This window comes from Cellulosimicrobium sp. 22598 (genome assembly GCF_052044445.1).
GTDB lineage: Bacteria > Actinomycetota > Actinomycetes > Actinomycetales > Cellulomonadaceae > Cellulosimicrobium > Cellulosimicrobium cellulans_G.
The window spans coordinates 228,771-283,766 of the sequence record NZ_JBQEMZ010000001.1 but is presented as its reverse complement, the minus strand read 5'-3'; the positions used below and the strand labels follow the sequence as shown (position 1 = coordinate 283,766).

Annotated in this window: 54 protein-coding genes and 1 tRNA gene (2 of these 55 running past the window's edge); 27 read left to right on the top strand and 28 right to left on the bottom strand. The window is 75.7% G+C overall.

All coding sequences use genetic code 11. The features are described from left to right. Positions 1–81: the end of a YigZ family protein gene (locus ACTJIY_RS01255; RefSeq protein ID WP_440673059.1), read on the top strand. The gene continues 576 nt to the left of window position 1, outside the view; the window shows 81 of its 657 coding nt (coding positions 577–657); its start codon lies beyond the left edge, outside the window; the stop codon is at positions 79–81. A 155-nt stretch (positions 82–236) separates the two neighbouring features. Here the strand turns inward: ACTJIY_RS01255 and ACTJIY_RS01250 are convergent, their stop codons facing one another. Both ACTJIY_RS01250 and ACTJIY_RS01245 read right to left on the bottom strand, forming a co-directional pair. Next, positions 237–1,037, bottom strand: coding sequence for a hypothetical protein (locus ACTJIY_RS01250; RefSeq protein ID WP_440673060.1), 801 nt, complete (start codon positions 1,035–1,037; stop codon positions 237–239). 187 nt (positions 1,038–1,224) lie between these two features. After that, on the bottom strand, positions 1,225–2,646 hold the full coding sequence (locus ACTJIY_RS01245) for a UTP--glucose-1-phosphate uridylyltransferase (RefSeq protein WP_440673061.1): 1,422 nt from the start codon (positions 2,644–2,646) through the stop codon (positions 1,225–1,227). 94 nt (positions 2,647–2,740) lie between these two features. Here ACTJIY_RS01245 and ACTJIY_RS01240 point away from each other — a divergent pair, with 94 nt between their 5' ends. Continuing rightward, the gene (locus ACTJIY_RS01240) at positions 2,741–4,282 is read left to right on the top strand and encodes a lipase maturation factor family protein (RefSeq protein ID WP_440673062.1); all 1,542 of its coding nucleotides are present in this window, start codon (positions 2,741–2,743) and stop codon (positions 4,280–4,282) included. Positions 4,283–4,312: 30 nt separating this feature from the next. On the opposite strand, the gene ACTJIY_RS01235 is transcribed toward ACTJIY_RS01240, so the two are convergent. After that, on the bottom strand, positions 4,313–4,933 hold the full coding sequence (locus ACTJIY_RS01235) for an L-threonylcarbamoyladenylate synthase (protein ID WP_378233221.1): 621 nt from the start codon (positions 4,931–4,933) through the stop codon (positions 4,313–4,315). Positions 4,934–5,010: 77 nt separating this feature from the next. Beyond that, positions 5,011–5,991, bottom strand: a complete 981-nt coding sequence (locus tag ACTJIY_RS01230) for a threonine ammonia-lyase (protein ID WP_440673063.1) — start codon at positions 5,989–5,991, stop codon at positions 5,011–5,013. Between the two features lie 94 nt (positions 5,992–6,085). Between ACTJIY_RS01230 and ACTJIY_RS01225 the strand changes: the two genes are divergently transcribed. From ACTJIY_RS01225 to ACTJIY_RS01215, 3 genes are read left to right on the top strand one after another with little or no spacing between them, the layout of a single operon-like run. Beyond that, complete coding sequence (locus ACTJIY_RS01225; protein ID WP_440673064.1) at positions 6,086–6,994, top strand: LysR family transcriptional regulator; 909 nt, start codon at positions 6,086–6,088, stop codon at positions 6,992–6,994. Positions 6,995–7,042: 48 nt separating this feature from the next. Then, positions 7,043–8,161 (top strand): Dyp-type peroxidase, encoded by a 1,119-nt coding sequence (locus tag ACTJIY_RS01220; RefSeq protein WP_440673065.1) that lies wholly within the window; start codon positions 7,043–7,045, stop codon positions 8,159–8,161. Continuing rightward, complete coding sequence (locus ACTJIY_RS01215) at positions 8,158–9,018, top strand: family 1 encapsulin nanocompartment shell protein (protein WP_253049496.1); 861 nt, start codon at positions 8,158–8,160, stop codon at positions 9,016–9,018. The genes ACTJIY_RS01220 and ACTJIY_RS01215 overlap by 4 nt, the downstream gene beginning before the upstream one ends. A 43-nt stretch (positions 9,019–9,061) precedes the next feature. On the opposite strand, the gene ACTJIY_RS01210 is transcribed toward ACTJIY_RS01215, so the two are convergent. Beyond that, complete coding sequence (locus ACTJIY_RS01210) at positions 9,062–9,916, bottom strand: UbiA family prenyltransferase (protein ID WP_440673066.1); 855 nt, start codon at positions 9,914–9,916, stop codon at positions 9,062–9,064. Positions 9,917–10,063: 147 nt separating this feature from the next. Between ACTJIY_RS01210 and ACTJIY_RS01205 the strand changes: the two genes are divergently transcribed. From ACTJIY_RS01205 to ACTJIY_RS01185, 5 genes are all read left to right on the top strand, one after another. Further along, complete coding sequence (locus tag ACTJIY_RS01205) at positions 10,064–11,200, top strand: type III polyketide synthase (protein ID WP_440673067.1); 1,137 nt, start codon at positions 10,064–10,066, stop codon at positions 11,198–11,200. Continuing rightward, positions 11,197–11,757 (top strand): isoprenylcysteine carboxyl methyltransferase family protein, encoded by a 561-nt coding sequence (locus ACTJIY_RS01200; protein WP_440673068.1) that lies wholly within the window; start codon positions 11,197–11,199, stop codon positions 11,755–11,757. The genes ACTJIY_RS01205 and ACTJIY_RS01200 overlap by 4 nt, the downstream gene beginning before the upstream one ends. Positions 11,758–11,767: 10 nt before the next feature. After that, a complete protein-coding gene (locus ACTJIY_RS01195) occupies positions 11,768–12,880 on the top strand; it encodes an NAD(P)/FAD-dependent oxidoreductase (RefSeq protein ID WP_440673069.1) in 1,113 nt (370 codons plus the stop codon). A 29-nt stretch (positions 12,881–12,909) separates the two neighbouring features. Further along, positions 12,910–13,458, top strand: a complete 549-nt coding sequence (locus tag ACTJIY_RS01190) for a hypothetical protein (RefSeq protein WP_440673070.1) — start codon at positions 12,910–12,912, stop codon at positions 13,456–13,458. A gap of 65 nt (positions 13,459–13,523) precedes the next feature. Beyond that, complete coding sequence (locus ACTJIY_RS01185) at positions 13,524–13,883, top strand: ACT domain-containing protein (RefSeq protein WP_253049507.1); 360 nt, start codon at positions 13,524–13,526, stop codon at positions 13,881–13,883. Positions 13,884–13,953: 70 nt separating this feature from the next. On the opposite strand, the gene ACTJIY_RS01180 is transcribed toward ACTJIY_RS01185, so the two are convergent. Genes ACTJIY_RS01180 through ACTJIY_RS01160 form a run of 5 tightly spaced genes read right to left on the bottom strand, consistent with a single transcriptional unit; the run spans position 13,954 to position 22,630 of the window. After that, the gene (locus ACTJIY_RS01180) at positions 13,954–14,673 is read right to left on the bottom strand and encodes a GNAT family N-acetyltransferase (RefSeq protein ID WP_440673071.1); all 720 of its coding nucleotides are present in this window, start codon (positions 14,671–14,673) and stop codon (positions 13,954–13,956) included. Then, the gene (locus ACTJIY_RS01175; protein WP_440697215.1) at positions 14,670–16,952 is read right to left on the bottom strand and encodes a penicillin acylase family protein; all 2,283 of its coding nucleotides are present in this window, start codon (positions 16,950–16,952) and stop codon (positions 14,670–14,672) included. Before ACTJIY_RS01175 ends, ACTJIY_RS01180 begins: the two co-directional genes overlap by 4 nt. 46 nt (positions 16,953–16,998) lie before the next feature. Next, positions 16,999–19,494 (bottom strand): GNAT family N-acetyltransferase, encoded by a 2,496-nt coding sequence (locus ACTJIY_RS01170; RefSeq protein WP_440673073.1) that lies wholly within the window; start codon positions 19,492–19,494, stop codon positions 16,999–17,001. Next, positions 19,491–21,065: a lysine N(6)-hydroxylase/L-ornithine N(5)-oxygenase family protein gene (locus ACTJIY_RS01165; protein WP_440673074.1), complete on the bottom strand. Its 1,575-nt coding sequence runs from the start codon at positions 21,063–21,065 to the stop codon at positions 19,491–19,493. Before ACTJIY_RS01165 ends, ACTJIY_RS01170 begins: the two co-directional genes overlap by 4 nt. Continuing rightward, entirely contained in the window at positions 21,062–22,630 is a 1,569-nt protein-coding gene (locus ACTJIY_RS01160; protein ID WP_440673075.1) for a pyridoxal phosphate-dependent decarboxylase family protein, read from the bottom strand. The genes ACTJIY_RS01165 and ACTJIY_RS01160 overlap by 4 nt, the downstream gene beginning before the upstream one ends. A gap of 183 nt (positions 22,631–22,813) precedes the next feature. Between ACTJIY_RS01160 and ACTJIY_RS01155 the strand changes: the two genes are divergently transcribed. The 5 genes from ACTJIY_RS01155 to ACTJIY_RS01135 all read left to right on the top strand — a co-directional run bounded on the left by ACTJIY_RS01155 (position 22,814) and on the right by ACTJIY_RS01135 (position 29,515). Then, positions 22,814–24,490: an FAD-dependent oxidoreductase gene (locus ACTJIY_RS01155; protein ID WP_440673076.1), complete on the top strand. Its 1,677-nt coding sequence runs from the start codon at positions 22,814–22,816 to the stop codon at positions 24,488–24,490. A gap of 49 nt (positions 24,491–24,539) precedes the next feature. Further along, complete coding sequence (locus ACTJIY_RS01150; protein WP_440673077.1) at positions 24,540–26,102, top strand: ATP-binding protein; 1,563 nt, start codon at positions 24,540–24,542, stop codon at positions 26,100–26,102. Then, complete coding sequence (locus tag ACTJIY_RS01145; RefSeq protein ID WP_440673078.1) at positions 26,099–27,412, top strand: low temperature requirement protein A; 1,314 nt, start codon at positions 26,099–26,101, stop codon at positions 27,410–27,412. Before ACTJIY_RS01150 ends, ACTJIY_RS01145 begins: the two co-directional genes overlap by 4 nt. 293 nt (positions 27,413–27,705) lie before the next feature. Continuing rightward, positions 27,706–28,179 (top strand): HNH endonuclease, encoded by a 474-nt coding sequence (locus ACTJIY_RS01140; RefSeq protein ID WP_154798684.1) that lies wholly within the window; start codon positions 27,706–27,708, stop codon positions 28,177–28,179. A gap of 196 nt (positions 28,180–28,375) precedes the next feature. Continuing rightward, positions 28,376–29,515, top strand: coding sequence for an endonuclease/exonuclease/phosphatase family protein (locus ACTJIY_RS01135; protein WP_440673079.1), 1,140 nt, complete (start codon positions 28,376–28,378; stop codon positions 29,513–29,515). On the opposite strand, the gene ACTJIY_RS01130 is transcribed toward ACTJIY_RS01135, so the two are convergent. Further along, complete coding sequence (locus tag ACTJIY_RS01130; RefSeq protein WP_440673080.1) at positions 29,491–30,201, bottom strand: nucleoside/nucleotide kinase family protein; 711 nt, start codon at positions 30,199–30,201, stop codon at positions 29,491–29,493. The two genes, ACTJIY_RS01135 and ACTJIY_RS01130, sit on opposite strands and share 25 nt — an antisense overlap. A gap of 146 nt (positions 30,202–30,347) precedes the next feature. Here ACTJIY_RS01130 and ACTJIY_RS01125 point away from each other — a divergent pair, with 146 nt between their 5' ends. After that, positions 30,348–30,920, top strand: a complete 573-nt coding sequence (locus ACTJIY_RS01125) for a dihydrofolate reductase family protein (RefSeq protein WP_253049529.1) — start codon at positions 30,348–30,350, stop codon at positions 30,918–30,920. An 18-nt stretch (positions 30,921–30,938) separates the two neighbouring features. Here ACTJIY_RS01125 and ACTJIY_RS01120 read toward each other — a convergent pair whose 3' ends face one another. Next, the gene (locus ACTJIY_RS01120; RefSeq protein WP_440673081.1) at positions 30,939–31,724 is read right to left on the bottom strand and encodes a helix-turn-helix domain-containing protein; all 786 of its coding nucleotides are present in this window, start codon (positions 31,722–31,724) and stop codon (positions 30,939–30,941) included. A 172-nt stretch (positions 31,725–31,896) separates the two neighbouring features. Between ACTJIY_RS01120 and ACTJIY_RS01115 the strand changes: the two genes are divergently transcribed. The 3 genes from ACTJIY_RS01115 to ACTJIY_RS01105 are packed head-to-tail and all read left to right on the top strand — an operon-like array spanning position 31,897 to position 34,985. Continuing rightward, positions 31,897–32,937 (top strand): ABC transporter substrate-binding protein, encoded by a 1,041-nt coding sequence (locus ACTJIY_RS01115; protein WP_440673082.1) that lies wholly within the window; start codon positions 31,897–31,899, stop codon positions 32,935–32,937. Next, on the top strand, positions 32,937–34,712 hold the full coding sequence (locus ACTJIY_RS01110) for a siderophore-interacting protein (protein ID WP_440673083.1): 1,776 nt from the start codon (positions 32,937–32,939) through the stop codon (positions 34,710–34,712). Before ACTJIY_RS01115 ends, ACTJIY_RS01110 begins: the two co-directional genes overlap by 1 nt. Positions 34,713–34,769: 57 nt before the next feature. After that, positions 34,770–34,985 carry a hypothetical protein gene (locus ACTJIY_RS01105; RefSeq protein WP_440673084.1) on the top strand — a complete coding sequence of 72 codons (216 nt, stop codon included), beginning with the start codon at positions 34,770–34,772 and terminating at the stop codon, positions 34,983–34,985. A 13-nt stretch (positions 34,986–34,998) separates the two neighbouring features. Here the strand turns inward: ACTJIY_RS01105 and ACTJIY_RS01100 are convergent, their stop codons facing one another. Beyond that, the gene (locus ACTJIY_RS01100; RefSeq protein ID WP_353709241.1) at positions 34,999–35,499 is read right to left on the bottom strand and encodes a hypothetical protein; all 501 of its coding nucleotides are present in this window, start codon (positions 35,497–35,499) and stop codon (positions 34,999–35,001) included. A 437-nt stretch (positions 35,500–35,936) separates the two neighbouring features. Here ACTJIY_RS01100 and ACTJIY_RS01095 point away from each other — a divergent pair, with 437 nt between their 5' ends. Further along, positions 35,937–37,550 carry an ABC-F family ATP-binding cassette domain-containing protein gene (locus ACTJIY_RS01095; RefSeq protein ID WP_440673085.1) on the top strand — a complete coding sequence of 538 codons (1,614 nt, stop codon included), beginning with the start codon at positions 35,937–35,939 and terminating at the stop codon, positions 37,548–37,550. 90 nt (positions 37,551–37,640) lie between these two features. Next, complete coding sequence (locus ACTJIY_RS01090; RefSeq protein WP_440673086.1) at positions 37,641–38,432, top strand: hypothetical protein; 792 nt, start codon at positions 37,641–37,643, stop codon at positions 38,430–38,432. 7 nt (positions 38,433–38,439) lie between these two features. Here ACTJIY_RS01090 and ACTJIY_RS01085 read toward each other — a convergent pair whose 3' ends face one another. Genes ACTJIY_RS01085 through ACTJIY_RS01070 form a run of 4 tightly spaced genes read right to left on the bottom strand, consistent with a single transcriptional unit; the run spans position 38,440 to position 41,117 of the window. Continuing rightward, a complete protein-coding gene (locus tag ACTJIY_RS01085; RefSeq protein WP_353709238.1) occupies positions 38,440–38,979 on the bottom strand; it encodes a hypothetical protein in 540 nt (179 codons plus the stop codon). A 34-nt stretch (positions 38,980–39,013) separates the two neighbouring features. Continuing rightward, positions 39,014–39,415 (bottom strand): hypothetical protein, encoded by a 402-nt coding sequence (locus ACTJIY_RS01080; protein WP_440673087.1) that lies wholly within the window; start codon positions 39,413–39,415, stop codon positions 39,014–39,016. A 7-nt stretch (positions 39,416–39,422) separates the two neighbouring features. Then, entirely contained in the window at positions 39,423–40,301 is an 879-nt protein-coding gene (locus ACTJIY_RS01075) for an RNA polymerase sigma-70 factor (RefSeq protein WP_440673088.1), read from the bottom strand. 57 nt (positions 40,302–40,358) lie between these two features. Next, positions 40,359–41,117 (bottom strand): SDR family oxidoreductase, encoded by a 759-nt coding sequence (locus tag ACTJIY_RS01070; protein WP_353709235.1) that lies wholly within the window; start codon positions 41,115–41,117, stop codon positions 40,359–40,361. A 133-nt stretch (positions 41,118–41,250) separates the two neighbouring features. Between ACTJIY_RS01070 and ACTJIY_RS01065 the strand changes: the two genes are divergently transcribed. From ACTJIY_RS01065 to ACTJIY_RS01055, 3 genes are read left to right on the top strand one after another with little or no spacing between them, the layout of a single operon-like run. Continuing rightward, entirely contained in the window at positions 41,251–41,847 is a 597-nt protein-coding gene (locus ACTJIY_RS01065; RefSeq protein ID WP_440673089.1) for a GNAT family N-acetyltransferase, read from the top strand. A 33-nt stretch (positions 41,848–41,880) separates the two neighbouring features. Next, positions 41,881–42,387, top strand: a complete 507-nt coding sequence (locus ACTJIY_RS01060) for a VOC family protein (RefSeq protein ID WP_440673090.1) — start codon at positions 41,881–41,883, stop codon at positions 42,385–42,387. Between the two features lie 20 nt (positions 42,388–42,407). Next, positions 42,408–43,223, top strand: coding sequence for a MerR family transcriptional regulator (locus tag ACTJIY_RS01055; RefSeq protein ID WP_440673091.1), 816 nt, complete (start codon positions 42,408–42,410; stop codon positions 43,221–43,223). A 111-nt stretch (positions 43,224–43,334) separates the two neighbouring features. On the opposite strand, the gene ACTJIY_RS01050 is transcribed toward ACTJIY_RS01055, so the two are convergent. Then, positions 43,335–43,751, bottom strand: a complete 417-nt coding sequence (locus ACTJIY_RS01050) for a VOC family protein (RefSeq protein WP_253049561.1) — start codon at positions 43,749–43,751, stop codon at positions 43,335–43,337. A 138-nt stretch (positions 43,752–43,889) separates the two neighbouring features. On the opposite strand from ACTJIY_RS01050, the gene ACTJIY_RS01045 reads away from it, so the two are divergent. Beyond that, positions 43,890–44,882, top strand: a complete 993-nt coding sequence (locus tag ACTJIY_RS01045) for a helix-turn-helix transcriptional regulator (RefSeq protein ID WP_440673092.1) — start codon at positions 43,890–43,892, stop codon at positions 44,880–44,882. A 77-nt stretch (positions 44,883–44,959) separates the two neighbouring features. Continuing rightward, on the top strand, positions 44,960–47,203 hold the full coding sequence (locus ACTJIY_RS01040) for a DUF262 domain-containing protein (protein ID WP_440697214.1): 2,244 nt from the start codon (positions 44,960–44,962) through the stop codon (positions 47,201–47,203). Here ACTJIY_RS01040 and ACTJIY_RS01035 read toward each other — a convergent pair. Next, the gene (locus ACTJIY_RS01035; protein ID WP_440673094.1) at positions 47,193–48,068 is read right to left on the bottom strand and encodes a helix-turn-helix transcriptional regulator; all 876 of its coding nucleotides are present in this window, start codon (positions 48,066–48,068) and stop codon (positions 47,193–47,195) included. The two genes, ACTJIY_RS01040 and ACTJIY_RS01035, sit on opposite strands and share 11 nt — an antisense overlap. Before the next feature lie 101 nt (positions 48,069–48,169). On the opposite strand from ACTJIY_RS01035, the gene ACTJIY_RS01030 reads away from it, so the two are divergent. Beyond that, the gene (locus tag ACTJIY_RS01030; RefSeq protein WP_440673095.1) at positions 48,170–48,934 is read left to right on the top strand and encodes an SDR family oxidoreductase; all 765 of its coding nucleotides are present in this window, start codon (positions 48,170–48,172) and stop codon (positions 48,932–48,934) included. A 33-nt stretch (positions 48,935–48,967) separates the two neighbouring features. On the opposite strand, the gene ACTJIY_RS01025 is transcribed toward ACTJIY_RS01030, so the two are convergent. The 9 genes from ACTJIY_RS01025 to ACTJIY_RS00985 form a co-directional block, all read right to left on the bottom strand. Beyond that, a complete protein-coding gene (locus tag ACTJIY_RS01025; RefSeq protein WP_439157414.1) occupies positions 48,968–49,765 on the bottom strand; it encodes an SCO1664 family protein in 798 nt (265 codons plus the stop codon). A gap of 41 nt (positions 49,766–49,806) precedes the next feature. Next, positions 49,807–50,355: a DUF3090 domain-containing protein gene (locus tag ACTJIY_RS01020; RefSeq protein WP_253049571.1), complete on the bottom strand. Its 549-nt coding sequence runs from the start codon at positions 50,353–50,355 to the stop codon at positions 49,807–49,809. Positions 50,356–50,410: 55 nt separating this feature from the next. Further along, positions 50,411–51,130, bottom strand: coding sequence for a histidine phosphatase family protein (locus ACTJIY_RS01015; protein WP_253049573.1), 720 nt, complete (start codon positions 51,128–51,130; stop codon positions 50,411–50,413). 58 nt (positions 51,131–51,188) lie between these two features. Continuing rightward, positions 51,189–51,782, bottom strand: coding sequence for a hypothetical protein (locus tag ACTJIY_RS01010; protein WP_440673096.1), 594 nt, complete (start codon positions 51,780–51,782; stop codon positions 51,189–51,191). Beyond that, entirely contained in the window at positions 51,779–52,402 is a 624-nt protein-coding gene (locus tag ACTJIY_RS01005; protein ID WP_440673097.1) for a TetR/AcrR family transcriptional regulator, read from the bottom strand. Before ACTJIY_RS01005 ends, ACTJIY_RS01010 begins: the two co-directional genes overlap by 4 nt. Positions 52,403–52,512: 110 nt before the next feature. Then, complete coding sequence (locus tag ACTJIY_RS01000; RefSeq protein ID WP_440673098.1) at positions 52,513–53,070, bottom strand: ATP-binding protein; 558 nt, start codon at positions 53,068–53,070, stop codon at positions 52,513–52,515. 111 nt (positions 53,071–53,181) lie between these two features. Further along, positions 53,182–53,255, bottom strand: a tRNA-Pro gene (locus ACTJIY_RS00995). Positions 53,256–53,324: 69 nt separating this feature from the next. Next, positions 53,325–54,701: an MFS transporter gene (locus ACTJIY_RS00990; RefSeq protein WP_440673099.1), complete on the bottom strand. Its 1,377-nt coding sequence runs from the start codon at positions 54,699–54,701 to the stop codon at positions 53,325–53,327. Continuing rightward, on the bottom strand, positions 54,698–54,996 hold the 3' portion of the coding sequence (locus ACTJIY_RS00985; protein ID WP_290444584.1) for a GntR family transcriptional regulator. It continues 346 nt past the right edge of the window; the window shows 299 of its 645 coding nt (coding positions 347–645); its start codon lies off the right edge, out of view; the stop codon is at positions 54,698–54,700. Before ACTJIY_RS00985 ends, ACTJIY_RS00990 begins: the two co-directional genes overlap by 4 nt.

Here is a 54,996-nt window from a genome sequence, read left to right as displayed (position 1 = left end):
GACGCCGACCTCGCCGCCGCCACCTCGGGCGCCCTCACCGCCTGGCGCGGCACCGACCGCGTCGTCGACCTCCCCGCCTGAACACGATCCGCCGAGATAGAACCGTGGTCACCCGCGGCAAGAACCCTGCTCGCCGTGCTTCGCGGCTCACTGTATGAGTTGGTGGTCGCGGCGGGTCGTGATGCGGCATCCGTCATCCGCCGCTCGTCCGTGCGGCCGCTCGCCCCAGCGATGGTCTACTCGCCCGCGCGCCACCTGCCGACGATCGTCTCAGTGGGGCGACCCCAGTCGTCATCGATCCAGAGGCAGTCGTCGAACGCATCCGCGGGAGCCGGTGCGACTCCTTGACGCCGAGCGAACGCGACCACCGTGGCCAGCTCGCTGAGTGACCATCTGCTCTCGAGCCGACCGAACAGTCCGCCGTAGGTGATCTCGATGAGAGAGTCGATGACCGACCTGAGTTCCTCTGGCTCGATGCCGGACGCTTCGAGCGTGCGGAGCAGCGACACAGGTAGCGGCTCGGACGAGCCCAGTCGTGCCAGGGGATCGGCCTCGTGCCACTCGTCGAACGTCTCAGGGGTGACGAGCGCATACTGCCACAGATGCTCCTCGAGCGCGTCGAGCTCGGGGGCGGTCAACCCGACGGAAGCTCGCCAACGGCGAAAGGTCACGAGGCCCGCCGCCTGGCGGGCTCGAACCGAGAGGTCGGAGTACGCCGCCGGACGCGCCAAGGTCAGGTTCTCTCGGCCGACCGCGTAGACGACGTCATCGTCACCGATCCCCCAGGGTGACAAGTCCACGACGTTGACCCGGCCCCTGGCGTCGAGACCGGGGTACTGCGTGCGAGGTCGGCAGGCGAGGTCGACAGTGATCGGAAAGCTCCCATCGCGACGGACGGCCCCGGTCGAGTCGACGATCGCGGACTTCTCGACGAGGCGGTGCGTGCGGCCCTCGACATCGTCGAGCTGGATCTCGACCAGCCCTGGCTGCGGCACGTCGGTCAACCACCGCGTGACACGAGCCCTCACGAGAATCATGTCAGCATCCTCCCAGTGGGGCAGGCTCGCTCTCCCTGCCTCCGGCTCGCCAAGGCTTCTTCCCGGGGGCCGAAACTCTGGGCGCGATCCTCGACGTCGTGCACAGAGCACCGGCAGCCCTGCTACGACGAAGATCCCTCCTCCAGCGAAAGGGCTCTTCCTCGGCCCACCGCGAGTCTCCCCCGGGTCAGTCGCTGACTCCGTCCGGGCCGACGACCGCGCCGTCGGGGACGCGCGAGGAGCCGCCCGGGTCGGCGAGCTCGGCGTCGCCGGTGACGGTGACGCCCGAGCCGAAGGTCCAGTCGCCGCGGACCGTGAGGGAGCGTGCGGCGCGCAGGGACGGGGTGCCGTCGTCGAACCGGGCGTCGAACGCCGCGATGGTCTTGTAGTGGGCCGGGTCGAGGTCGACGAGCGGCGCGTCGGTCCGGGCCACGAAGCGGTAGTGGTCGTCGAGGTCGTAGACGTCGGAGCGCAGGACGAGGAGGTCGTTCGTCGTCTTGACGGGCAGGAACCGGTCGCGCCCGACCTCGATGGCGACGGCGCCGTCGAACACCTCGACGGCGGCGCCCATGGCGGACTCGATCTGCACGACCTCGGGCGACGACGGGTCGGTCGGGTCGACGGTCTTGGTGTTCTTGATGAGCGGGAGCTCGAGCACGCCGCCGGTGCGGTCGAGCTCGGCCGCGAGCGCCTCGAGGTCGAACCAGAGGTTGTTGGTGTTGAAGTACCGGTGCGTGCTGATGTCGGCGGCGGCGTCCTGGTCGTCGGCGGGGGTCTGCGCGGTCTCGCGCAGGACGAGGCGCCCGTCGCTGCGGCGCACGACGAGGTGGCCGCCCTTGCGGTCGGCGGGGGTGCGGCGCGCGACCTCGGCGGCGAAGGGGGCGCCGCTGGCGGCGAACCAGCCGGCCATGGCGGCGTCGGGGGCGGCGCCGAGGTTGTCGGAGTTGGAGACGGCGGCGTAGCGGTAGCCGGCGTCGAGGAGGGCGCGGAGCGCGCCGGAGGCATAGAGGGCGGTGTAGAGGTCGCCGTGGCCGGGCGGGCACCATTCGAGCTCGGGGTCGGCGGGCCAGTCGACGGGGGTGAGGTCGTCGGCGCGGAGCTTGGGCTCGCGGTTCTGGAGGAAGTCGAGCGGGAGCCCGGCGACGGGGAGGTCGTCGTGGGGGGCGAGCGCGGCGAGGGTGTCGTCCTGGGTGCGGAACGAGTTCATGAGGAGGAGCGGCAGGGGTGCTCCGGTGGTGTGCCGGGCGGCGCGGACCTGGGCGACGATGACGTCGAGGAAGGTGAGGGGGCCGCTGTCGGGGCGCTGCGGGTCGGCGTCGCGCACGGTGAGGAGGGACTTGGCGCGGTCCATGCCCATGGAGGTGCCGAGGCCCCCGTTGAGCTTGATGATCGCGGTGCGCTGGAGGGCGTCGCGGGCGGCGGCGTCGGGGACGTCGAGCTGGTCGCGGTGGGCGACGTCGGTGAGGGGCTCGACGTCGGTCTCGGGGATCATGCCGGTCGCGCCGGACTCGAGGAGCCGGTAGAAGCGCGTGAAGACGTCGATGGCGGCGGGGGCGACTCCGGCGTCGCGCATGCGGTCGGTGGACTGGGTGAGGCCCTGGCTGCTCATGCCCCGATCGTAGGGGCGGGGCATGGTCCGGGGCAGGGCGGCGGGTGCTCACCGCGGCCGGGTGAGACACGGGTCACACGCCTACCGTGGAGGGATGGCGGACGGGTGGCCCGGCCGCGTGGCGACGTGGCTGGGGTCGTGGTTCTGGGCGCCGGACTACGACGTGGCGCGCGAGGTGCTGCAGCGGGGCACGGCGGCCGTGCTCGTGGTGGCGTTCGTCGTCGTGGTGCGGCAGTGGCGGCCGCTGCTGGGCGAGCACGGGCTGCTGCCCGTGGCGGCGTTCGTGGACCGCACGTCGTGGCGGGACGGGCCGAGCGTGCTCCGGTGGCGGTGCGGCGACCGGTTCGTGACGGGGATGGCGTGGTGCGGGGCGGTCCTCGCGGGGCTGCTCGTCGTGGGGCTCCCCCAGCGCGGCCCGTGGTGGGTGACGACGCTCGCGTTCCTGCTCCTGTGGGCGGCGTACCTGTCGGTGGTGAACGTCGGGCAGCGGTTCTACGGGTTCGGCTGGGAGTCGCTGCTGTGCGAGGTGACGTTCCTCGTGGTCTGGCTGGGGTCGTCGGGCGGGGGCGTCGCTCCCCCGGTGCTGGTCCTGCTGGCGGCCCGGTGGTGCCTGTTCCGGGTCGAGCTGGGCGCGGGGCTCATCAAGATCCGCGGCGACCGGGTCTGGCGTGACCTGACGGCCCTGTACTACCACCACGAGACGCAGCCGCTGCCCGGCCCGTTCTCGTGGCACGCGCACCACCTGCCGCGGTGGTGGCACCGGGTGGAGGTGGCGGGCAACCACGTGACGCAGCTCGTGGTGCCGTTCGCGCTGTTCGCGCCGCAGCCGGTGGCGAGCGTGGCGGGCGGCGTCGTGGTGCTCACGCAGGCGTGGCTGCTGGTGACGGGGAACTTCGCGTGGCTGAACTGGCTGACGGTCGTGCTCGGGCTGGGGGTGGTGAGCGACGGCGCGTGGGCGGCGGTGGGGTCGTGGCTGGTGCCGGCGCTCGGGCGAGGCGAGGCGCCGGTGCCCGACGGCGGGACGGGCCTGGGCGGTCCGGTGTCCCTGGTCCTGGCGGTGCTCGGGGTGTCGGCGCTCCTGCTCGTGCTGAGCGTGCGCCCGGCGCGCAACCTGGTCGCGCACCGGCAGCTCATGAACGCGAGCTTCGAGCCGTTCCGGCTCGTCAACGCCTACGGGGCGTTCGGGTCGGTGTCGCGGCGACGGGACGAGGTCGTGATCGAGGGGTCGACAGCCCGTTCCCCCGGGCCGGACGACTGGGTCGAGTACGCGTTCCGCGGCAAGCCCGGCGACGTGGGGCGACGTCCGCCGCAGGTCGCGCCGTACCACCTGCGCCTGGACTGGCAGATGTGGTTCCTCGCGCTCGGGTCGCCGGGCACACGGTGGTTCGAGGTGCTGCTGCTCCGGCTCCTGGAGGCCGACCGCCCGACCCTGCGTCTGCTCGCCGCGGACCCGTTCGCGGACGACCCCGCCGGCCCGGCCCCGCGGTGGGTGCGGGCCCGCGTCTTCCGCTACCGGTACACGACGCGCGACGAGCGGCGGCGCTCGGGCGACTGGTGGGTGCGCGAGGAGCGCGGCACGCTCGTCGACCCGATCGACAACGCGCGCCTGCGCCGCCTCCTCGGCCCGGAGGCCTGACGCGGGCCGCTCGTGCGCGTGCGGCGTCCCCTACTCGAAGCGGGAGGGGTCGCCCGCGCCCGCGCGGACGACCTCGGGGGCGCCGTCGGAGAAGTCCACGACCGTCGTCGGCGCGCTGCCTCGCTCGCCGCCGTCGACGACGGCGTCCACGACGTGGTCGAGCTCTTCCTTGATCGCCCACCCGTCGGTGAGCGCCTCGGCGGAACCGGGGAGGATGAGCGAGCTCGACAGGATGGGCTCGCCGAGCGCGGCCACGATGGCCTGCGCGACCGTGTCGTCGGGGATGCGCACGCCGACGGTCTTCTTCTTGGGGTGGGCGAGGCGCCGCGGCACCTCGGACGTCGCGCGCAGGATGAACGTGTACGGGCCGGGCGTGGCGGCCTTGATGGAGCGGAACGCGGAGTTGTCGACCATGACGAAGTGGCCGAGCTGCGCGAAGTCGGCGCACACGAGCGTGAAGTGGTGCCGGTCGTCGAGGTGCCGGATCCGGCGGATGCGGTCCGCGCCCTCCCGGTCGTCCATGCGGCACCCGAGGGCGTAGCCGGAGTCGGTCGGGTAGGCGACGAGCCCGCCGTCCTCGAGGAGGGCGACGACCTGCGCGATCGCGCGCGGCTGCGGGTTGTCGGGGTGGACGTCGAGGTAGCGGGCCATGGGTCCGAGCCTAGGCCCGTCCAGCGGGAGGGCCCGGTGCGCGTGCCCGGCGTGCCGTGACCGCGACGCGACCCGAGCTACCCCGGCAGGTGCGCGGCGACCCGGCGCAGCTCCGCCGGGCTCGCGTTGCCGCCCGAGCACACGACGCCGACGCGACGGCCGGCGAACCGCTCCGGGTCGGCGAGCACGGCCGCGAGCGCCGCCGCTCCCGCGCCCTCGGCGACGGTGCGCGCGGCGGTGAGGTAGAGCGCGGCGGCGCGGTCGATCGCGTCGTCGTCGACGAGGACGAAGTCGGCGAGGTGCTCGCGCAGCATCGCCTGGGTGAGCGCGAAGCCGGTGCCGGTGGCGAGGCCTTCGGCGCGCGAGGCGTTGGGCCGCGCGAGGAGGTCCCCGGCGCGCCAGGAGTCGTGCGCCGCCGGCGAGGCGGTGGACTGCACGGCGACCACGTCGAGGTCGGGGGCGAGCGCGCGGGCGACGAGGCACGCGGCCGCGGCGCCGCTGCCCCCGCCGACGGGCACGACGAGCACGTCGAGGTCCGGCGCGCGTTCGAGCAGCTCGAGGTAGGCCGTCGCGACGCCGGCGACGAGCAGCGGCTCGTTGGCGGCGCTGACGAGGCGGGACCCGTCGTCGGCCGCGAGCGCCGTGGCGTGCTCGCGCGCGTCGTCGAACGTGGTGCCGACGAGGACGAGGCGGGCGCCGAGGTCGCGGACGGCGTCGGCCTTGGTGGGGTTGGGGCTCGTGGGCATGACGATGGTGCAGGGGGTGGCGGTGGTGCGGGCGGCCTGGGCGACGGCCTGGGCGTGGTTGCCGGTGGAGAACGCGGTGACGCCGCGGGCGCGCTCGTCGGGCGTGAGGCGCTGGAGGAGGTTGAGGGCGCCGCGGACCTTGAACGCGCCGGTGGGCTGGAGGTTCTCGTGCTTGACGACGACGTGGGCGCGGGTGGCGTGGTCGAGGGCCGCGTAGGTGCGCGCCGGGGTGGGGTCGAGGTGTGCGGCGAGGAGGCGGCGGGCGTCGAGGACGTCGCGCATCGTGGGCGGGGCGAGGTCTGCGGGGGCCATGCGTCCACGGTGACGGGTGCCGTCTCATAGGTCCAATGCCTGTTCTGAGTGGATCGATCGATCGGATCTATGCTTCGTCGGTGAGGGAGTCGAGATGGACCTGACACGGCTGCGCGTCCTGGCGGCCGTGGCCCGCGAGGGGTCGGTGACGGCCGCGGCGCGGTCGCTGCACTACGCGCAGCCGTCGGTGAGCCACCACCTGGCGCGGCTGGAGGCGGAGGTGGGCGTGCCCCTGCTGGAGCGGCACGGGCGCGGGGTGCGACTGACGGCGGCGGGGCGGCTCCTGGCGACGCGCGCGGAGGAGATCCTGGGTCGCGTGGGCGCGGCACGGGACGAGCTGGACGCGCTGGTGTCGCTCTCGGCGGGGCGGGTGCGGCTGGCGGCGTTCCCCTCGGCGCTCGCGACGCTCGTGCCCGACGTCGTGGCGCGGCTCGCGCGGGACCATCCGGGCCTGGGCGTGGGCCTCGTGGAGGCGGAGCCGCCCGAGGCGCTGGAGGCGCTGCGGCGTGGCGTGGTGGACGTGGCGCTGGTGTTCGAGCACGACCGCTCCCCCGTCGACGTGGAGGGCCTGCGCGCGGTGCCGGTCCTCGCCGAGGAGCTGTTCCTCGTGCGTGCGGCGGACGCCGCGCCGACCCCCGGCGGGCGCGAGCGCGTGCCGGGGGCGGCCGCCGCGCCGGGGGACCTCGCGACGCTCGCGGACGCGGCGTGGATCGCGGGCTGCGAGCGGTGCCGCGCCGACCTGGTGGGCCGGTGCGAGCGCGCGGGCTTCACGCCACGGGTCGCGTTCGAGACGGACGACTACGTCGCGGTGCAGTCCCTCGTGGCGGCCGGGGTCGGGGTCTCGCTCCTGCCCGCCCTGGCGCTGCGCGCCCACCGCGACCCGCGCGTGGACCTGCGGGCCCTGCCTGGCGCGGCCCGCCGCGTCCTCGCGGTCACGTACGGGGACCGCCCCGCGCCGGGCACGGCGGCCGTCGTCGAGGGCCTGGTGCGCGCGGCGGCGTGACGCCGCCGCGCGGGTGCGCTCCCCCGGCACGCGTGGCACGCTCGCCTCGTGCCGCAGAACACGACCCAGGGAACCGGCGCGAGCATCGGCGTGCCGGCCGACGTCCCGGAGCCGCAGCCCGTCCTGGGCGGTCTCACCGAGTCCGCGGTGTTCCTCGTCGTCAGCGCGACGGGCTCGCCCGGGTCGCGCGAGCGCCTGCTCGACGTCGCCTCGTCGGTCAACGACCTGGTGCGCGCGGTGGGGTTCCGCCAGTCGGCCGCGGGGCTCACGTGCGTCGTGGGGCTGGGTGCGGCGTTCTGGGACGCCGTGCGCCCGCCCGGGGCGCCGCGGCCCGACGGCCTGCACCCGTTCCGCGCCGTGCAGGGCGCCGTGCACGACGCCCCCTCGACCCCGGGCGACGTGCTGTTCCACGTCCGGGCCGACCGCGCCGACCTCACGTTCGAGCTGACCCGGCAGGTCATGGCCGCGCTCGGCGACGCGGTGCGCGTCGACGACCACGTGACGGGCTTCCGCTACTTCGACTCGCGCGACCTGCTCGGCTTCGTCGACGGCACCGAGAACCCGACGGGCCGCTCGGCCGCGGGCGCCGCGATCATCCCGGACGGCCCGTTCGCCGGCGGCAGCCACGTCGTCGTGCAGAAGTACGTGCACGACCTCGCGGCCTGGGGCGCGCTGCCCGTCGAGGCGCAGGAGCGCATCATCGGGCGGACCAAGCTCGACGACGTCGAGCTCGCGGAGGGCGTGCAGCCCCCGGACTCGCACGTGTCGCTCAACACGATCGTCGACGACGACGGGACCGAGCGTGACGTCCTGCGCGACAACATGGCGTTCGGCGACCCGTCGACCGGAGAGTTCGGCACCTACTACATCGCCTACGCCGCGGACGTCGGCGTCGTGGAGCGCATGCTGGACAACATGTTCGTGGGGAACCCGCCGGGGCGCTACGACCACATCCTCGACGTGTCCACCGCGCTGACCGGGACGTCGTTCTTCGTCCCCTCGCTCGACCTGCTCGAGTCGCTGGCCGACGACGCCCCGGACGAGGCCGGACGGCCCGCGCCCACCGCACCCGGCACCGCGACCGCGACCGCGCAGCCTGCCGCACCCGCCACCACCGCGCCCGTCGGGACTCTCGCGATCGGGTCGTTGAAGGGAGAACCGTCGTGAGCACCTCGGAACCGGACCTGGGCTCGGTCGTCCCCACGAGCGGCGCGGGCGCGCCCGGGGACTCGAACCTGCACCGCTGGCTCGCGCCCGTCACGGACGCCGCGTGGGAGGAGATCGCAGACGAGGCGCGGCGCACGTTCGTGCGCAACGTCGCCGGGCGGCGCGTGGTCGACGTGACGGGCCCGCTCGGCTTCGGCACGGCGTCCGCCCGCACGGGCCACGTGACCGACGTCGAGGCCCCGCACGACGGCATCCGGGCGCGCCTGCGCGACGTCGTGCCGCTCGTCGAGCTGCAGGTCCCGTTCACGGTGTCCCGGCAGGCGGTCGACGACGTCGCGCGCGGCTCGAAGGACTCCGACTGGCAGCCGGTCAAGGACGCCGCCACGGCGCTCGCGCGCGCCGAGGACCGGGCCGTGTTCGAGGGGTACGCGGCCGCCGGGATCCGCGGCATCGGCCCCGGGTCGGACAACCCGCCGATCGCGGTCCCCGCCGACCCGCGCGACCTGCCGGACGCCGTCGCTGCCGCGCAGACCGAGCTGCGCCTCGCGGGCGTGGAGGGACCGTACGCGCTCGTGCTCGACGCCGACCTGTACACGGCGGTGTCCGAGACCCGCGACCACGGGTACCCGATCCGCGAGCAGCTCGAGCGCATGGTACAGCGCGACATCGTATGGGCGCCCGCGCTGCGCGGCGGGTACCTGCTCACCACGCGCGGCGGCGACCACGAGCTGACGATCGGGCAGGACGTGTCCATCGGCTACCTCGACCACACGGCCGACGAGGTGCGCCTCTACCTGTTCGCCTCGTTGACGTTCCAGACCTACACCGCCGAGGCGTCCGTCCACCTCACGCGCTGACCCGCGTCCGGGGCTCGCGTCGGTCGCCTCCTGCGCCGCCCGCTCAGCCCGCGACGACGACGGCGGGCGCCGCGAGCACGAGCAGCACGACGCACACGCCCGCCACCGCCATCGACAGCGCGAACGGGGCCCGGCTGCGCGGCCGCAGCACGCCCACGACCCCCGCCGCGACGGCGAGGAGCAACCCCGCCCCGCCCAGCACCCAGGCCGCGGCGTCCGGCGCACCCGGGGGCGCCCAGACGACGAGGAGCGCGGCCACGCCGAGCAGCGCGGGCGCGAGGACGCTGCTCGCCCGCCGCCCGAGCCGGTGCGGCAGGCCACGGACCCCGGTCGCGGCGTCGTCCTCGAGGTCCGGCAGCGTGTTCGCGACGTGCGCGCCCACGCCGAGCAGCGCCGCGGCGGCCACCGCCCACGGAGCGGGCCGGCCGTCCCCGGGCGCGGCGAGCACGACGAACACCGCGAGCAGCCCGAACGAGAGCGCGTACGGGGCCCACGACCACCACGTCGCCTTGAGCGCCGCGTTGTAGGACCACGCGATCGCGACGGCGACGACGTGCACCAGCCCCGGCACCACGCCCGTCGCGAGCGAGAGCACCACGCACGCGCCGAGGGCCGCGAGCGCCGCCGTGCGCAGGGTCGCGGGCGTGACGAGTCCGGTCACGACGGGCTTGTCGGCACGCCCCACCGCGAGGTCGCGGCGCGCGTCGAGCCAGTCGTTGCTCCACCCGACCGAGAGCTGGCCGGTGAGGACCGCGAGCGCGACGAGCGTCGTCGTGCGGGCACCCGCACCGATCCCGGCCGAGAGCGCGAGCGCGAACAGGGTGACCATCACCGTGGGCGGGAAGTGGCTCGCGACGACCAGCCCCCGCACGAGCCCCCGCGACCGCCCCGACGCCATGGCCGCACCGTAGTCCGGCTGCGGGTGCGGTGCCCGCCGTCGGGACGCCTGAGCGCGGCTCGTCACCCGTCGGACGTCGACGCGGCCGACCGCGCGGCGCGGCTCGCCCCCCGCGCGGGCGGCGCAGGCCGGTGGGACGATGCGGGCATGTCGCGCGTCGTCGCCGTCGGGACCTCGCTTCCCGACCATGCGTACCGCCAGGACGAGATCTCCCGGGTCACGAGCGAGCTGCTCACGGACGACCCGGTGCGGCGTGCGCTCACGCGCCGCCTGCACGCCCACGCGGGCGTGGAGACCCGTCATCTCGCGCTGCCGGTCGAGGACTACGGCGGGCTGTCGTTCGGGTCGGCCAACGACGCGTTCCTCGCGCTCGGCACGGACCTCGCGGAGCGGGCGTGCCGGGCGGCGCTCGACGACGCGGGGCTGCGCGCGGACGAGGTAGACCACGTCGTCCTGACGACCGTCACGGGCGTCGGCGCGCCCACGCTCGACGTGCTGGTCGCCGCCCGGCTGGGCCTGCGCTCCGACGTGCGGCGCACGCCGTCGTTCGGGTGGGGCTGCGCCGGGGGCGCCGCGGGCCTGGCGCGCGCGGACGACCTGCTGCGGGGCCGGCCGCGCGACGTCGCGCTCCTCGTGGCGGTCGAGCTGTGCTCCCTGACGCTGCAGCGCGGCGACCCGTCGACGGCGAACCTCGTCGCGTCGGGCCTGTTCGGCGACGGCGCGGCGGCGGCGGTCCTCGTGGGCGACGAGCACCCGCTCGCGCGGCGCCCCGGTCCGTACGGGCGGGCCGCGCGCGACGGGGGGCGGGCGCGCGGCGCGCGCGTCGTCGACTCGCGCTCCCACCTGCACCCCGGCACGACGGGCGACCTCGGGTGGCGCGTGGGCGACACGGGGTTCGAGATCGTGCTGTCCGCGCGCCTGCCGGAGCTCATCGGGGCGCACCTGCTCGGGGACGTCAAGGCGCTCCTCGCCGAGCACGACCTCGAGCCGGCCGACGTCGGAGCGTGGGTCGTGCACGCGGGCGGCCCCCGCGTCCTGGACGCCGTGCGCGACGCGCTGGGCCTCGCCGAGGAGGACCTCGCGCTCAGCCGCGCGTCCCTGCGCGACGTCGGGAACCTGTCGTCGGCGTCCGTGCTGCACGTGCTCGCCGCGACGCTCGGACGCGACCGCACGCCGCCCGGCACGCCCGCCGTCCTCCTGGCGTTCGGCCCCGGGGTCAGCACCGAGCTCGTGCTCCTGCGCCTCGACGGGCGCGGTGCACCCCGCGCGGGGGCGGACGGATGAGCCTCGCCTGGTACGTCGTGCTCGTCGGCGCCACGGCGGTGGAACGCCTCGCGGAGCTCGTGATGTCCGCGCGCAACGCGCGCTGGTCCTTCGCGCGCGGCGGCGTGGAGTCGGGCCGGGGGCACTTCCCCGCCATGGTCGCCCTGCACACCGGGCTCCTGGTCGCGTGCGTCGCCGAGGCGTGGCTCGCGGACCAGCCCTTCCTGCCCTGGCTCGGCTGGCCCATGCTCGCCCTGGTGCTCGCGAGCCAGGGGCTGCGCTGGTGGTGCATCGCGACGCTCGGACCGCGGTGGAACACGCGCGTCATCGTCGTGCCCGGCCTCCCGCTCGTGGCGCGCGGTCCGTACCGGTGGCTGCGTCACCCCAACTACGTCGCGGTCGTCGTCGAGGGTTTCGCCCTCCCGCTCGTGCACTCGTGCTGGGTCACGGCTCTCGCGTTCACCGTCCTCAACGCCGTGCTGCTGGCCCGGTTCCGCATCCCCGCCGAGGAGCGTGCGCTCGCGCTCGCCACCGCGGCGGGGGCGAGCGCCGACGGCCCGCCGCGCCCCCGGTCGTGACGGGCGCGACGTGAGCGTCCCGGCACGCACCGAGGTCCTCGTCGTGGGCGGCGGCCCCGTCGGCCTGGCGGCGGCGCTGCACGCCCGGCGGGCCGGGCGCGAGGTCGTCGTGGTCGACCGGCGCGCGGGCGTCATCGACAAGGCGTGCGGGGAGGGCCTGCTTCCCGGCGCGCTCGCCGCCGTGCTCGACCTCGGCGTCGACCCGCCCGGGCACCGGCTCGCGGGCATCAGCTACCGGGACGCGACCCGCCACGCCGACCACCCCTTCGCCGCCGGACCGGGGCGCGGCGTGCGACGCACCGCCCTGCACGCGGCGCTGCGCGAGCGCGCGCTGGCCGAGGGCGTCCTGATCGAGCAGGCGACCCTCCGCGGGCTGAGCCAGGACGACCGCGGCGTCGACGTCGCGCTCGACACCTCGCCCCGCGCCGCGCACCGCCTCGGCCAGGACGCGGGCGGCACACGCACGCACGTGCGCGCGTCCTGGGTGCTCGGGTGCGACGGCCTGCACTCCACGGTCCGGCGCCTCACCGGGCTCGACGCCCCCGCCCACGGCCGCGCCCGGTTCGGGCTGCGCACCCACTACCGCACGGCGCCGTGGAGCGACCTCGTCGAGGTGCACTGGGCCCCGCACGCCGAGGCGTACGTGACGCCCGTCGCGCCCGACGTCGTCGGCGTCGCCGTGCTGGCGCGGCGCGGCGACGCGAGCCCGGCGCGGGCGGACGGCGACGGCGCGCGGGCGGGGCTCGACGCGTTCGCCGAGCTCGCCGACCGGCTGCGCGACGCCCCCGCGGTGGGGCAGGTGCGCGGCGCCGGGCCGCTGCGCCAGCGCGCCCGACGGCGCACCGCCGGGCGGGTGCGGCTCGTCGGCGACGCGTCCGGGTACGTCGACGCGCTCACGGGCGAGGGCGTGCGCGTCGGGCTCGCCCAGGCCGACGCCGCGGTGCGCCACCTCGACGACGCGGGAGCGTACGAGCGGGCGTGGTCGCGCGCCACGCGGGACTACCGCGTCCTGACGACCGGCCTGCTCGCGTGGGCGGGCAGCCCGGCCCGCGGGGCGATCGTGCCCGCGGCGAGCGCCGCCCCGTGGCTGTACGGCGCGGTCGTCGAGCGCCTCGCCCGCTGACGACCGCGCCCGGCCGGTAGGGTCGGCGCGTGACACGGTCCCGGCAGCGCCTCGGCGCGGGCGCGCGCGGCCAGTGGTGGGCGCTCGTCGGGGGCGTCGTCGGGCTCGGCGCCGTCGAGGTGCTCACGGTGCACCTCGTCGCGGGGGCGCTGCTGCCGGACGCCGCGGCCCTCGTCGTCGACGTCGTCCTCGGCCTCGCGACGCTCGCCCTGGTCCTCGCCCTCGCCTCGCCCCTCTGGGCGTCGGTCCGCCTCGGCCCCGACGCGCTCGTCGTGCGGTTCGGCTGGGTCGGCGGCGTCGTCGTCCCCCGGGCGGACGTCGTGGCCGCCGGCACCTGGACGGGGACAGCAGTGCGGCCCGTCGAGATCGGCGCGGGTCACGACGACCCGGCGGACGGCGGGGAGCGCACCGGCGCGCACGGCGTCGTGTCGTTCGTGCGGTCCGCGCGCTCGCCCGTGGTCCGCCTCGACCTCGCCGCCCCGGTCGCGGCCCGGGTCGCGGGGACCCGTCGCGTGACCGCGACCACCGTCCTCGTCGGGGTCGACGACCCCGAGCCGCTGCTCACGCTCGCCCCGTAGCGCACGCGCGCGCGGACGCCGGGGCGACGACGGCCGTGTGGGCGCGGGCGGATACCGTCCCGCGCATGACCTCGCTCGACCTCCACGTCGTCCCCGACCGCTTCCTCCTCGCCCACGTCCCCGGCGCCACGTTCCCCGAGGACGACGAGTGGGTCGCGCTCGTGCGTGCCCCCGAGGGCCTGACGGTCGTGCGGCACGCGTCGCCCTTCGACGACGCCGAGCGGTGGGCCGGGTTCTACGGCTCGGCGCACGACCTGACGACGACCGGGGTGCTCGCCTCCGTCGTCGGGCCCCTCGCCGACGCGGGCATCGCCGTGTTCGTCGCGTCCACGTTCCACGCGGACCTCGTGCTCGTGCCCGAGGACCGCCTCGACCAGGCCACGCACGCTCTCCGCGACGCCGGTCACGCCGTCGCCCCCCGCTGAGGCGCGCACCGGGACGGGGGCACCGCGCGCCCCCGCGCCCGACCCCGTCGACTGACGTCCCGCGCGGGAGTCAGTCGCGCGACACCGCCGCCGCCGCGGCGAGGAGGTCCCGGGCGCGCTCGCGGGTGAGGAACGCGAGCACCGCGTCCTTCTCCCCGACGCGCACGCGGCCCGCGGTCTCGAAGCCGAGCGTGCGCATCCGGGCGTGCGCCCTCGCGTTCGCCGCGTCCGGCTCGACGACGACGCGGTCGACGCGCGGGTCCGCGAAACAGAACGCGACCATCAGCGGCCCGACGGCACCCCACAGGTCCGCGCCGCGGGGGCCCCGCGCCCCGAGCAGGAGGTGCGCGCCCACGTCGCCGGGCCGCACCGGGTACGCCTCGCCCACCGGGTCGTGCTCCGGCTCGTACGTCTGCAGCAACGCGACGGGCGTCTCGTCCCACCGCACGAGGAACGCGTGGTGCGTGGGCAGCGAGCCGACGTACGCGTACAGGTCGCGCAGCTCGGCCCGGGACATCTCCGCCAGACCCCAGAAGCGCGCCCGCGGCCGGGTCACCCAGCCGTGCAGCACGTCGAGGTCGGCATCGGGGTCGAGCACGCGCAGCGTCAGCCGGCCACCGCCCGGGGCGTCGTGCGTCAGCAGGAGCTCGCCCGGCGCCCCCGTCCGCAGCCGCCTGCTCCCGGGGGGAGCGACGTCGCCAGCGGGAGCGGCGAGGTCGGCCTCGCCACCCGGTCCGGTCGGCACGTCGGGGAAGGTCGCGGTCGTCGCGGTCCTCGCGAGGGTCGTCATCGGGTCTCCTCGTGGCGCAGCAGGGTCCAGTCGGTCACGACGGGCACGGTCTCCCCGACCGCCCACGCCGTGAGCTGGTCGGCGAAGTGCGGCGAGCGCGGGTCCCCGCTCGCGCCGAACGGCACGCCCCAGCGGCTCGCGTCGCGGTCGGCCAGGTCCCACGCCCAGCGCGCGACCGACCCGCGCACGCACACGTCGCTGATCCCGGGCACGCTCGCGGTGCAGCACACGGTGTCCGTGTCGCCGCCGAGCGGCAGCGGCGGCACGCGCGGCGCCGTGGCGCCCGGGACGTCGAGGAGCACGTGCAGGCCGAGCACGCGGTGGGTCGCGCCCCACACCGGCACGGTGCTCGCGGGCACGGTGCTCGCGCCGTCGGGGTCCGGCGGCACCCGGTCCGGCCCGTCGGGGCCGTCGACACGCGCGCCCGCGGGAGCACGCACGACCTCGCGCAGCGCGGCCCACGCCTCGCCCGTCCCGTCGATCCCCAGCCACGCGGCGCCGAGCAGCGCCGGCAGCGCGTCCGCGACGCGCGCCGTGACCGACAGCCACGGGGCGAAGACGGTGTCGAGCCCGTGCGGCGCGTGCAGCGGCGCCAGGGCGGGATGCGCGGCGACCCGGCGCACGAGCGCCGCACGCCACGCGGCGAACAGGGCTGCGTCCGCGCTGTCCGCGTCCATGCGACGGTCCCACGCGCGCAGGCGACGGGCCGCCCGCGCCGATGCGGGGTCGCCGTCCGTCGCGCCGATGGTCGTACCGGACGCGCCCTCGCCACCCGTCTCCCCGTCGCGCCCGGACCCGCCGCCCGCGGACCGGCCGAGCCAGCGCAGCAGGTCGTCCGCGCCGCCGAGCAGCGTGTCCGCGTGCACCCGGGTCTGGTCCGCTGCCGTCCCGTCCTCGCCCGCGGCGTCGAGCAGACCGCGGATCCGCCGCGCGCGGTGGGGCGGCGCGTAGGTGTGGCCCAGGTCGAGCCCCGGTCGTCCCGGGCGCTCGTTCGCGTCGACCGCGACGTCCTCGACGACCACGGGAGCGGGCGGCACGAGCCACGGCCGGGCGCGCGCGGCGTCGGACCACGCGAGGAGGGGCAGCGCCCGTTCCGCACGGTCCCGGCGGGGCACGCGGCCGGCGGTGACCGACAGCACCGTGTCGCGGTCCGCCGCGAGCACGCGGTCCACCGGGTCGACCCACGCGCCGAACGCGTCGGTGACGTCGCGCGCCGACCGCGCCCGCAGCAGCCGCCGCCACGCCGCGACGCCGAGGTCGGCGTCCACGCGCGCGGGCAGGCGGAGCGCGAACGTGCGGCCCGGTGCCTCCGGGCCGCCGGTCACCACGACGCCGCGCGCCGTCTCGACCGTCTCCACCCGGTGCTCCGCGGGTCCCCCCGCGGCGCGCACGCGCACCGTGGCGACCACGACGTCCGCGAGCTCCGGCCCGTCCGGGCCTCGTGCCTCCACCCGGCCGTCGTCCGTCCGGCGCAGGCTCTCGGCGATCACGTCGACGTGGTGCGCCATCGCGTTCGTCACGCCCCAGGCCGCGGCGCGGGCGTGGCCGAAGTGCGGGAGGCCGGGCACGCCGGGAAAGGCGAGACCGACGACGTCGTAGTCGTCGCACGCGAGCCGCACCTGCTGGTACACGCCCGGCAGCTCGAGCAGGCGGTGCGGGTCGCCCGCGAGCAGCGGCGCCCCGCTGCGCGTCCGCCCGCCCGCGAGCGCCCACGCGTTCGACCCCGAGCCGGGACCGCCATCCACGGCGAGCACGTCCAGCACGGCGTCGAGCGGCACGTCGGGACGCGAGCGGGCGAGGTCGGCACCGAGGGTCCGGGCGACGTGGTCGCGCCACAGCACGTGCGGGAAGCCGGAGAACAGGACGTGCGCGACGAGGAAGACGCCGAGCGGCGCCCACGCGGGCCACGGCTCGTGCGGCGGCAGGTCGCCGCCGCCGGGCCACGCCGGGTCGGCGAGCGCGCGCAGCTCGGGCACGTCGCGGCCCCGGACCAGGCCCTCGTTGACGCCCGCCGTGTACGCGTCGACCCAGGCGCGGTCGTCGGCCGCGAGCGCCGCGTAGGCGCGGCGCGCGGTGTCGGCGAGGCGGACCCGGTGGGCGAACCGGTCCCACGCGAGTCCGGGCTCGCCCAGGCGCTCGGCGAGGCGGCCCTCGGCGCGCCACCGGTCGACCTCGATCTGCCAGCCGCGGTCGAGCGCGGTGACGTACCCCTGGCCGCGGGCGAGCGCGAGCTCGTCAGCTGCGCGCACGTGCGGCACGCCCCACGCGTCGCGGTGCACGGCGAACTCGCCGGGCGGGACGCCCGGTACCCCAGAAGCCCCCACGTCAGGCGTCCCGCGCGGCGGGGTTGGCGAGCGTGCCCGCGTACAGGAGGGACGCGGACTGGTCCGCGAGGTCGACCATCTGGAGCGTGTTGCGCAGCTGGAGGCGGTTGAGGCACGAGTGCGCGAACCGCGGGGCGCGCAGGTCGACGCCGGAGCGCAGGTCGGGGTGGTCGGCGCGGTGCGCGTCGAGGCACTCCGCGACGAGGCGCCAGAACCGGTCCTCGGGCAGCACGCCGTCGCCGGCGAGGATCGCGGCGAGGTGGCGCAGCACGCCGTCGAACACGTCGGTGAAGATCGCGAGCGCCTTCTCCTCGCCGTCGACGACGGCGCGCACGCGCTCGACGCCGGGCGGGAGCGGGGCGTCGCCGAGGACGGCGATCTCCTCGCCGACGTCCTTCATGACCGCGCGGACCACGACGTGGTCGCGGAGGACGAGGATGAGGTTCTCGCCGTGCGGCATGAACGCGAGGTCGTGCGCGAGGAGCGCGTGGGCGAGCGGGCGCAGGTAGGCGTCGAGGTAGGCGCGCACCCAGTCGGCGGGGTCGAGCCCGGAGGCGCGCACGAGCGCGGTCGCGTGCGCGGCGCCGTCGGGGTCGCGGTGCAGGAGCGCGGCCATGGTGGCCAGGCGCTCGCCGGGCGCGGTGCGCGGCACGGGGCTCTCGCGCCACAGGGCGGCGAGCATCTTGCGGTGCGCGGACGGCGTGGCGGTGCGGTGGTAGACGTCGCCGGTGTACCCGATCGAGGCGAGCTCGCGCAGGACGGTGAAGCCGCGCCCGCCGAGCTCGGGGTCGGCGGCGACGAGGTCGGCGACCCAGTCGTTGATCGCGGGGGTGTCGCGCATGTAGGCGGGCGAGAGCCCCCGCAGGAAGCCCATGTTCTGGATCGCGAGGGCGACCTTGACGTAGTGGCGGCCGGGCCGGGTGAGGTTGAACAGCGTGCGGATCGACTGCTGCGGCTGGTACTCGTCGGCACCCTGGCCGACCGGCACGAGGTCGCCGCGCGCGACGTCGGCGGCGAACGTGATGGGCACGCGGTGCTCCCACTGCCACGGGTGCACGGGCAGGTAGAGGTAGTCGGCCGGGTCGAGGCCGCGCGCGGCGAGCCGGTCCGCGAACGCGGCGCGCTCGTCGTCGGACAGCTCACCCGCGTAGTGCGACGCCTCGTCGAGCCCCGCGCCGAGCGCGAGGTGCGTGTGCTCGCGCCGGGCCGCGAGCCACACGAGGCGCACGCGCCCGCCGTTCTCGGGCGCGTACGCGCGGTACTCCGCGAGTCCGAACCCGATGCGCCCGTTGTTTGCGACGAACCCCGGGTGCCCCTCGGTCATGGCCGCCTCGACCTCCTGGAAGGAGGCGCCCAGCAGGTCGACGGCGCTCGGGCCGCCGGTGCGCTCGGAGCGCTCGGCCTTGGCGGTCGCGCTCGCGAGCGTCGAGGACACCTCCTCGAGATAGGTGGCGAGCAGGCCGTCGGGGATGCTCAGGTCGGGCTGCAGCTCGACCACGAGGTCGAGCGCGTCCACCGGCAGGTCGCGCCGTGCGTCCGACTCCCCCGGTCCGCCCCCGGGCACGGCGGTCCGCCGGATCGACGCCTCGTCGAGCACCCAGTGCTCCAGCGCGTAGCGGCGCGCGACGAACCGGTACTCGACCGCACCACCCGCGACGGGCAGCACGTACTCGCCCGGACCGTTCGCCGCGTCCGGCCGGACCACGGCGCGCGGCGCGAGCAGGCGCTCGTGCGTGAGCTCCGCGATCGCCTTGGCGACGAGGTGGCGGTGGGCGCGGTCGGCCAGGTCGGGGCGCAGGTGGGGGGCGAGGTCGACGCCGTCGCCGAGCGGGCTCGCGTCCAGGTCCGCGCGCGTCGCGACGGCGAGGTGCGCCGTCTTGCCGGGCAGCTCGAGCTCGCGCAGCACGCGGAACCCGGCCGCGGCGTTCTTCGCCGCGATCGCGGCGTTGCGCACGTCCGGCTCGACGACGACGCGCCGCGCCCCGCGCCCGGCGGGGTCGAGGCAGAACCGCACGACCGCAGCCATCACCGCGGACGTGAAGCCGCTGCGCGCGGGTCCCGCCGGCGGCGCGACGAGCAGGTGCATCCCGACGTCGCCCGGCTCCAGGAGCGCGACGGCGGCCGGCACGTCGGCGAGCGTGACCCGCGCCGGGTCGTAGGTCTCGACGAGGAACGCGGGCGCGCCGTCGACGCGCCCGAGCCACGCGTCCTGGTGCGGGTCGGCGGCCACGTCCTCCAGGTAGGCGCGCGCCCCGTCCACGTCGAGGTGGCCGAGCTGCCAGAACACCGACCGTGGGTGCGCGAGCCAACCGTGCACGAGCGCGGCGTCGCGCGCCGGGTCGACGGCCTCGAACGAGACGTCCGCGTGGCCGCTGCCGAGCCGGACCCGCACCGCGAAGGCGGCGCCCACGCGCGCGACCGACGCCGCGACGTCCGGCGACGCGAGGTCGGACGACGGCACGGCCGACGTCGCCGTCGTCACGGCCGGGGCGCTCATCGGGCCTCCCCTCCCGGGCGCCCGCCCGCCACGACGCGGGCCGCGTCCGACGGGGTGAGAGGCGTGGTCGGAGACCGGTCGGCCGAGGGTGCGGCGGCGTCGGGCAGCCCGAACGTCTGGAACGCGATGCGCTCCTCGACGGGGTACACCTCACGGCCCGTGACGGTGCGCAGCACGACGGCGTTGCGCCACGCGGCGAACCCGAGGTCCGGCGCGGTGATGCCGTGCGTGTGCTCCTCGCCGTTGAGCACGTGCACGCGGCGCGCGTCGTCGACCGTGTAGTCGCGCGCGACGTCGAACCGGCCGAGCTCGTCGAACCGCAGGAGGTGGCGCACCGGGTCGAGGAACGCGGGGACCGCCGCGGCGTAGCCCGTCGCGGCGACGAGCGCGCGCGTGCGGCGCTCGACCTCCCGCCCGAGCTGCGCGTGCCGCAGGCGCAGCACGTACTCCCCCGCCGCGTCGGGGTGCCCGGCCGCGCTCTCGTCGTCGCGCCCGTGGCTGGCCGGCTCGTAGCGCGCGGCCACGACCTCGGTGTCCGTGAGCAGCGTCGTCGGCACCGGGCGGTCGAGGCTCAGGCGGTACAGCGCGTCGTAGACGTCGTCCACGAGGTCGCCGCTGATGCCCTTGTACAGGCCGCGCTGCTCGCGGCCGAGGAGCTGGCGCAGCTCGAGCGGCAGGGCGTGGAAGTGGTCGGTGTACTCCGGCGAGGTCATCTCGAGCGTGAGCTTCGTGTACTCCATGGGGAAGAAGCGCGGCGAGCGCGTCACCCAGTCCAGCCGGTAGCCGGGGCGCCGCGCGTCGCCGTGCACGCCGTCGAGCAGGTCGCGGTAGACCTCGGCGGCCGACTGGCCGCTGCCCACGACCGTGACGGAGCCGGCGGCGGCGAGCGCGTCGCGGTGCGGCAGGTACTGCGCGCTGTGCACGAGCGGCCCGGCGCCCGGGTGCTCGCCGCGCGCGACCTCGTCCGCGAGCGCCCGCAGCGCGGGCGGCAGCACCGGAGCGGTGCCGACGCCGAGGACGAGGTGGCGGCCCCGGTGCTCCTCGGTGCGTGTCACGGCACCGTCGTCGTCGAGGACCTCGGCCCGCACGACGAACGCGTCGGCGGCCGGGTCGTGCTCGACGGCGACGACGCGCCGCGACCAGCGCAGCGAGCCCAGGCGGGCCGCGACCCAGCGGCAGTACGCGTCGTACTCGGCGCGGAGCGGGTAGAAGGACTCGCGGATGTAGAACGGGTAGAGCCGGCCCGTCGCCTTGAGGAACGCGAGGAACGAGTACGGCGACGTGGGGTCCGCCATCGTGACGAGGTCGGCGAGGAACGGGACCTGGATCGTCGCGCCCTCGATCATCATCCCGGGGTGCCAGCGGAACTCCGCCGCGGCGTCGAGGAACACGGCGTCGACGTCGTCGAGGGGCGCGGACAGCGCGGCGAGGCCGAGGTTGAACGGCCCGATCCCCACGCCGACGACGTCGCGCACGCGCGCCGGGTCGTGGGGCGCCGGGGCGGGGCCGCTCGTCCTGGGAGCCGGCACGGGGTTAGTCGCCGAGGTCGTCCTCGGGGTCGTCGTGGTCATCGGGTCACCGCCCGGGCGGTCGCGAGGGACGCCACGAGGTCCGCGGCGTGCGTCGCGACGTCGTCGTCGTGCAGCAGCTCGTCGCGCTCGACGAGCACCTGAGCCGTCGTGCGGACGAGGTCGAGCACGTGGCGCACGTCCGCGAGCGTCACGGTCGGGTTGAGCAGCGTGAGCTTGAGGCACGGGACGCCGTCGAGCACGGTCCTGGCGACGACGGCGCGCCCGGACTCGAACAGCACGCGCCGCACGAGCGGCACGAGCCGGTCGGCGTGCTCCGCGGCCAGCCCCGGCGGCTCGTAGCGGAACAGGACCGTGGACAGGTCGGTACGACCCAGCACGCGCAGGTCGGGGTCGTCCGCGAGGTCGGCGTGCACCGCGGCGGCGAGGTCGCACACCGCGTCGACCATCGCGCCGACCCCGTCGGGGCCGAGGGCCCGCAGCGTCGCCCAGAGCTTGAGCGCGTCGAAGCGCCGGGTCGTCTGCAGCGACACGTCGACCTGGTTCGGCTCGGGGTTCTCGCGCGGGTTGAGGTAGTCCGCGTGGTGCGCGACGCGCTCCAGGTCGGCGCGCTCGCGCACGAGCAGCGCGCTCGCGGACACGGGCTGGAAGAACGCCTTGTGGTAGTCGACCGTCACCGATCGCGAGCGTTCGATCCCGTCGAGCAGGTGCCGGCGGGTCGGCGACACGAGCAGCCCGCAGCCGTAGGCGGCGTCGACGTGCAGCCACACGTCGGTCGCGTCGCACACGTCCGCGACCTCCGCGAGCGGGTCGACGCAGCCGCGGTCGGTCGTGCCGGCGGTCGCGACGACCGCCATGACCACGTCGCCCGCGGCCCGTACCGCGCCGATCGCGGCCGCGAGCGCCGCGGGGTCGAGGCGGCCGTCGGCGTCGGCCCCGACCCGGACCACGGCGTCGTCCGCCAGGCCCAGCAGGAGCGCCGACCGGGCGACGCTGAAGTGGCTCGACGCCGCCGCGAGGACCCGCAGGCGCGGCAGCACGGCGGACCGGCCGGGACCGCCCGCGCGGGCCGCACGGGCGACCGCGCGCTCGCGGGCCAGGAAGAGGGCGTGCAGGTTGGACTGCGTGCCCCCGGACGTGAGCACGCCGCCGCCCGCGGCGTACCCGACGCGACCCGCGGTCCACGCCACGACGCGCCGCTCCATGAGGGTCGCCACCGTCGACTGGTCGAACGTGTCGACGGACGTGTTGATCGCCGCGAGCATCGCCTCGGCGCCGACGGCGGGCAGCGCGACCGGGCAGTTGAGGTGGGCGGCGTACGCGGCGTCGTGGAACCACACCGCGTGCGTCGCGTACAGGTCGGCGGCCTCGCGCAGCGCCGCGTCGGTGCCGATGCCCGGAGCGTCGAGGTCGACGCGGTCCACGAGCGTCGCGAGCTGCGCGCGGCTCGCGCCCGACCAGGGCTGCGTCACCGCCGCGACCCGCGACGCCACGTCGTCGACGACGCCGTGCAGGGTGCTCGCGTAGTCGCCCGCGGTCGTGCCGGTGAGCAGGGCCGGGGCGGTCGAGGTACCGTGCGCGGGCGCGACGGATCGTGCTGAGAGCATGGCGAGGCTCCAGGTACGGGGAGAGGACCGCCGCGGATCGCGGCGGGCAACCTGAGGTTTGCCTTGCCTAACTTAGCGCAGCCGAACGACCCGTCAAGAGTGACCTGCGCCACGCCGCCGTGGACGCGGGACCGTGGCGGCGGGAGGATGGCACTCGCCCGTCCGTGGCTCCGAGGAGGCCGTGTGGAACCCACCGTCGCGACGACACGCCCCGCGATCGTCACCGTGGACGACGACCCCGGGGTCTCGCGCGCGGTCGCGCGCGACCTGCGCCGCCGCTACGGCGACCGGTACCGCATCGTGCGCGCCGAGTCCGGTGCGGAGACGCTCGAGGCGCTGCGCGAGCTCGCGCTGCGCGGCGAGGACGTCGCCGTCGTGCTCGCCGACCACCGCATGCCCGGCATGACGGGCGTCGAGCTGCTCGAGCAGGCCATGGACCTCTTCCCCGCGGCGCGGCGCGTCCTGCTCACCGCCTACGCGGACACCGAGGCCGCCATCGAGGCGATCAACGTCGTCGACCTCGACTACTACCTGCTCAAGCCGTGGGACCCGCCCGAGGAGAAGCTCTACCCCGTCGTCGACGCCCAGCTCGAGGCGTGGTCCGCGACCGACCGGCGCCGGCCCGCCGAGACCGTCGTCGTCGGGCACCGGTGGTCCGCGCGCTCGTCGCAGGTGCGCGAGTTCCTCGCGCGCAACCGCGTCCCCTACCGGTGGTACCCGTCGGAGTCCGCCGAGGGCGCGCGCCTCCTCACCGCCGCCCGGACCGACGGCGACACCCTCCCCCTGGTCGTCACGCCCGAGGGCGAGGCGCTCGTCGCGCCCGACGACGCCACGCTCGCCGAGCGCGTCGGGCTCGCCACGCGCCCCGCGGCGGACTTCTACGACCTCGTCGTCGTGGGCGGCGGGCCTGCGGGGCTCAGCGCCGCCCTGTACGGGGCGTCCGAGGGGTTGCGGACGGTGCTGGTCGAGCGCACCGCGACCGGCGGCCAGGCCGGGCAGAGCTCGCGCATCGACAACTACCTCGGCTTCCCCGACGGGATCTCGGGCGCACAGCTCGCCGAGCGCGCACGGCGACAGGCGGTGCGGTTCGGCGCCGAGATCGTGACGACGCGCGACGCGATCGAGCTCGACGTCGACGGACCCGCGCGCAGCGTCCGCTTCCCCGACGGGACGTCGATCGACGCCCACACGGTCATCCTCGCCTCGGGCGTCTCCTACCGGCTGCTCGACGGACCGGGGCTCGGCGACCTCGTCGGGCGCGGCGTGTTCTACGGGTCGGCGCTCACCGAGGCCACGGCGTGCCACGACCAGGAGGTGTACGTCGTCGGCGGCGCCAACTCCGCGGGGCAGGCGGCGCTCTACCTGGCCCGTGAGGCCAAGCAGGTCACCCTCGTGGTCCGGGGCGACTCGCTCGCCCGGTCCATGTCCTCCTACCTGGTCGAGCAGGTCGAGGCCCACCCGCGCGTGCGCGTCCTGACCCGCACGGAGGTCGTCGCGGCGTCGGGCGACGACCACCTGGAGCACCTCGAGCTGCGCGACGTCGAGACCGGCCGGACCGCGCGCGTCGAGTGCGGCTGGGCGTTCGTGTTCATCGGCGCCGCGCCCCGCACCGACTGGCTCGACGGCGTCGTCGCGCGCGACCCGCGCGGGTACGTGGTGGCCGGTCCCGACCTGCTGCGCGACGGCGCCCCGCCCGCCGGGTGGACGCTCGACCGCCCGCCCTACCACCTCGAGACGTCCGTGCCCGGCGTGTTCGCCGCCGGGGACGTGCGCGCGGAGTCCGCCAAGCGCGTCGCGTCCGCCGTGGGCGAGGGCGCCATGGCCGTCATGCTCGTGCACCGCTACCTCGAACAGCTCTGACCACCACCGGCCCGCGACACGACCCCGACCCGCACCCGGAGGCGACACCGTGACCAGCACCGAGGACCCCACCACGACCCCGCCCGCCGAGGACCCCACCACGACCCCGCCCGCCGAGGACCCCACCACGACCCCGCCCGCCGAGGGCACCACTCCGGCAGCCGCGCGCGGGTGGCTGCCGTGCGACGGTGACGAGCTGCGCGCCACGTTCCTGTTCGAGCACCTCACCGACGACCAGCTCGCGTGGCTGTGCGCGACCGGGCACGTCGAGCGCCACGACGCGGGCTGGCTGTTCCACGAGGGCACGCCCGCCGAGGCGTTCTACGTCCTGCTCGACGGCGGCGTCGCGCTCTACCGGCGCGTCGGCGAGGACGAGGTCGAGGTCTCGCGCACCCACCAGGTCGGCGTCTACCTCGGCGCGTGGAACGCCTACCTCGGCGACCGCCTCCCCCAGACGTACCTCCACTCGGCGCGCGCCCTGGAGACGTCGCGCTTCTTCGTGCTCGAGGCGCACGACTTCGCCAAGCTCATGACCGAGTGGTTCCCCATGGCGGTGCACCTGCTGGAGGGCGTGTTCTGGGGGACCCGGGACGCGCAGCAGCTCGTCGGGCAGCGCGAGCGGCTGCTCGCCCTCGGGTCGCTCTCGGCAGGTCTGACGCACGAGCTCAACAACCCCGCCGCCGCCGCGGTGCGCGCGACCGGGACCCTCCGCGAGCGCGTCGCCGCCATGCGGCACAAGCTCGCGCTCATCGCCGACGGCCCCTACGACCGCGCCACCCTCGCCGAGCTCATCCGGCTCCAGGAGGAGGCGCTCGAACGGTACGCGGACACCCGGACCGCGGACGCCGTCGGGGCGCTGGAGACCTCCGACCTCGAGGATCGCCTCACCGACTGGCTCGACGACCACGGCCTGCCCGAGGGCTGGCGCGTCTCCCCCGCGCTCGTCCAGGCCGGGATCGACGAGCCCTGGCTCGACCGCGTCGCCGAGCGCGTGGACGCCGGCGCGCTCACCGGGGCCGTGAGCTGGCTCGCGTACACGATCGAGACCGAGCAGCTCATGGCCGAGATCGAGGACGCGACCGTGCGCATCTCCACCCTCGTCGGCGCGGCGCGCCAGTACTCCCAGCTCGACCGGGCGCCGTTCCGGCCCGTCGACGTGCACGAGCTGCTCGACTCCACGCTGACGATGCTCGACCACGCGCTCGCGGGCGTCGAGGTCGTGAGGCGCTACGACACCGGCCTGCCGCCCGTGCCCGTCTACGCGGCCGAGCTCAACCAGGTGTGGACCAACCTCGTCGAGAACGCCGCGCAGGCGATGGGCGGGTCCGGCACGCTGACGGTCACGACGCGGCGCGTCGACGACCGCGCCGAGGTCGAGATCGCCGACACCGGGCCCGGCATCCCCGACGACGTGCGGCCCCGCATCTTCGAGCCGTTCTTCACGACCAAGCCGGTCGGGCAGGGCACGGGGCTCGGCCTCGACATCTCGTGGCGGATCGTCGTCAACAAGCACCACGGGGACCTCACGGTGACGTCCGTGCCCGGCGACACGCGGTTCGTCGTGCGACTCCCGCTGGAGCCCGCGCAGCCCGCGCAGACTCCGCAGCCGTGACCGCCCCCGCCCCCGCGGGGACGTCGCCCGTCGGCGAGGAGCGCCACGCGTCGTGGCTCGAGCTCTTCTTCGACCTCGTCGTCGTCGCGGGCATCGGGATGCTCGCCCACCTGCTGCAGGAGGACCACGACCGCGGCGGGCTCGCGCTCTACGTCATCGCCTACACCGCGTTCTGGCTCGTCTGGGCGTGCTTCACCACCTACGGCAACGTCGCGGGCGAGGGCGCCCGGGCGCAGCCGATCCTCGCCGGGATGGCGGCGCTCGCCGTGATGATCGCGGCGGTGCCCGGCATCCACGACGAGCACGCACAGCCCTTCGCGGTCGCGTACGTCGTGGGCCGGCTCGTCGCCGCGCGACCGTGGCGCCGCACGACCGTCGTCGTCGACCTGCCGGTGGTGCAGGCGCTGACGGGGGTCGTGCCGTGGATCGTGTCGTGGTGGTTCGACGGGCAGACGCGGTACACGCTCTGGGCGGTCGGCCTCGCGATCGACCTCCTCCTGCTCCTCACCCTCTCGGGCGAGCGCCTCGTGCGACGCGCGCAGGAGCGCCTCGACGAGGTCCGCGAGCGCCGGGGTCGCGGACCGGGTGCCCGGCGCGACCGTCCGGGGCGCGGCGACCGGGAACGCCCGCGGGAGAGGTCCGCGCGGCGCACGGCCGGGCGGACCGGACGGGGCGGACGGCGCGGCACGGACGCCGTCGAGGTGCCGACGAGGGTCGACGCGGCCGTGACCGACGTCCCGCACCTCGGGGAGCGGCTGGGACTCTTCGTCATCATCGTGCTCGGCGAGGGCCTCATCCAGGCGATCGACGCCGCGAGCGGGGCCGAGTGGGACCGGACGCTGCTCGTGGCAGGCGCGGGGGCGTTCACGCTGCTCGTCGCCCTGTGGGCGCTCACGGTGCGGTCGGGCTACGCGGGCGTCACGCTGCTGCGCCCCGCGGGGGTGCCGCCACGGTCGGCGTGGTTCCTGCACCTGGTGACGACCGGCGCCCTGGCCACCCTCGCGGGCGCGCTCGGAGGAGTCCTGGACGAGCCCGCGCGGGCGCTCGACCCGGGCGAGCTCGCGCTGCTCGTCGGCGCGTTCGCCGTGCACGGGCTCGTGTCCGCCGGGGTGCACGCCGTGCTGCGCGACGTACGCACCGCCGTCGTGCTCGTCGTGCCCGTCGTCGTCGCCGGGGCGGTCGCGTGGCTCGCCGGCGGCACGATCTCGGCCGCGGGGCTGGTCTGGGTGCTGTCGGGCGCGCTGCTCGTCCAGCTCGCCCTCGCCGGGCGGCCCCGCGCGGCGAGCGCCCCGGCCGAGGCCGACGCCTGACGCCGGCGACGACCTGCCGGGTCAAAACCGTGGACGTCGGGCGGTCGCGGGCATAGCCTCGTGGCGTCCGGTCGAACCCGCCCGGACGCACGATCATGACGACCGGTGAAGGGGAGGTGGACCCGCGTGCTGCACCAGTGGTCCACCGACCCGTCCCGAAGGGCGCTCCTCAGGTAGACGACGCACGTCGTCCACCTGCAGAGCCGTCCTGGGGCACCGTCCTGGGGCGGCTCTCGTCGTCACCGCCCCAGGTCACGGCCGCCACGGCCACCGACACGACAGGAGGCGCGACGATGAGCGAGGTGGTCATCTACAACCTCGGCGGCAGCCAGGAGCTCGGCCGCGTGTCGTTGCGCCACGCCATCCGCATGCTGCACCGGCGGGTCGCCGAGGTCCTCGAGGCGGTCGAGGGCGAGACGTTCGGCCCCTACCAGCGGCCCCGGTCGGTCGCGCTGGTGCGGTACGTCCACGCACGCTGGGTGTACGAGCGCCAGGGCCGCGTGCCGTACTCGCGGGCGGCGCTGCTGCGCCGCGACCGGTACCGCTGCGCGTACTGCGGCGGGACCGCGACGACCATGGACCACGTGGTCCCGCGGTGCCAGGGCGGGACCACGACGTGGCTCAACGCCGTCGCGGCGTGCGAGCCGTGCAACGCCGCCAAGGGCGGACGCACGCCCGAGCAGGCGGGCCTGCGGATGCTCAGACGCCCGTTCGAGCCCGCGTTCCGCGACATCTACCCGTCGGCGCCCGCCCCGCGCAGACGCTGACGGGTCCACCGACCGGTCCCCGGTCGGCTCCCCAGGCCGCCCGGCCGGTGGCGGTGACACCGGCCGGGCTTCCCCCTCCCCCTCACGATCGCCGCGTCCCGAGGTCCCGGACCGGGCGTCGTCTCCCTCCCTCCTCGTAGAGCCGGTCCGCGTCTCGCACCCACCCCGGGTCCCGGACCGCGCGAGGGAGACCACGATGGCGAGGTTCCGGATCGGGACGTTCAACGTCGAGAACCTGTTCGAGCGCCCGCGCGCGATGGCAGGCCCGCTCACCGGCGGCAACGCGGTCCTCGCGGCCCACGCCCGCGTCAACGCGCTGATCGCCGAGGAGCGGTACGGCCCGGACGTGCGGGCCGAGATCCTGGAGCACCTGGAGACCCTCGGCCTGCTGCGCTCCGACTCCGCGGCGCTCGCGGTGCTGCGCCAGGTCCGGGGACGGCTCGTGCGCCGCACCGGCTCTCAGGCGGCGGGCACGGCGCGCACCGAGGTCGTCGCGACCGGGCGCGGCGACTGGGTCGGCTGGGTCGACCTCGTCAAGGACCGGGTCGACGAGCTCGCCATGACGCACACCGCCCGGGTCGTCGCCGACGTCGACGCCGACGTCCTGGCCGTCGTCGAGGCCGAGAGCCGGGTCGCGCTCAAGCACTTCACGGACGCGGGCGTCGTCACGCCGTCCGGGCGTCCCGTCTACCCGCACGTCATGGTCATCGACGGCAACGACGACCGCGGCATCGACGTCGGGCTGCTCACCACACGGCCGTACCGGATCGGGTCCGTCCGCTCGCACGTCGACGACCGCGACTCGCGCGGGCGCCTGGTGTTCGGCCGCGACTGCCCGGAGTACGCCGTCGAGCTGCCCGACGGCGGCACGCTCACCGTGCTCGTCAACCACTTCAAGTCCAAGGGCTACGGCACGCAGGCCGAGTCCGACGCGACCCGCCGCCGCCAGGCGACCCGCACGGCCGCGATCTACGCGGGCCTGCGCGCCCGCGGCGAGGAGAACGTCGTGGTCGTGGGCGACCTCAACGACACGCCGTCGTCGACCCCGCTGCGCCCCCTGCTGGAGCGGACCGACCTGCGCGACGTGAGCGAGCACCCCGCGTTCCGCGGCGACGGCCGGCCGGGCACGTACGGCAACGGGACCGCGAGCCAGAAGATCGACTACGTGCTGCTGTCCCCTGCGCTGTTCGAGCGCACCGTCGGCGGGTCCGTGTTCCGCAAGGGCGTGTGGGGCGGCGCGAACGGGACCCTGTTCCCCCACTACGACACGATGACGTCGGCGACGCACGCGGCGTCCGACCACGCCGCCCTCTACGCGGACGTGGACCTCGCCTGAGGGGCGAAGGCGATCGCCCCGGACACGACGAGGTCGGCGCGCGACCGCGTCGACTCGACGAGGAGCGCGTTGCGCCCGTCGACCTCGGTGGCCCAGGCGGTCGCGGCCTCGACCGTGCGGCCGTGGCGGGTGTGCCGGTCGACGAGACGACGCTCGCGCTCGGCGTCGCCGGTGCTGCAGAACCACGCCTCGTCGAGCAGGTCGCGCACGCGCCCCCAGGGCTCCTCGCCCACGAGGAGGTAGTTCCCCTCGACCACGACGACGCGGTGCCCCGGGTCGACGGCGATCTCCCCGGCCACGGGCTCGTCGACCTCGCGGTGGAACGACGGCGCGTACACGGTGCGGTCGCGCTCGTCGCGCACCCGGCGCAGCAGGGCGACGAAGCCGTCGCCGTCGAACGTGTCGAGCGCGCCCTTGCGGTCGTGACGGCCGAGCCGGTCGAGCGTCGCGTTCGCGAGGTGGAAGCCGTCCATCGGCAGGTGCACCGCCTCCGGACCGAGCGCCTCGACGAGTCGGAGCGCGAGCGTCGTCTTGCCCGCACCGGGGCTGCCGGTGATCCCGACGACGACCCGACCGTCCCCCGACCGTTCCGCCAGCGCGCGCACCCGCGCGACGAGCGCGGCCAGGTCGGCGAGCCCGGCGGGGGTGCAGGGCAGGTCGGGCGAGGCGTCGTACTCGGCGGTCATGGACCCAGTGTCCCGTGGTCGACGACGTCGCCGCGCCGCGTCCGTGCGACGGTCCCCGCGCGGTCGATGAGTCGCGCGTCCCGGTCGGGTCTCACCCTCGACCGACGGAACACGGAGCACGGAACACGGAGCACGAAGGAGACGACATGGCCACGGTGGTCGCAGGAGCGGCGGTCTCGCTCGACGGGTACGTCCAGGACGCCGACGGGAGCATCGAGGCGCTCTACGCGGACTTCGAGGAGCTGCGGCGCAGCGCGTACCTGCGGGCGCTCCAGGAGCAGACCGGCGCCGTCCTCATGGGCCGGCGCACGTACGACATGGCCCCGGACCCCGACGGCTACGCGGACGGCTACGAGTTCCAGGTGCCGATCTTCGTCGTCACGCACACGCCTCCGGCCGTCGCCCCCCAGCGCAACGAGCGGCTGTGGGTCACGTTCGTCACGGACGGCGTCGAGTCGGCGGTCCGGCAGGCCCGCGACGCCGCGGGCGAGCGCGACGTGACGTTCATCGGGGGCGCGGACCTGTTCCACCAGCTCCTGGCCGCGGGGCTCGTCGACGAGCTCGCGGTCGAGGTCATGCCGGTCCTGCTCGGGGGCGGCGTGCGCCTGTTCGACGGCGACGCGCCGGCGGTGCTGGAGAAGGTGCGCGTCGAGGAGGTCGGCGCGCGCACCGCGCTGCGCTACCGGATCGTCCGGACGGCCCCGACCGGGCGGGAGTAGGCCCGGCGCGGGGCGCCGTCAGGCGCTCGCCGCCACGACCCGCGCGCCCGCGGCCTCGCCGTGCGGGGCCGCGAGCGCCGCGACCGGGTCGCGCGCGAGGTCGGCGACGGGCAGCCCCGTCTCCCGGCTCAGGGCACGCAGCAGTCCGGCCCGGGAGGCGTACCCGGCGGCACGCGCGGCGGCGTCGAGGTGCGAGCCGCCGCGCAGCCGCGCGATCGCGACGTTGAGGTGCGCCCGCGTGCGCCAGCGGCCGAACGCGAGCCCGGTCTCCTCGACGAAGAGGCGCTGGACGTGCCGCGCGCTCGCGCGCCGCCGTTCGGCGAGCTCGTCGAGCGTCGCGACGCCGCGGCGCGCGTCCTGGGCGACGGCCCGCGCGACCGGGTGCACCGGCAGCCGCAGGACGAAGTAGTCGCCCGCGAGGCCGCGCAGGACGTCCTCGAGGGCGGCGCGGAAGGGAGCGACCTGCGCGGGCGTCGCCGGGGCCGCGCACAGCACCGCCGTGAGGACGGTGGTCAGCGCGGGCACGACGCCGAGACGGTGGACGCGCGCGGGCGGCTCGACCCCCGGGGAGAGCACGGGACCGAGCGCCATCGAGTCGCCGGGAAGGCGCATCGCGTGCGGGACGCGCGGGGCGAGCCAGAGGTTCTCGTGCGTGCGCAGGGTCAGGGGCGTGCCGTCCACGACGAGCTCCGCGGTGCCGGTGACGACGTGCACGAGGTGCGGCTCGTCGTGGGCGTGGGTGTCGTGCCCGAGGAAGCGGACGGAGTGCTCGGGGACGACGGCGCCCAGCGCGGTCGGCGTCATGCGCGCTCCTCTCCCCCGGGCCCGGCCGGTCCGGGTCGGCGTGTCGTGTCCGGGACGGGCCGTGTCACGTTCGGACGCGGTTCGTCGCTCAGGTGTGGTTAGCCTAACCTCGCGAGGAGCGCCCCGGTACGCCGTGCGGGCCCCGCGTCCCTGCTGCCGAGTGTGAGGTTCCATGCTGTCGTCACGCCGTCCCGCCCGCCGTCCGCTCGCCGCGCTGGCCGCGCTCGCCGCCGCGTCGCTCGCCCTGGCGGGCTGCTCCGCCGGGACGACGCCGTCCGGGTCCGGTGCCGAGCCGTCCGGCGGTCCCGGCTCGGCCGCGTCCGAGACCGCCGCCGAGCGGGTCGTGGCGACCGACCAGGGCGACGTCGCCGTCCCGACCGACCCGCAGCGCGTCGTCGTGCTCAACCACGCCCTGGCGGGCTACCTGTACGAGCTCGACGTCCCCGTGCTCGCGACGGTGCCCGAGGTGACGGACGACCCGGACCCGAAGTTCTCGCCGTTCTGGGAGGACCAGGCCGAGGCGGACGGCACCGAGCTCATCGAGTGGAGCGCCGACGGCTTCAACCTCGAGGCGATCCTCGCCCTGGAGCCCGACCTCATCGTGGGCGGCGGGTGGGGCTTCCCGCTCAAGCAGGCCACCGACGTCTACGACGGCCTGAGCCAGATCGCCCCGACGGTGCTCGTGAGCGGCACCTACACGACGTGGCAGGAGCAGTTCGAGTTCCTCGCCGTCGACGTGTTCGACGACGCCGAGCGGTTCGACGAGCTGACCACGGGGTACGACGAGCGCCTCGCCCAGGTGGGCGAGTCCATCACCGTCCCCGCGGGCGAGACGGCGTTCCTCGCGCTCACGTCCGAGGGCAAGACGTTCGCGCTCAACGAGGGCGAGGGCCTGCCCGCGATCTTCGAGCGGCTCGGGTTCGCGGTCCAGCCGATCCAGGCGCAGACGGGCGCCGAGCCGTACACGCCGGGCGGCGACATGTTCGAGGTGTCGGCCGAGCAGGTGACGTCCGTGGTCACCGCGCCGAACGTGTTCGTCATCGGCTTCAACGGCGCGGAGATCGACGTCGACGCGCTCGCCGCCGACCCGGTGTACGCGGTCCTGCCGTCGTTCTCGGCGGGCCACGCGTACGAGCTGCCGACGTGGACCATCCGCGGCGACTACCACGAGGCCATGGGGCTCCTCGACGTCGTCGAGGAGCAGTTCTCCTGATGGCCCAGCACCGCCTGCGCACGCACCCGCTGGTGCTGCGACGCGTCGAGGTGGCGCGCGTCGTCGACGTGACGCCCCGCATGCGCCGCGTGACTCTCGTCGGGCCCGAGCTCGGGGCGTTCGAGCGCGACGGCCTGCCGATGCCCGCGTTCGACGCGCCGTGGTTCGACGACCACGTGAAGATCGTCCTCGCGTCCGACGGCGACGTCGCGTCCGCGCTGCCCGTGCAGCGCGCGCACGGGATCGACTGGCCGCCCGCGCCGAACCGGCAGGGTCGCGACTACACGCCGCGCCGCTGGGACGCGGCGGCGGGCGAGCTCGACCTCGACCTCGTGCTGCACGGCGACGGCCCGGCCGCGGCGTGGGCGCGGACGGCGCGCCCGGGCAGCGAGCTGTGGTTCGTCGGGCCCAAGGCGTCGACCGTCTGGCCCGACGACGTCGACTGGGCGCTGCTCGCCGGCGACGAGACGGCGCTGCCCGCGATCGGGCGCTTCCTCGACGAGCGGCCGGTCGACGTCCCCGTCCAGGTCGTCGTGACCATCGGTGCCGAGTCCGCACGGCAGGACCTCGCGCTGCGCGCGGGCGACACCGTGCGGTGGGTCGTCGCGCCGGAGGGCGACCGCGCCGCGCTCGACGAGGCTGTGCGCGCCCTGGAGTGGTGGCCCGGCCAGGTCTACGCGTGGGCGGCGAGCGAGAGCCGCGCGCTCCTGCCCGTGCGGCGCTACCTGACGCGCGAGCGCGCCGTGCCGCGCACCCACGTCGACGTCACGGGCTACTGGCACGCCGAGCCGGCGCCCTCCCCCGCACCCGCTCAGGGGCCGGCTGCCGAGGCGGAGCCGCAGCCCACGGGGGTACCGTCTCCCGTGCCGTGGTTCGCGACCCGCGCCGCGCTGCAGCTCGGCCTGCTCGACGAGCTCGGCGCGGGGCCGCGCGACCTCGCGGCCCTCGCCGGGGCGGCGCACATCGCGCCGGGCGCGGTGCGCGCCCTCGCGGACGTGCTCGCGGCGTCGGGCGTGGTGAGGCTCGACGGCGACACGGTCGCCCTGGGCGACGCGGGCGAGGACCTCCTCGACGACGAGCACGAGCGCGAGGAGTACGTGGGGCTGGAGGCGGACGCGATCCTGGCGCTCGCGGCGCTCGCCCCCGCGCTCCGCGACGGCGTCCCGGCGTGGTCGCGCTCGCGCGGCCGGACGCTGCGCGCCGAGGTCGAGACCGACGCCGCGCGCGCCACGGAGGTCGTCGAGGGCGCCGACGTGCTCCCGTACGTGCTCACGGGACTCGCGACCTGGCCGGTGTGGGCGGACGCGCGGACCGTCGCGCTCGGCGGACCCGGCGCGCTCGTCGTCGCCGACCTGCTCGTCGAGGTTCCCGGCGAGCGCACGACGACGCTCGTCGAGGACGCCGTCCCGCTCGAGGTCCTGCGCGAGCAGGCGGGGTCCGGCACGGCGCACGCCGCGGCCGTGGCCTGGCCGGTCGCCGACGTCGCCGTGTGCGCGCTCGGGGCCGGCCACCGCACCGACGACGAGGTCGTCGACCTCCTCGCCGCGATGCGCGCCGCCGCCCCGCGCGCCGTCCTCGTCGAGGACTTCACGCCCGACGGGCTCAGCCCCCACGCGCGCGAGCACGCGCTGCTCGCCCTGGCCACGACCGGGGCCGCGCCGCGCACGCCCGACGACGTCGCACGCCTCGCCGGGCGCGCGGGCTGGGGCGTCGTCCACCACGAGGCGCTCGGCTGGGGCGTCGAGCGGGTCGAGCTCACGGCCCGCGACGCCTGAGGTCGGTCGTCCTCGTCGGGCGCGTGACCAGCACGAACGGCGCCGAGGCACCGAGGCGTGCCCGCCTCCGGACGGATCACCCGCCTGGAGGAGTCGCTCGACGTCCAGGAGGACGCCGCGAGCGGGGTAACCCGGTTGGTCGCCGCCGTGGAGGCGCTCCAGGACGGCACCGCAGCAGCCGCGCGGTCGACCTGCACGCGCGTCTGGGTGCGCACGGGCGAGGGCTGGCGCGTCCTGGCCGCCACGCTCGCTCCCGCGGCCGACCCTGCCTGAACGGGCCATCGCGTCACCCGCCGGTGAACATGGCGATGGTGAGCGGCGCGCCGACCGCGTCGCACGCGTCGCCGAGGTCGCTCGCGGCGGCGTCCCACTCCGCGGAGCGCACGCCGGTCGGCTCCGCGGAGGCCCCGGAGGCGACCGGAGCGGCCGCCTGCAGCTCGCCGATCGCCGTCTGCACGGCGCTGTCCCCGCCGGAGGGCAGGCGGTCGAGCACGCGGGTCGCCAGCCGGTACCAGCCGTCGTGCTCCTGCGCGTCCATGCGGCCGTCGGCGAGGGCGACGTCGGCGTTCTCCACGATCGTCAGCACGTCGCCGAACGCGGTGCAGAGGTCCGCGTCGTCCGGGGCGCCGCCCTCCGGCGCGACGCCCGGCGAGTCCGCCTGAGCCGCGGCACCGGACGGGGCCGCCTCGACCTCCCCTGCCGAAGCCCCGCCGCCGGCGCTGCAGCCGCCCATCGCCGCAGCGCTCAGCACCACCGCCGAGAGCGCTGCCCACCGTCGTGCTCGCATCCGTGCCTGCTCCCCGATCTCGACATCTGCTGGGTCCGACGTACGGCCGAGAGTCTGCCGCCGTTCCCCCCTCGACGCGAGGGTGACACGCGCGAGCAGGCCCCGCCGCCGAACCCGGGATCGCTCCCCGCCGGACGTCGCGGGTGAGGAGGAAGCCCGGGCTCGTGCGCGCTCGGGATCGTGCCCACGCCTCGCCGACAGGCGGCGCTGATAGCATCGGCACGTGCTCATCGAGGTCGACAGACTCTAGCCGCCGAGCCGTCGGCGGCCCGTCCCAGCGCACCCTCTCGCCCCGGCTCCGTGACGGAGTCTCCCCGGGCGACCCCTCCTGGCTCTCGCCGAGGCCTCGTCGTGCCTGGACCCGCCGCACCGCTCCGCGCCGCCCTGTCCTCCCCCGGCACGACCTGCCCGCGCCACGCGGGCCCGAGGAGCTCCTCATGTCCACCCTGCACCGCTCCGCGGTGACCCTCACCGACCTCACGTTCGAGTGGCCCGACGCCACCGTCGCGCTCTCGCACCTCACCGGCACGTTCGGCGTCGGCCGCACGGGCCTCGTCGGCGACAACGGCGCCGGCAAGTCCACCCTCCTGCGCCTGGTCGCGGGCCTGCTCCGCCCGACCGCGGGGCGCGTCACGACGACCGGAGACGTCGCCTACCTCCCCCAGACCCTGACGCTCGGCCGGGACGCGAGCGTCGCGCGCCTCCTCGGCGTCGACGGCACGCTCGCCGCGCTGCGCGCGATCGAGTCCGGCGACGTCGACGAGCGACACTTCGACGCGGTCGGCGACGACTGGGACGTCGAGGCGCGCGCCACGCAGGCGCTCGCCGAGATCGGGCTCGACGGCGTGGGCCTCGACCGGCGCGTGGGCGAGCTGTCCGGCGGAGAGTCGATGCTCGTCGCGATCAGCGGGCTGCGCGTGCGGCGCAGCGCGATCACGCTGCTCGACGAGCCGACGAACAACCTCGACCGCGGCACCCGCGCGCGGCTCGCGGCGCTCGTCGACGACTGGCCCGGGACGCTCGTCGTCGTGAGCCACGACCTCGACCTGCTCGAGCACATGGACGAGACGGCGGAGCTGCACGCCGGCCGCCTCACCACCTTCGGCGGACCGTACAGCGCCTGGCGCGACCGGCTCGAGGCGGACCAGGCCGCCGCGGCGCAGGCCGCGCGGACGGCCGAGCAGACGCTGCGGGCCGAGAAGCGCCAGCGCGTCGAGGCGGAGACCAAGCTCGCGCGCCGCGAGCGGACCGCGCGCACCGCGCAGGCGAACCGCACGGGGTCGCGCATCTCCATGGGGCTGCGCGCGTCCGCCGCGCAGGTGTCCGCGGGCTCGATGCGCCAGGGCCTGGACGCGAAGGTCCAGGCCGCGCAGGACGCGCTCGACGCCGCGGCGGCCCGCGTGCGCGACGACGAGCACGTCCACCTCGTGCTCCCCGACCCGGACGTGCCGCGCGGTCGCCGCCTCGCGGAGCTGCACGGGACGAACGAGACGGTCGTCGTGCAGGGGCCGGAGCGGGTCGCGCTCGTCGGCGCCAACGGGACCGGCAAGACGACGCTGCTGGAGAACCTCCTCGCCGGGCGCGCACCGGAGCCGGGACGCGCGGGCGGCACGCTGCTCACGGACCGCGTCGGCTACCTGCCCCAGCGCCTGGACGGGCTCGACGACGCCCGCAGCGCGCTCGAGAACGTGCGCGACGGCGCACCGGACGCGGCGCCGGGGACGATCCGCAACCAGCTCGCGCGCCTGCTGCTGCGGGGGTCGAGCGTGGACCGCCCGGTGTCGACGCTGTCGGGCGGCGAACGGTTCCGCGTCTCGCTCGCCCGGCTCCTGCTCGCCGAGCCGCCCGCCCAGCTCCTCGTGCTCGACGAGCCGACGAACAACCTCGACGTGCGCAGCGTCGACCGGCTCGTCGAGGCCCTGTCCGGCTACGCGGGCGCGCTGCTCGTCGTCAGCCACGACGACGGCTTCCTCGGCCGGCTCGGCGTCGACGTCGTGCTCGAGCTGGGCGCGGACGGGACGCTCCACCGCGTCCCCGGACCCGGGCGCTGAGACCCGGCCGGGGCGTCCCGCTCGCCGGGGCGCCCCGGGACCGGCGACGATGGGCCGACAGAGCGTCGGCCGCGCCCGGGAGGTGCACCCGTGGACTGGTACACCGAGCACGTCGTCGACACCGGGCGCGCGCCGGCCCTGTTCGCGCTCGCGGGGTTCGTCGTGACGTTCGTCGTCGTGCGGTCGATCACGCGCCGCATCCGCGCGCGCCGCGAGGCGGGCCCGCCTCCCCCTCCCGGGCCCGGCCCGGCCGCACGGCCCCGGCGTGCCCTGCTGGGAGACGTGTCCGTCGGGGGCGTCCACGTGCACCACCAGGTGTGGGGCATCCTCCTCGTGCTGCTCACGGGGATGCTCGAGTTCCGGTACTCCCCCGGTCACCCGTGGTCGGAGGTGCTCGCCCTCCTGTTCGGGGCGGGCGCCGCGCTCGCGCTCGACGAGTTCGCGCTCTGGCTGTACGTCGACGACGTCTACTGGTCGCAGGAGGGCCAGCGCTCGATCGACGCGATCCTCGTGGGCGGCGCGCTCGGCGGTGCGCTGCTCCTGTCCGCCTCGCCGATCGGCGTCACGGCCGACGGCTCGCAGGGTGGCTGGCTCGCGTACACGGTGACCGTCGTGGTCCACCTCGCGCTCGCGTTCGTGTGCATCCTCAAGGGCAAGCTCGCGACGGGCCTCGTCGGGATCGTCGTCCCGGTCGTGGCGTTCGTCGGGGCGGTCCGCCTCGCCAAGCCGACCTCGCCCTGGGCCCGACGGCGGTACGCGCACCGGCCCCACCGGCGCGCCCGCGCGCAGGCACGGTTCGGTGCGCGGTACCGGGCGCGGTGGGAGCGGGTGCGCACCCTCGTGGGCGGTCGCACCGACGACGACCCGCCGCAGACGACGTAGCGCGGCCTCAGGCCAGGCCGGGCGCGTCCCGCACGACGGCGGCCATCGCGGCCGTGGCGGCGGCGTCGTCGTCCGCGTACGGCCAGTCCGGGCTCGTGGCGCGCGCGTGGTCGTTGAGCGCGCCCAGCACGTCGAGCGCCCGGGTGCCCACGGCGCGGGCGTGCGGCGTGAGGCCGCCCCGGATCTTGAGCTGGCCGAGCACGATCGCCACCTGCGCCCGCGCCTCCGCCGCGAGCGCCGCCTCGTCGAGCGCGCCGGAGCGGAGCCCGTCGGACGCGGCCTCGCGCCCGGCAGCCCAGACGTCCTCCGGCACCCCGAGGTCCCAGGCCGCGAGGAGGCCGTCGACGAACGCGGGCAGCGCGTCGTCGCGCCCGTCGGCCGCGTACCACTCCTCGAGGTCCCGCAGCGCGTCGTGCCCGGAGTCGTTGCCGAACGGCGAGAAGTCCTCGCCCTCGTCGTAGAACGGCTCGGGCGCGAGGGACACGAACGCCGGGTGGCTCGTCGCGGGTGACAGGCCCTCGTCACGGTCGTCGAGGTAGAGCGTCATGGAGCGACACTAGACCTCTGCCGGCTCAGGCGCGTCAGTCGCGGTTCCACCGTTCGAGCTTGGGCGGGCTGAGCACGACCCAGGCCTCGGAGACCCGGTCCGACCGCACCGCCACGCTCACGACCCCCGTCACGACGCCGTCGTGACGCACGACGAGGCCGTCCGCGCCGTTCACCGAGCACACCGCGACCTCCACCCCCGGCCCCGGTCCCAGGACCCGGCACAGCGCCCGCGCCGTCTCGTCGCCGCCCTCGGCGGCACCGGGGGTCGCGTCGTCGCTGCCGGCGGCGTCGACCCACAGGGTCGCGGCGGGCGCGACGAGGGCGCGCACGGCGTCGCGGTCACCCTCGCCCGTCGCACGGCGGAGCGCGGCGACGACGCGAGCGTGCTGCGCCCCGGCCCCGTCCGGCCCCCTCGACCCGTCTCGCTGCGACATGCCGCGCCTACGCGGAGACGGCCGCGAGCTTGTGCGCGTTCATCATCCACAGCACGCGGTCGATGCCGTCGGCGGTGGCGCGGACCGTGAGCACGGCGAAGAGCTCCCCGTCGCGCGAGAGCGTGACGGCCGGGCGGCCGTTGACGTCGGCCGGTTCGACGTCGACGCCCGCCCAGAAGCGCTCGGCGAACGCGTGGTGGTACTTCGCGACGCGCGGCCGGCCCACGACCGGGAACTTCGAGGCGCGGACCGCTCCCCCGCCGTCGGAGTAGGAGACGACGTCCTCGGCGAAGAGCTGCTCCAGGAGCGCGACGTCACCCGCCTTCGCGGCGGCGACGAACGCGGTGAGCAGGCGGCGCTGGGCCTCCGGAGCGACCGGCGCGTGGCGCTCCTCCCCCAGGTGACGGCGCGCGCGGCTCACGAGCTGGCGCACGCTCGCCTGCGAGTGCCCGACGATCTCCGCGATCTGCTCGTACGGGTAGTCGAACGCCTCGCGCAGCACGTACGCCGCGCGCTCGGTCGGGGTGAGCTTCTCCAGCAGCATGAGGAGCGCGACCTCGAGCGCCTCGCCCCGCTCGGCCCCGAGCGTCGGGTCGGCGCTCGTGTCGACGGGCTCGGGGAGCCACGGTCCGATGTACGTCTCGCGACGCACGCGCGCGGACTGCGCGACGTTGATCGCGAGCCTCGTCACCGTCGTCGTGAGGAACGCGTCGGGGTTCCGCACCGTGGAGCGGTCGTACGTCTGCCAGCGCACCCATGCGTCCTGGAGCACGTCGTCGGCCTCGGCCGCGCTCCCGAGGATCCGGTACGCGATCCCGAAGAGCCGTCGCCGCGCCGCGCTGAACTGCTGCTCCGCCTGCGCCAGGTCCGTCGCTCGGTCGTCCACGCCCGCCATCCTCGTCGTCCCCCGCATCGTCGGCACCACCGGCCCGTCCGCCCGGCGCTACCGCGCCGTCACCGACCGCTGCCGGCGCCAGTCGGCGAGCCGGGTGCCGCCGACCACCGCGCCGGCTCCCGGGACGAGCGAGTCCTCGGCGAGCGGTGCGCCGAAGTAGCGCGCGTCCGGGTCGGCGACGACCTCGCGCGGGTCGTCGAGCGACGCGAGCGTGGTCCGCACGAGCTCGTCGAGGCGGAACTCCTCAGGACCCGCGACCTCCACGATGCCGCGCACCGGCGTCCCCGTGGCCACGTCCGCCACCGCGACGGCGACGTCGGCGGCGGCGACCGGCCGGAACCGCACCGGTGCGAGGTGCACGACGCCGTCCTGCGTGGCGCCGTCGGTGATCGCCTGGAGGAACTCGAAGAACTGCGTCGCGTGGACGATCGAGTACGGCACCGGCGAGCCCGTGATCAGCTCCTCCTGCGCGATCTTCGCGCGGAAGTACCCGCTCTCGGCCAGGCCCTGGGTGCCCACGACGGAGAGCGCGACATGGTGCCCGACGCCCGCCGTCGCCTCGGCCGCCAGGAGGTTGCCCGTCGAGGTGCGGAAGAAGTCGAGGACCGCCTGGTCCTCGAACGAGGGCGAGTTCGAGACGTCGACGACGACGTCGGCGCCCTCGAGCACCTCGGCGACGCCCTCCCCGGTGAGGGTGTCGACGCCCGATCCGGGCGAGGCGGGGACGGCCTCGTGGCCGCGGTCCCGCAGCACGGTGACGAGCTTCGAGCCGATGAGCCCCGTACCGCCGATCACGACGATCTTCATGGTGTCCTCCTGTCGCTGGGTGCGGCACGTGCCGCCCTGTCACCCCTGTCGACCGGACGCCCCCGCCGCGTGTGACACGTCCCGGCGGCAATCTGCTCGATCCCCGTCCGGGTGGCGTGCCAGGGTGGTGCCCATGGCCGACACCACCGACGTCCGTCCGGACGCCCTCGACCGGGTCGCGTGGCCCGTGGCGACCCCGCGCCTCTCGCTGCGCCGCGCCCGGCCCGAGGACGCCGACGCGCTCTTCGCCTACCGGAGCCTGCCCGCGGTGGACCGATGGCTCTCCCGGCGGTTCGCGAGCGTCGAGGAGTGGCGCGTCCACCACGGCGAGCCCGACCGGCTCGCGACGACGCTCGTCGTGGAGCACGACGGCGAGGTCGTGGGCGACCTCTACCTCGCGGTGCGCGACGGCTGGGCGCAGCAGGACGTCGTCGACCGCCCCCGACCGGACGAGGCGGAGATCGGCTGGGCGTTCTCGCCGTCGCACCAGGGACGCGGCTACGCGACGGAGGCCGTCCGCGCCCTGCTGCAGGTGTGCTTCGAGGACCTCGGCCTGCGGCGGGTCGTCGCGAACGCGTTCGCGGACAACGAGCCCTCGTGGCGCCTCATGGAGCGCGTGGGCATGCGGCGCGAGGGCGTGGGCGTGCGCGACTCGCTGCACCGCGACCTCGGCTGGGTCGACGGCGTGACGTACGCGCTGCTGGCCGACGAGCCGCGCGACGGCGCTTGACCCTCACGCGGCGTCAGGGCGCACGCTCGCCGCATGACCGACACGTACCCCGCCTTCGACCTGTCCCCCGTCCCCGCCCCCGGGCCCGACGCCGTCGCCCCCGAGCCGTTCCGCGGCATCTACGGCATGCCGCAGTTCGTCACCGTCCCGACGGCGGACCTCGCCGCGTCCGTCGACCTGTGGACCCGCGGCCTCGGGTTCTTCGACCTCTTCTCCGTCCCGGGCGGCGTCGTGCACCTGCGGCGCTGGGCGTTCCAGGACGTCCTGCTCGTCCCGGGGACGCCCGCGCCCGGGCCGAGCGCGCTCACCGTCAGCTTCTCGTGCGTGCTGTCGCAGCTCGACGGGATCGTCGCGGCGTGCGAGGACGTCTCGCCCGGGAGCGCGACCGGTCCCCGCGAGATGCCGTGGGGCTCCGTCGAGGTCGAGGTCCGCACGCCCGAGAACACGCGAGTCGTCATGACCGCGGCGCGACCGTACGACCCCGACAGCGACGCCGCGCGGTTCCTCGACGGCATCGGGATCGAGGCTCCCCGGTCGTGACCGCTGAGACACTGGGACGCGTGACCTCGGACCCCCGGCCTCGTCGCGTCGGCGACGCGCTCACCGTCGGCGACGCGGCGGCCGCGGTCGGTGTCACCGTGCGGACGCTGCACCACTGGGACGCCGTCGGGCTCGTCCGCCCGTCGGCGCGCACCTCGGCGGGCTACCGGCTGTACGCGCCGACCGACGTCGCGCGCCTGCGCCGGGTCGCGGCGTACCGCGAGCTCGACGTCGCGCTCGAGGACATCCCCGAGCTGCTCGACGCGCCCGGGGACGACGCCGTCGATGCCCTGCGCCGCCACCGCGCGCTGCTCGGCGAGCGCATCGCGCGCATGGAGCGGACGGCGCACGCGCTCGACCGGCTCCTCGACGCCCGGGAGCGCGGCCTGCTCCTGACCCCGGCGGAGCAGGTCGCGCTGTTCGGCGAGACGTGGGACCCGGCGTGGCCCGCCGAGGCGCGCGAGCGCTGGGGAGACACCCCGCAGTGGGCGCAGTACGCGGAGCGGTCCGCCGAGCGGTCGCTCGACGACTGGCAGGACCTCGCCGACACCGTCGCCACGCTCGAGGCCGACCTCGCCGCCGCGTGCCGGGACGGCGTCGAGCCGACGTCCGCGCAGGGTCTGGCCCTGGCCGAGCGTCATCGCGCCTCGATCGGCGCGCACTTCGACTGCCCCCCGGCCCGGCACGTGTGCCTGGCCCGGCGGTTCGTCGAGGACGAGGGTTTCCGGGCGCACTACGACGGTCTGGCGCCCGGCCTGGCCACGTGGCTCCGCGCCGCGGTCGAGGCGAACGCACGCTCCTGCGGCGTGGACCCCGCGACGGCCGCCTGGGACTGACGACGGCAGAACCGGACACGATCCGCCGCCGTCCGCCACGACGCGTGCACGCGGCGCGCCACGCCGCGGCTGCGGCCGGAGCGCCCGGGCGAGGGGCGCCCCGGCCCCGGGTCAGCGGCTCGCCGCGACGTCGAGCACCCAGGTCACGCCGAACCGGTCGGTGAGCATCCCGTACGCGGGCGCCCAGTCGGACGACGCCAGGGGCGCGACGACGGTCGCCCCGTCCACGAGCGCGTCCCAGTAGCCGCGGACCTCCTCGACGTCGTCGCCACGCACGGAGACGAAGAACGGTGCCTCGCCCGGGCTCCAGGGGCGTCCCGCCGGGACGTCGTACGCCATGACGCGGAACCCGCTCGGCGCGCTGACCTGGCCCCAGACGACGAGGTCGGCCTCGCCCGGGTCCGGCGCCTGGCCCAGGTCGCCGTACGTGGTGAGGACGAGGTCGCCGCCGAACACCGAGCGGTAGTGCTCGAGCGCGGCGCGGGCGTCGCCGCGGAAGTTGAGGTGCGGGGTCGTCTGGACGGACATGGTGTCTCCTTCGGGTCGGTCGTCGGGGTCGCGGGTCGCGGCGCCCGAGCTCCCCGGGCTCGCCGCCCGGGCTCATGACGACGACTCTTCCGGCCAATGCGGGCGGATAGCGTCCGCATGGTGCGCGAGCATGGGGGCATGACCGAGACGTCGCGCCGGACCCTCCTCCTGCTCTCGCTCCTCCAGGCGCGCCCGGACCGGACCGGCCCCGAGCTCGCGCACCGGCTCGGCGTCGACCCTCGGACCGTGCGCCGCGACGTCGAGCGCCTCCGCGACCTCGGTTACCGCGTCGTCGCGACCCGCGGGCGCGACGGCGGGTACCGCCTCGACGCGGGCGCGGAGCTCCCGCCCCTGCTGTTCGACGACGCGCAGGTCGTGGCGCTGGCGGTGGCGCTGCGGACCGTCGCGACGAGCGGGTCCGGGGACGCGATCGCGGAGGCGTCGGTGCGGGCGCTCGCGACCGTGCGCCAGGTGCTGCCCGCGCGGCTGCGCCACCGGGTCGACGCGGTCGACGTCGTGCCGGTGCCCGCGGGGCCCGGCCGCTCCACGCCCGCCGTCGACCTCGACGTGCTGCTCGCGGTGAGCACCGCGGTGCGCCGACGCGAGGTGCTGCGCCTCGACTACGCGGCGCCGGGCCCTACGGGTGAGCACGACGGCCAGGCTGCTGCGCCCGCGGCGCCGCGCCGCGTGGAGCCGCACCACGTCGTCGTGCGCGACGGGCGCTGGTACCTCCTCGCGTGGGACCTCGACCGTGACGACTGGCGCACGTTCCGCCTCGACCGGACGACGCCGCGCGTCCCGACCGGGCCGCGCTTCACGCCCCGCGAGGTGCCGGGCGGGGACGCCGGCGCGTTCGTCGCGGCCCGGTTCGCCGGCTCCGGGCGGGCGCCCGCCCCGGGCTGGTCGTGCAAGGGGTGGGTCGAGCTCGCCGCGCCCGCGCCCGCCGTCGCGCCGTTCGTCGAGGACGGCACGGTCGAGGCGCTCGGCCCGGACCGGTGCCGGGTCGTCCTGGGCTCGTGGTCGTGGGTCGCGCTCGCCGCCCGCGTCGCGGCGTTCGACGCCGACGTCCTCGCCGCCGGCCCGGGCGAGCTCGTCGCGGCGTGCGCGACCGTTGCCGCACGGCTCGGGTGAATGCCGGACGGTCGCGACGAGGGCTCATGACTGCCCGGTCAGCCAGGCCCGGCTGACCGGCCGGAGGGCAACGACGGATGCGACGACTCGCGGGCGCGCCCGCGCCGTGGGCGTGCCTGCCGCTCACGGGCGCCGGCGATCGGGCCCGCCCGCAGGTGAGCGCGTCGTGTGGCACCATGCCAGCGGTCCCGCAAGGCGCGAGGGCCGCTGCCTGGAGGTCGACCGTGGAAGCTCATCCTCGTCCGCTCAAGTCCGTCTTCCGATCCGACGTCCGCCTGACGGTGCCGCTCTTCCAGCGCCAGTACGTGTGGAACGTCGCCGACCAGTGGCTCCCGCTCTGGCAGGACGTCCAGCAGACACAACGCCGGTTCGAGCTCGGGGATCTCACGCCCCACTTCCTGGGCGCCGTCGTCCTCCAGCAGAAGCCCGCCAGTCTCGGCAGCCTGGACCTCCGGGAGATCATCGACGGGCAGCAGCGTCTGACGACGCTGCAGCTTTTCATCACTGCCGTCCGAGACCTTGCCGAGCACCGGTACGGGGACACTCGGCTCGCCCGGCGACTGACCAGACTGGTGGAGAACGACCAGGACTTCGTGGAGCGCCCCGACGAGGAGTTCAAGCTCTGGCCCACCAACAGGGACCGCTCCGCGTTCAGGAGCGTGCTCTCCGGCGATCACGTCGAGACACCGTACGCCCAGTCGCTCTCTCGCCCGGTCCAGGCGTACACGTGGTTTCGCGACCACGTCGCGGAGCACCTCGACCGTACGGGGAGAACGCCGGGGGAAGCACTCGCTCGCCTCGCCGACGTGATCACCGACGGCCTTGTCATGGTCGTCATCGACCTCACCGCGGACGACGACGCTCAGGTCATCTTCGAGACTCTCAACGCCCGTGGGACGCCGCTCCTCGCGGCAGACCTCATCAAGAACCACATCTTTCGCACGCTCGAGAGCGCGGGTCGTCCGGTGGAAGACCTGTACGCCACGTACTGGCGCCCACTCGAAGAGCGCGTCTGGGACGAGGACGTCCGTCAGGGCAGACTCGTGCGCAAGCGTCTTGACGTCTTCATGAACTACGTCCTGACCGCCCACCTGCAGCAGGAAGTCCTCTCGCACGACCTCTTCTCGACCGTGCGGACGTATGTCGGCGGTGACGCTGGCCGGGCCGTCGAACTCCTCGACGTGATCCGCGCGTACTCGAGCATCTACCTCGAGACGGAGGCCACCGTGATCGGCACCGCACAGGAGCAGCTAGCGCTGAGACGCCTGCGGATCGCCGACACGACCACGGCGACGCCCCTGCTGCTCTGGCTTTTCAAGAACACCGGAGGCGCAGAGCGAGAGCGCGCCATCGCGGTGATCGAGTCGTTCATCGTCCGCCGAGCCATCTGCGGCTGGTCGTCGTCCAACTACAACAGGATCTTCCTCGAGGCCCTACGTCGGGTCAGCTCCGGCGAACGCCCTGTCGACGCCGTGATCCAGGAGCACCTGGCGGGGCTGGGTTCCGGTTCCGGGTATTGGCCGCGAGACCACGATCTAGAGCAAGAGCTGCCGACTCGTACGCTCTTCAAGCGACTCAAGCGCGAACAGCTCCGACTGCTGCTCGAGGCGCTCGAAGACGCGCTGACGACGCGGTACACCGAGGCTCGTCCCCCCGGTACCAAGCTGTCGGTCGAGCATCTTCTTCCTCAGGCCTGGCGCTCCAGCTGGCCCCTCCCCGACGAGCAGGGCGACGACGCCGTTCGCACGGTGAGCGAGCGACGGGACGGCCTGCTCCACACGCTGGGCAACCTGACCCTGGTGACCGGGCCCCTCAACAGCTCGATGTCGAACGGCTCGTGGGCCGCAAAGCGTCAGCACCTCATGCGCTACTCGGCTCTCACGCTGAACCGGACCCTTCCCGTGGTCTGGGACGTCGAGGAGATCGAGGAGCGCGGGCGGACGCTCACGCGTGCGGCCTGTGAGATCTGGCCCGCGCCGCCGCCGATCAGCGACACGGTCACGCCCGACCTCGCGACGACCGAGCGGGCGTCGGCAGACGAGCTGGCCATCGCAGGAGTCGATCCCTCGGAATCGGCACGACCGGTGCGCACAGCGCGTGGCGATATCGCGGCGCACATCGACTTCGCCTTCGCCGACCGCGCTCCCGGCGACTTCCTGACGATCCATGAGATCAGCAAGGTCCCCTCCCCGGCATACCCCGACAAGGCGCCGTCCCAGGGAGCGATCGCGGCGAGGCTCTTCCCGGACGGTCGTCCGTCGACGGTTCCGGGCGTGCGGCCGGACAGGCGCGACGGCGTCAGAGGTGCTGTCAAGGTCTGAGTGTCGTGGCGCTCGGTGTCGAACCCGCGGCGAGGTCCTGCGTGCCCAGCACGCCGAGCAGGCGGATCCGATCCACTGCCTCCGTGCCCGGTGCCGCCGTCAGCACGAGCAGCACCTGCTGCTGGTCCTCCGTCAGCAACGCCTGGCAGTCGACCTCGATCTCCCCCACGACCGGGTGCACGAGGACCTTGTGGTCGACGAAGCGTCGCGCGACCTCCTGCCGCTCCCAGAGCTCGGCGAACTCAGGGCTCGTGCGTCGCAGCTCGCGCACCAGCCGCCCGGCACGCGAGTTCCGGCCGAGCACCGCGACCGCCGAGCGCAGGCTCGCCACGAGCGCGCGCCCCTGGCGTTCCCTGTCGTCCTCGGGATAGATCGTGCGCGCCGTCTCCGGGTGAGCGAACCACCGGTAGATCTCGCTGCGGTCCCACCCCGTGTACGCCGTCGCGTCGCCGTAGAGCGCACGGGCCAGGTCGTTCTGCGCGAGCGTCTCGCCGAGGGGGTTCAGGATCAGCGCCGGGGTGTCGCCCAGCCGGTCGAGCACGCGCTGCAGCGCGGGCGCCACGTGGCCGGGGTCGGTCGCCCGGTCGGGGACCCCGTGCCCGGCGACCCGGAAGAGGTAGTCGCGCTCGTCGTCGGACAGGCGCAGCGCTCGCGCAATCGACGCGAGCATCTGGGTGCTGGGCTGCGGGCCGCGCTGCTGCTCCAGGCGCGTGTAGTAGTCCGTCGACATGAGCGCGAGCTGCGCGACCTCCTCGCGGCGCAGCCCCGGTGCCCGACGGCGCAGCCCCGGCGGGAGGCCGACGTCGCCCGGCTGCAGAGCCTCCCGGTGGCGGCGGAGGAAGTCGGCGAGCGCGGCGCGGTCCATGCGTCCCATCGTCCGGGGCGCGCGGCGCGCGTGCCAGGGATCGCCGGTCCCCCGTTCACCGGACTCTGCCGCGCGCGTCGCCGCGCGCCCAGGATCGAGGCATGGACCTCACGAACAGCACCGTCTTCATCCCCGGCGCGACGAGCGGCATCGGCCTGGCGCTCGCCGTCGCGCTCCACGAGCAGGGCAGCACCGTCGTCGTCGGCGGCCGCCGCACCGCGCTGCTGGAGCAGATCGCGGCCGAGCACCCCGGCATCGACACCGTGCGCGTCGACACGACCGACCCGGAGAGCATCGCCTCCGCCGCGAAGGAGGTGCTCGAGCGGCACCCCGACCTCGACACGCTCGTCGCCATGGCGGGCATCATGCGCGCCGAGGACTGGCACCACCCCGAGGGGTTCCTCGACACCGCCGAGGAGATCGTCACGACGAACGTGCTCGGGCCGATCCGTCTCATCGGCGCGTTCGTCGAGCACCTGCAGACCCGGCCGCGCGCGACCATCGTCACCGTGTCGTCCGGGCTGGCGTTCGCCCCGCTCGCGGTCACGCCGACGTACGACGCGTCCAAGGCCGCGATCCACATGCTCAGCGAGGCGCTGCGGCTCCAGCTCGCGGACACGAGCGTCGACGTCGTCGAGCTCGTCCCCCCGTCGGTGGCGACCGACCTCATGCCCGGCCAGCGCGAGAGCGCGTTCGCCATGCCGCTCGACGAGTTCGTCGCCGAGGTCGTCGAGCTGCTGCGCACGCAGCCCGACGCGCACGAGATCCTCGTGGAGCGCGTGAAGTTCCTCCGGTACGGCGAGGCCCGGGGCGACTACGACGAGGTCGTGCGCGTGCTCAACGCCTCGGACCCGCACGGCCGCTGAGCCGCGGGACGTCGGGCGCGTGCGATCGGGAGGTCAGAAGAGCGGCCACGGGACGGCGGGCATGCCGCCCGACGGCGCCGGGAACCGTGCCGCCCCGAGCAGGCGGTCGCAGCGCTCGGCGAGCGCGGTCACCTCGTCGGGCGCGAGGAGCTCCGCGAGCCGGCGGCCGAGAGCACCGTCGGGGTCGGCGCCGCCGCCCGTGCCGAGGCTCGCGCGCACGCGCTCCACGCCCGCGAGCTCGTCGGCGTCGAGGCGCTCGCCGAGCCAGCCCCAGAGCACCGTCCGCAGCTTGGGCTCGACGTGGAAGGTGACGCCGTGGTCGACGCCGAGGCGCCGCCCGTCGGGCAGCGGCAGCACGTGCCCGCCCTTGCGGTCCGCGTTGTTCACGACCGCGTCGAACACGGCCATGCGCCGCAGCGCGGGTGTGTCCTCGTGGACCACGCTCACCGGGCGGTCCTCCTCGTCGACGCCCTCGAGCACCGTCCGCACGCCGTCCGGCGGGACGTCGCCCGTCGGGACGACGTCGACCGGCGACTGCGTCGCGTCGACCTCCTGCCAGAGCTGGACCATGCCCGGACCCAGCGGGCCGTCGCGCAGCCACGTGCGCGGCACGATCCCCCAGCCGAGCGACTCCGAGACGAGGTACGCGGCCACCTCCCGGGCCGCGAGGGTGCCGTCCGGGAAGTCCCACAGCGGCTTCTCCCCCGCCACCGGCTTGTACACGACCGAGACCTCGCCGACCCGGGCGAGGAAGGTCGCGTTCGACGCGGCACGGATGCGTCCGACGACCTCGAGCGGCGCGGTGTCGAGCGGCGTCGTGTCGGGCGGCATCGCGTCGAACGGCGTCGTGTCGACGCCGTCGTGCGGGGACGTCACGCCTCGTCGGGCAGCGCGCACTCGTGCCCGTCCGGGTCGACGGGCCGACCGCAGCGCGGGCACGCCGGTCGCCCGGCCTGCACGACGGCGCGCGTGCGCTGGGCGAAGGCGCGCGCCGTCCCGACGGGCATGCGGATGAGGAACGACTCGGCGGGCTCGGGCTCGTCCGCGTCGGGATCGAGCTCGTCGTCGTCGACGAGCGGGAACGCCTCGACGACGACCTGCGCCGTCCGGGGGTCCCAGCTCAGCCGCATCGACCCGGTGCGGAACTCCTCCTCGACGGGGAGGTCCAGCGGGTCGTCGTCGACGAGCTCGGCCGCCACGTCGACGGGGACGCTGTACCGGTTGTCGGGCGCCTCCATCAGCTCGTCGAGCAGGCGCTGGATGGTGTCCGCGAGGACGGCGGACTGCTCCTTCTCCAGGGCGACGCTCGTCGTGCGGGTGCCCGTCCGGGCCTGGAGGTAGAAGGTGCGGGAGCCGGGCATCCCGACGGTTCCCACGACGACGCGGTCGGGCCAGTCGTGCTCGTGGACGAGAGGGGGCATGACCCCACTCTACGAGCGCCCGCGCGCGACCCGCCGGGTGGCCGCGGGTCGGATGTCAGGACGGCTGCGGCTCGCTCGCGCCGTCGTGCCGCGCCGGGCCCGCGCCGCCCCCGACCGGCGCGTCGCCGACCGGCGCCGCCGTGGCGAGCCACGAGAGGTCGCCGGAGTCGGTGTTCACGGCCACCACCTCCGGGCGGTGCGGCCCGTACCGGACGATCGAGATCGACGCCGGCCCGACGACGATCCGCTGGAACAGGTCCAGGTGCGTCCCGAGCGCGTCGGCGAGCACGGACTTGATGACGTCCCCGTGCGACACCGCGGCCCACACGGCGTCCGCCCCGTGACGCGCGGCGACCTCGGCGTCGTGCCGACGGACGGCCTCGACGCCCCGCGCCTGCATCGCCGCGAGCGACTCCCCGCCCGGGAACACGGCCGCCGACGGCTGCGTCTGCACGACGGACCACAGCGGCTCCGTGGCCAGGTCCTTCAGCGCGCGACCCTGCCACTGGCCGTAGTCGCACTCGGTGATGCCCTGCTCGGTGACGGACTCCGGCGTGGCCGCCTGGCGGTCGAGCAGGGCCTGCGCCGTCTGCCGGCACCGCTCCAGCGGGCTCGTCACGACGCGCGCGAGCGGCACTCCCGCGACGCGCTCGGCCGTGCGTGCCGCCTGGTCGCGACCGACCGCGTCCAGCCGGACCCCGGCAGACCGCCCGGCGAGGATCCCCCCGGCGTTCGCGGTGGTGCGGCCATGACGGACGAGGAGGACGGTCGGCATGCCCTGAGCGTAGGCGGGACCGCCAACCCGTGCGGACGGTGCAGGCGGCGTCCCGGCCTCAGGTGGCGAGGGCGAGCACGACGACCGCCGCCCCGAGGACGGCGTCGAGCGCGCAGCAGAACGCCGCGAGGGACGCGGAGACGACGCGGCCCGTGCGCAGGTGGTGCACGTCCCATGCCGCATGGGCGAGGAGCCCCGCGCCGACGAGCAGCCCGGCCCACGGCTGACCGAGGAGGGCGACGGCGACCGCGACGCCCACGACGACGGCCATCGCCGCGGCCTGCAACGGCAGCCCCCACGCCGGGCGGGCCGCCCCGCGCGCGAGGCCGTAGACCGCCAGCACGACGACGACGCCGAGCATCGCCCAGAACGGGTCGAATCCGGGGAGAGCGAAGCCGACACCGATGAGCACGAACGTGAGCCCGAACAACGGCCACGCGGCGTCGCGGCGACCGAGCGCGGCCGCGCCGAGGTAGACGAACGCGGCGGCGGTCAGGACGAGCGAGGACTGCGCGGTGTCGGAGAAACCGACCCACGCGGCCACGGCAAGCGCGCCGCCGAAGAGCGCACCCGTGACGACGGGCCACCACGCGGCGGGCCGGGCGAGAGCGCGCCCCGCGGTGCGCGCGGGGGTACGGTCCGCGGCGGTCATCGCGCCACCTCGTCCGGAACCGCGGGCACCGGCGTGCCGGGCGGGGTGAAGGCGGCGAGGACCGTCGCGGTGATGGTCGTCGCCGCGCCGTCGGGCGCGAGCCGGCCCGCGTCGATCTCCTCCGCGGCGCCGTGCATCACCCGGTGCAGGGTGCCGACCAACCAGGATGTCGGCAGGTCGGCCCGGAACACCCCGTCCGCGCGACCCCGCTCGACGAGCCGCTCGACCCGGGACGCCGGCCGCGCGTGCAGCGCGAGCACCCGCTCGGGCCCGAGCGCCTCCGTCGCCGCGGTGAGGAGCGAGCCGACCTGCACGATCGTCAGCCAGCTCTGTCGGACGAGGCGCACCAGCGCGTCGCGCGGGTCGCCGGTCAGGTCGACGGCGTCGAGCGCCGCGTCACCCTCCTCGATCGCGCGCGCGACGACCGCGTCGACGAGCACCGCCCGGTTCGCGAAGTGGCCGTAGAGCGTGACCCTGCCGACTCCCGCGGACCGTGCGATCTCGGCGACGCTCGCGTCGGGGTCACGGCTCAGGCACACGGCCGCCGCGTCGAGGATCGCCTCGACGTTCCGGCGCGCGTCGGCGCGCCGGGTCTGCTGCTGGGTGGGTTCTCCGGGCATGTCGCCCTCCGTAGTCGAACACCGCTGTACGAGTTACAGGACCGACTCCACCCGAGGTTCGGGGCAGAGTCAAGGGTTCGGCAGCGGATTCCTGAGCGCGGCCGAGCGCGTCAGCCGATCACGCGGACCGACAGACCCTGCGACGCGCACGCCGTGACGCGCTCGCGCAGCCGCTCGACGTCGACGTGCGTCGCCAGTCCCAGCGCGGAGTCGACCTCGAAGCGCACCGTCGTCCCCGTCGAGCCGTCGTCGGCGACCGGGACCAGGTCCGTGACCGGGACGCCCCGCGCGTAGCGCTGGGTCCACGAACCGTTCAGCCGGCGGTTCGTGTGCACCAGCTCGGCGCTGAGCGCGCTCACGACGGACATCCCGCGTCGCGCACGCCCGTCCGGCAGCACCGGCGGCTGCGTCGCGTCGAAGAACCGCAGGTCCCGCGTCGCCATCACCGGCTTCTTGACGAACCGGCCCGCGTCGTCCGGCAGCGTGGCCACGACCGCGGAGCCCCCGCCACGGTCCTCGGCCTCCTCCGCGGCATACGCCAGCACCTCCAGCACCAGGTGCTCCACACCGCCCGGTGCCAGCTCGTGCGCGCGACGCCGCACGTCTGCGAGGTGCTCGTGGTCGACCGACGCCGACCAGTCGTGCGTCGTCCTCGTCCAACCGGTCACGGCCCTCCCCCTCGTTGACGCCACACGGATGCGAATCTCTCACGGCTGGAGGGGATGCGCGACGGTGCGCAAACACGGAGAGGGACCGGCCGAAGCCGATCCCTCTCGATGTCGGGCTGACAGGATTTGAACCTGCGACCCCCTGACCCCCAGTCAGGTGCGCTACCAAGCTGCGCCACAGCCCGTGGCTGGATCACCAGGCGTAACACTCGACCTAACATCGCGTGTCCCGGCCCCGTGAAGCCTCGGATACTCTACCCCATCCGCGACGCCGTCAGCGCACCGTTTGCCCCGGTCGGGGCTGTGCGGTCGGTCTCGTCGGCAGCACCCGGGGCGACGTCCCGCTCCCCCGTCGGCAGGTGGGCGCGCCACGCGCTGGCGACGATCGCCAGGCAGACGGCGGCGATGACCAGTCCGCCGAGGAACATCTGCGTGTACGTCCACCGCACGGACAGCGCCGCGAGCGCCACGGGCACGCAGAACCCGACGTAGGTGATCGAGTAGTAGACCGCCGTGAGGCCGGCGAGGTCGTCGGGTGTCGCGATGCGCTGGACCTCGCTGAGCCCGGCGACGAGCGCGAGCCCGTACCCGGCGCCGAGCACGGCGGCGGCGACGAGCGCCGTCGGGAGGTCGAGCCGGGCCGCGGCGTAGGCGCCGAAGCCCATGCCGACGACGACGATCGACATCGCGACGACGGACGCCCGCGCGCTGCGGCGGGTGTCGATGAGGCGCCCGAGCACCTGGATCCCGACGCCGCAGCCGAGGCCGAGCACGGTCATGAGGCCGGAGAACGCGATGGGCGCGCTCCCGGCGCTCGCGGACACGAGCCCGGGCAGCACGGCGTAGGCGCTGCCCGCGCACCCGAACACCCAGGGCGCCACGGGCACGACGACGCGCAGGAACCGCCGGTGCGCGACGGCCGGTACGCGCAGGTCGTCCCGCAGCCGGCCGCGGGACGCACCGTCGGGCGCTGCCCGCGTCTCCGGCACGCCGAGCACCCACACCCCGGCGCCGACGGCGAGCACGGCGTGCAGCAGGTAGGCCGTGTGCGTGGGCCAGGGCGCCCACTGGGCGAGCACCGCCGCGACGCCGGCGCCGACGAGGAACCCCAGCGTGAGGGCGAGGCCGGCGCGCCGGGCTCCGGAGCCGCCGTCGGGCACCCCGGACGCGACCGCCGCCGCGTCGGTGAGCTCCTTGACCCACGTCGTCCCGACGGCCATGACGAGCCCGAGCGCGACGCCGCAGAGCACGCGGCCGGTGGCGAGCAGCGCCGCGGACGACTCCCCCGCAGCGAGCACGAGCGACCCGACGAGCGCGATCGGCGCCGCGGGCAGCAGCAGGGGCCGGCGCCCGTACCGGTCGGACAGCGGTCCGCCGAGCAGGAGCGCCGGGATGATGCCCAGCACGTAGGCGGCGAGCAGCGCGTCGACCGTCACGGCCGAGAAGTGCCCCACCTCCCGGTACATGACGAGCAGCGGCGTGAACTCGTTGCCGCCCCAGGCGACGGCGAACATGACGGCGGCGACCGCCACCCAGGCCCGCGGCCCGACGACGGTCCCCGCCCCGCGCCCGGACGGGGCGGTCTCGTTCTCGGTCCGCTCAGACCCAGGCACGGAGGTCGCTGCGCTCACAGACCGGCCCTCGCGTCCTCGAGGTGGCGCTGGATGCGGCGCTTGTAGGTGCGGGTGTCGCGCACCTCGAGCGCGTCGACGAGGGCGCGGTGCCCGGCGACGAAGGTCGCGGCGCGGCGCGGGTCCCACCGGACGCTGTGCGCGACCATGCGCTGCTGGCGCTCGCGCAGGCTCACGGAGAACGTCGTGAGGAGCGCGTTGCCGCCCGCGGCGACGATCTCCTGGTGGAAGCGCGCGTCGAGCGTCGCGTACTCGGCGACGTCGCCGTCGGCGACCGCCGCCTCCTGTGCGGTGA

Excerpts from the sequence above, each read along its gene's own strand:
- ACTJIY_RS01250 (WP_440673060.1), bottom strand. The coding sequence starts at position 1,037 with ATGATTCTCGTGAGGGCTCGTGTCACGCGGTGGTTGACCGACGTGCCG.
- ACTJIY_RS01245 (WP_440673061.1), bottom strand. The coding sequence starts at position 2,646 with ATGAGCAGCCAGGGCCTCACCCAGTCCACCGACCGCATGCGCGACGCC.
- ACTJIY_RS01240 (WP_440673062.1), top strand. The coding sequence starts at position 2,741 with ATGGCGGACGGGTGGCCCGGCCGCGTGGCGACGTGGCTGGGGTCGTGG.
- ACTJIY_RS01235 (WP_378233221.1), bottom strand. The coding sequence starts at position 4,933 with ATGGCCCGCTACCTCGACGTCCACCCCGACAACCCGCAGCCGCGCGCG.
- ACTJIY_RS01230 (WP_440673063.1), bottom strand. The coding sequence starts at position 5,991 with ATGGCCCCCGCAGACCTCGCCCCGCCCACGATGCGCGACGTCCTCGAC.
- ACTJIY_RS01225 (WP_440673064.1), top strand. The coding sequence starts at position 6,086 with ATGGACCTGACACGGCTGCGCGTCCTGGCGGCCGTGGCCCGCGAGGGG.
- ACTJIY_RS01210 (WP_440673066.1), bottom strand. The coding sequence starts at position 9,916 with ATGGCGTCGGGGCGGTCGCGGGGGCTCGTGCGGGGGCTGGTCGTCGCG.
- ACTJIY_RS01205 (WP_440673067.1), top strand. The coding sequence starts at position 10,064 with ATGTCGCGCGTCGTCGCCGTCGGGACCTCGCTTCCCGACCATGCGTAC.
- ACTJIY_RS01200 (WP_440673068.1), top strand. The coding sequence starts at position 11,197 with ATGAGCCTCGCCTGGTACGTCGTGCTCGTCGGCGCCACGGCGGTGGAA.
- ACTJIY_RS01185 (WP_253049507.1), top strand. The coding sequence starts at position 13,524 with ATGACCTCGCTCGACCTCCACGTCGTCCCCGACCGCTTCCTCCTCGCC.
- ACTJIY_RS01180 (WP_440673071.1), bottom strand. The coding sequence starts at position 14,673 with ATGACGACCCTCGCGAGGACCGCGACGACCGCGACCTTCCCCGACGTG.
- ACTJIY_RS01170 (WP_440673073.1), bottom strand. The coding sequence starts at position 19,494 with ATGAGCGCCCCGGCCGTGACGACGGCGACGTCGGCCGTGCCGTCGTCC.
- ACTJIY_RS01165 (WP_440673074.1), bottom strand. The coding sequence starts at position 21,065 with ATGACCACGACGACCCCGAGGACGACCTCGGCGACTAACCCCGTGCCG.
- ACTJIY_RS01160 (WP_440673075.1), bottom strand. The coding sequence starts at position 22,630 with ATGCTCTCAGCACGATCCGTCGCGCCCGCGCACGGTACCTCGACCGCC.
- ACTJIY_RS01140 (WP_154798684.1), top strand. The coding sequence starts at position 27,706 with ATGAGCGAGGTGGTCATCTACAACCTCGGCGGCAGCCAGGAGCTCGGC.
- ACTJIY_RS01135 (WP_440673079.1), top strand. The coding sequence starts at position 28,376 with ATGGCGAGGTTCCGGATCGGGACGTTCAACGTCGAGAACCTGTTCGAG.
- ACTJIY_RS01130 (WP_440673080.1), bottom strand. The coding sequence starts at position 30,201 with ATGACCGCCGAGTACGACGCCTCGCCCGACCTGCCCTGCACCCCCGCC.
- ACTJIY_RS01125 (WP_253049529.1), top strand. The coding sequence starts at position 30,348 with ATGGCCACGGTGGTCGCAGGAGCGGCGGTCTCGCTCGACGGGTACGTC.
- ACTJIY_RS01120 (WP_440673081.1), bottom strand. The coding sequence starts at position 31,724 with ATGACGCCGACCGCGCTGGGCGCCGTCGTCCCCGAGCACTCCGTCCGC.
- ACTJIY_RS01115 (WP_440673082.1), top strand. The coding sequence starts at position 31,897 with ATGCTGTCGTCACGCCGTCCCGCCCGCCGTCCGCTCGCCGCGCTGGCC.
- ACTJIY_RS01110 (WP_440673083.1), top strand. The coding sequence starts at position 32,937 with ATGGCCCAGCACCGCCTGCGCACGCACCCGCTGGTGCTGCGACGCGTC.
- ACTJIY_RS01100 (WP_353709241.1), bottom strand. The coding sequence starts at position 35,499 with ATGCGAGCACGACGGTGGGCAGCGCTCTCGGCGGTGGTGCTGAGCGCT.
- ACTJIY_RS01095 (WP_440673085.1), top strand. The coding sequence starts at position 35,937 with ATGTCCACCCTGCACCGCTCCGCGGTGACCCTCACCGACCTCACGTTC.
- ACTJIY_RS01085 (WP_353709238.1), bottom strand. The coding sequence starts at position 38,979 with ATGACGCTCTACCTCGACGACCGTGACGAGGGCCTGTCACCCGCGACG.
- ACTJIY_RS01080 (WP_440673087.1), bottom strand. The coding sequence starts at position 39,415 with ATGTCGCAGCGAGACGGGTCGAGGGGGCCGGACGGGGCCGGGGCGCAG.
- ACTJIY_RS01070 (WP_353709235.1), bottom strand. The coding sequence starts at position 41,117 with ATGAAGATCGTCGTGATCGGCGGTACGGGGCTCATCGGCTCGAAGCTC.
- ACTJIY_RS01065 (WP_440673089.1), top strand. The coding sequence starts at position 41,251 with ATGGCCGACACCACCGACGTCCGTCCGGACGCCCTCGACCGGGTCGCG.
- ACTJIY_RS01060 (WP_440673090.1), top strand. The coding sequence starts at position 41,881 with ATGACCGACACGTACCCCGCCTTCGACCTGTCCCCCGTCCCCGCCCCC.
- ACTJIY_RS01050 (WP_253049561.1), bottom strand. The coding sequence starts at position 43,751 with ATGTCCGTCCAGACGACCCCGCACCTCAACTTCCGCGGCGACGCCCGC.
- ACTJIY_RS01045 (WP_440673092.1), top strand. The coding sequence starts at position 43,890 with ATGACCGAGACGTCGCGCCGGACCCTCCTCCTGCTCTCGCTCCTCCAG.
- ACTJIY_RS01040 (WP_440697214.1), top strand. The coding sequence starts at position 44,960 with ATGCGACGACTCGCGGGCGCGCCCGCGCCGTGGGCGTGCCTGCCGCTC.
- ACTJIY_RS01035 (WP_440673094.1), bottom strand. The coding sequence starts at position 48,068 with ATGGACCGCGCCGCGCTCGCCGACTTCCTCCGCCGCCACCGGGAGGCT.
- ACTJIY_RS01030 (WP_440673095.1), top strand. The coding sequence starts at position 48,170 with ATGGACCTCACGAACAGCACCGTCTTCATCCCCGGCGCGACGAGCGGC.
- ACTJIY_RS01025 (WP_439157414.1), bottom strand. The coding sequence starts at position 49,765 with ATGCCGCCCGACACGACGCCGCTCGACACCGCGCCGCTCGAGGTCGTC.
- ACTJIY_RS01020 (WP_253049571.1), bottom strand. The coding sequence starts at position 50,355 with ATGCCCCCTCTCGTCCACGAGCACGACTGGCCCGACCGCGTCGTCGTG.
- ACTJIY_RS01015 (WP_253049573.1), bottom strand. The coding sequence starts at position 51,130 with ATGCCGACCGTCCTCCTCGTCCGTCATGGCCGCACCACCGCGAACGCC.
- ACTJIY_RS01010 (WP_440673096.1), bottom strand. The coding sequence starts at position 51,782 with ATGACCGCCGCGGACCGTACCCCCGCGCGCACCGCGGGGCGCGCTCTC.
- ACTJIY_RS01005 (WP_440673097.1), bottom strand. The coding sequence starts at position 52,402 with ATGCCCGGAGAACCCACCCAGCAGCAGACCCGGCGCGCCGACGCGCGC.